Source organism: Streptomyces sp. ITFR-16 (assembly GCF_031844705.1).
GTDB lineage: Bacteria > Actinomycetota > Actinomycetes > Streptomycetales > Streptomycetaceae > Streptomyces.
In genome coordinates this window covers 565533-622057 of sequence record NZ_CP134609.1, presented here as the reverse complement: position 1 = coordinate 622057, position 56525 = coordinate 565533, and the positions used below count along the sequence as shown (strand labels likewise).

Below are 56525 nucleotides of genomic sequence, written 5' to 3'. Positions count from 1 at the left end.
ATCTCCTCGTGGTGCCCGGAGCCGGGGTGGACGCGTTCGCGCTGCCTGGCCACCGGGGACGCCTCGGCCGGGTCGTGGTGACCTCCGGCATGGTGCGGGCGCTGAAGGCGCGGGAGCGCGAGGTGCTTCTGGCCCATGAACGGGCGCATCTGGCCGGGCGCCACCACCTGCTCTCGGCGGTGGCCGACCTCGCCTCCGTGATCCACCCCGCACTGCGGGGCGTACGCGAGTCACTGGCGTTCCACCTGGAGCGGTGGGCGGACGAGGCGGCCGCCACAGCCGTGGGCGACCGCCGGGTCGCGGCCGCGGCCCTCGCCCGGGCGGCCCTGGCCGGTTCGTCCCACGGGCGGCCGGGACCGAGTGGCTACCCCCTGCTGTCGGCGACGAGCGGTCCCGTACCCCGGCGGGTCGAGGCCCTGCTCCTCCCCGAGCCGGTGGCACCGCGCGGACGGGCCCGGCGCGCCGGGGCCGCCGCCCTGGCGGGCGCCGTCGCCCTCGCGGCACTGACCGCGCTCGGGCTCGCCTACGGAGTGCACGAGTACGTGGAGTACGCGGCTGTCGCCGTGCGTGCCGGCTGACCGGCCCGGGTGCCTGTGCTTACGCCTGGGCGGATGCGGATGCGGATGCGGATGCGGGATCGGGCTGTCGGACGTGGGACCGGGATGTGCCGCGTGACCTGCCCCGACCACGCGATCCGGATGCCCCCGGAACCACTGTGGTGCCGTGGGACCGTGCCCTCTGACCGGCCGTCACCCCTCGATGTGCACGATGCCCCCGCCGCCGCGCACCCCTACTCGTCGTCGCGCTGGACGAGACGGTATCCGGTGCCGGGGGACGGGCGTCCCGGCTTTCGCGGCCGGTACGCGGCCGGCACATAGCTCTTCCGGGTGCGCGGCCGGGAGCGCCGGGCCGCCTCGACCAGGGCGACCAGAGTGGGGGACGCCCGCCAGAGCAGGCGCAGCTTGTGAGGGGTCAGCCCCGCCACGCCGGCCGCCGCGTCAAAGGTCTCGCCCCTGCTGAGCGCCAGGACGACGACACGGAGCATCGCCGGTGTCCTCCTTCCGCCCGGCGCAAGTCCGTGTGCCGAGGCCAGGGCCGAGGCTGCCCGGACGGCGGAGGCAAAGGCCGCGTCGGTGGCCAGCCACTGCTGGAGGAGACGCGCGGGCACGCCGGCCCACACGGCCGCCGCCTCCGGACCCAGTCCCTGTGCGGTGGCCTGGAGGACGTCGGCCATGCGCGCGAGGCGCTCGTCCCGCTCGCTCGGTATTCCTTCCAGAGTCGCGCGGAATACCTGTTCGACGTCCTCGCGGGCGGCCAGCCATTCCACCGCGTGCTCGGCCTGCGGAGTCGCGGCCGTGACCGCGTCTGCGTCGGGCCTTCTGCTCTCGTACATCATGTCTCGTCCCGGGCGGGGCTCGGAGCCGGCGTCGCGTTCACTCGGCGGTCAGGCTGCCGGCCGGTTTCCCGGACAGGGGGGCCGGGCGAGGGCGCTCGGGGGAGAGGAAGAGCGCCATCACAGGGATCAGGTAGAGCAGCCAGACGACGACCTGGAAGACGGTCGGGTCGGGCTGGAAATTGAGGATGCCCTTCAGCAGGGTGCCGTACCAGGAGTCGGGCGGGACGGCGCCACTGATGTCGAAGGCGAGGAGGCGCAGGCCGGGCAGGAGGTCGGCCTCCTGGAGGTCGTGGATCCCGTAGGCGAGCACGCCCGCGGCGACGACCACGAGCATGGCACCGGTCCAGCGGAAGAACCTGCTCAGGTTGATGCGCAGGGCTCCCCTGTAGAACAGCCAGCCCAGAACCACGGAGGTCGCGAGACCGAGTACGGCCCCCACGAGCGGACGGACGCCGTCGCCGCTGGCCTGGACGGCGGTCCAGATGAACAGGGAGGTCTCCAGCCCCTCGCGGCCCACGGCGAAGAACGAGGTGATCACCAGTGCGCCGGTGCCCAGGGCGAGGGCGGCGTCCAGCCTGCCCTGCAGCTCGCTCCTGAGGTGGCGGGCCGTGCGCCGCATCCAGAACACCATCCAGGTGACCAGGCCGACCGAGAGGATGGACAGGGTGCCGCCGAGAGCCTCCTGGGCCTGGAAGGTGAGGGCGGAGGAGCCGAACTGCAGCAGCGCGCCGAAGGCGAGCGAGAGGACGACGGCTGTGCCGACGCCCAGCCAGAGGGGCGGCAGCCGACGCTGGTTGCCGGTCTTGACGAGGTAGGCGATGAGGATGCAGACGACGAGGCTCGCCTCCAGGCCTTCGCGCAGTCCTATCAGGTAGTTGCCGAACACGCCGGTTCCTTTCTCCGGTCGAAGCAGGGGCAGGCGACTGCGGCCCGGCCGCGCGGCTGAGTCTACGCAAATGTAGACGGTCAGGAAAGGCTGTCCTCATCCCGTGCGGTGGTCACTCGCGGGGCTGCTCGCCCTGCGCGGCTTCGATGCCGCCGTGCAGCCATACGGCACCGGCCGGCGACGAGCCCCCCGCCGCCGCGCAGACCAGGGCCATGGCGAGGAGCGCGGGAACCACGCGGCGTACCGGTGCCTGGGCGAGCAGGGCCTTGACGCGGGAGGGGGGCGGGGCCCGCCGCGACGCCGAGGGCCGGAGCGGGCGTGTCGGCCGCGCGGGCCCGGTTCGCGGCCAGTGCGGCGCGGCCCACCGCCCGCGCCACGATGGCGCGGTCGCCGCAGTGCCGGGCGGCGGCCTCGTCGGCGGCCCGTTCGGTGGCGAAGGAGACCTCTTTCGCCACCGACGCCAGGGCCGGATGGCACCGCCCGGAAAGTTCGGCGGCACACAGAAAGAAGTGGTGCCTTCCGGCCAGGTGGGCGCGCTCGTGCGCGAGCAGTACCTCGCGTTCCGCCGGCTCCAGGGCGCGCAGCATGCCGGTGGTCACCACGATCCGGCCCTCCCGCCGCGGCCCGCCCGGCAGTGCGAAGGCCTCGGGGCGGGGGTCGGTGAGGACGCACAGCCCTCCCGCGTCGGGGAGGCCGTCCGCACGGCTGTGCGCGACGCGCAGACGGGCCGCCTCCGCCACCGCCTTGCGCGTGCCCCGGACGGCGGCCAGGGCCAGACCCCCGGCGGCGAGCGCGGACACGGCCGGCACGGGCAGCCGCGGTCCCGCGCCGAGAGGGCGGACCGGCTCCGCGAGGGCGGACACCCCTGGGACGGCGAGGGCGAGCGGCAGCAGCAGGGCGCCCAGGCTCGCGACGACACCGACGGCAAGGGCCGCCGTTGCGCACGTGATCGTCAGCAGTGCGCTCTCGGGCCGTACCCGTGCGACCGTGCGCCGCGCCAAGGGCGGCAGGGCCCAGGGCAGGACGAGCGGGATCAGCAGCAGGGCGATCACGGGGTGTTCCCCTCCAGCAGCCGCTTGAGCTCCGCCTCGTCGGAAGTGCTGAGTCCCTCGACGAACCTGGCCAGCACCGAGCCGCGGTCGCCGTCCTGGTCCAGCACCCGGTGCATGCGCCGTGCGGTCAGGCCGTGGGTGTCCTCGACGGCGGAGTACAGAAAGCCGCGCCGCCCCGGGGTGCGTTCGACCACCCCCTTCTCGTGCAGGCGGGCGAGGAGTGTCGCCACTGTGGTGCGGGCCAGCTGGTGCGGTATCTCCGCCCTCACCTCCGCCGCCGACTGCGGCCGGTCCGCCGTGCACAGCGCCGCCAGCACGCTCGCCTCCAACTCGCCCGAGGGTCTGCGCTCGCCCACCGTGTCGGTCATGAGACCTGCCCCCTCCGTCGCATCGTCTACAGTGCAGTAGACCGACTACTTCACTGTAGACGCAAGAGGCGGCCGTCGACCGCCGCGTCCCCCGTCGGTCCCGGTCCGGCCGGGTCCGGTACACCCGACAGCCCACTACGAAGGGGCCCCGCGCCGATGACACCCGCGCACCAAGCCGTACCCCCGCTCCCGCTCGCCGTGAACCTCCTCGACGCGCAGTCGCTGCTCACCGCCTTCGGGACGCTCGGCATCGCCGTCGTCCTGTTCGCCGAGACCGGCCTGCTGATCGGGTTCTTCCTCCCCGGCGACTCGCTCCTGTTCACCGCCGGACTGCTCTGCGCCGGAGGACCGGCCACCACGCCGGGGCATCTCGCGCTCGGGTGGGTGCTCCTCGCCTCCGCCGCGGGCGCCCTGGCCGGGGCCCAGACCGGCTATCTGCTGGGCCGCCGCGCGGGACCGGCACTGCTGAGCCGCACACGCTCCCGCAGGATCGGTGAAGGCGCGGCCAGAGCCGCGGACATCCTCGATCGGTACGGACACGCAAAGGCGATCGTGCTGGCCCGCTTCCTGCCGGTCGTGCGGACCGTTCTGAACCCCTTGGCCGGCGCGCTGGCCGTTCCGGCGCGTACTTTCGCCCTCTGGCAGGCCGTCGGCGGGCTGGTGTGGACCGTGGGCCTGGTACTGGCCGGATACGCCCTGGGCGCCTCCGTCCCCGATGTGGACCGCTACCTGCTGCCGATCGTCGCCGTCATCGTCGTCGTCTCCCTCGTCCCCGTCGGACTCGAACTCGCGCGCTCCCGCCGCAGGCACCGTACGGGGGAGGGCGCCTGATGTACTCCACGACTGCCGCGCTCGTCATGCGGGCCGACGGATCGGCGATCGACGGGGGCGCCTACCTGGACGTGGCCGGCACCGCCCGCCACGCCCCCTCCTGGCTGGACGGCCTGATCTCCGGCTACTCCACCTACGGACTCGCGCTGTTCGCCGTGCTGATGGTGACCGGATGGTGGCAGGCCCGCCGCGACAGGGACGCCCCGCAGGCGCTCAAGGCACTCGCCGTTCCCGCGCTCACCGTGATCGCGTTCGCCGTCAGTACGGTGCTGAAGCAGGCGGTACACGAAATGAGGCCGTGCCGGACGCTGCACGTGGCCACGCTGGAGGCGTGTCCGGCGCCCGGCGACTGGTCCTTCCCCAGCAACCACGCCACCCTCGCCGCCGCTTCCGCCGTCGCCCTGTGGTTCGTCTCGGCGCGCCTCGGCCGGATCGCCGCCGTCGGTGCCCTGGCGATGGCGGCCTCCCGCGTGTGGGTGGGGGCGCACTACCCGCACGACATCATCGCCGGACTCGCCGTCGGCGCCGGCGTCGCGTTCACCCTGGCACTGCTGCTGCACCACTACTCCGACGCCGCAGCCGGACGGCTCGGCCGGGGACGCCTGCGCCCGCTGATCGTTCCGTGAATACGGGCAGGAGCCGGGGCCGCTACGCCAGCACGGGCAGCGATTCCAGCCCGCGGATCAGCCGGGTCCGTCGCCAGGCCAGTTCGCCGGGCGGCTGGGCGAGCCGGATGTCCGGGAACCTGGTGAGTACGGCCCGCAGGGCGATCTTCGCCTCCGCCCTGGCCAGGGGAGCGCCGACGCAGCGGTGGATGCCGTGGCCGAAGGCGAGGTGTGCGCCCGCGTCGCGGTCCAGGTCGAGCCGGTCCGGTGCGGGGAACCGCGCCGGGTCCCGGTTGGCCTCCCCGAGCGCGACCAGCACCGGGACACCTGCCGGGATCTCGGTGCCGCCGAGCGTCATGGTTTCCGTGGCGAACCGGAAGGTGGCCGTACTCACGGGGGAGTCGTGGCGGAGCAGTTCGTCCAGCGCGGCGGGGACGTCCTGCGGGTTCGCGCGGAGGCGGGCCAGCTCCGCCGGGTGCCGGAGCAGCGCCAGCAGCGCGTTGCCGAGGGCGTTGGTCGTCGTCTCGTGGCCGGCCACGAGCAGCAGCACGGCCAGGGAGACCAGCTCCTCCTCGCTCAGGCGGTCGTCGCCGTCGCGGGCCGCGACCAGCCGGTCGAGGAGCGAGGCGCCGGGGTGCCGGCGCTTGGCGGCGACGAGGCCGGTCATGTAGTCGGCCATCGCGTGCGAGGCCGCGTCGATGACGTCCGGTCGCCCGGCGGCGAAAAGCTCTGCCGACCAGCGCCGGACATCGGCGCGGTCGGCCTCGGGAACCCCGAGCAGTTCGCAGATCACGACGACGGGCAGCGGCACCGCCAGTCCCGCCACGAAGTCGAACCGTTCACCGGCGGGCCACCGGTCCAGCAGTTCGCCGGTGACGCGGGCGATGAACGGACGCAGTTCCTCGACGGCCCCCGTCGTGAACGCCCCGGTCACCAGCTTGCGCAGCCGGGTGTGCCGGGGCGGGTCACTGGCCAGCATCGTGTGGGCGACCGCGGGGTGCAGACGGCGCCGTGACTCCCTGCCCGCGAAGAAGGCGGCGGTGTCCTTCGAGAGACGGGCGTCGACGAGCGCTTCCCTGGCCTCCGCGTAGCCGGTGACCAGGTAGCCGGGACGTCCGCCGGAGGCTGCCGGCATGCGCCGCACCGGGCAGGTGGAGCGCATGTCCGCGTCCGCCGGACAGGGGTTCTGGGGGGAGGCGGGGGCCTGAGTCGGATCGGTCATGCCCCCAGGCTCCCACCGGCCCGGCTGCCGTCAGCTCTCGACCTCGGCCCTGTCACCGCCCCAAAGCGTGTGGAACGTGCCCTCGCGGTCGACGCGGTGGTACGTGTGCGCGCCGAAGTAGTCCCGCTGGCCCTGGGTGAGCGCGGCGGGGAGGCGCTCGGCGCGGAGGGAGTCGTAGTAGGCGAGGGTGGCGGCGAAGGCGGGGGTGGGGACGCCCTGGGTGACGGCGGTGGCGACCACGGTGCGCCAGTCGTCCTGGGCGGCGGCGATCTCCTTGGCGAAGCTCTTGTCGGAGAGGAGGCTCGGCATTCCGGGCTGCGCCTCGTAGGCGCTGGTGATCCGGTCCAGGAACGCGGCCCGGATGATGCAGCCGCCGCGCCAGATCGAGGCGATCCGGCCGAGGTCGATGTCCCAGTCGTACTTCTCGCTGCCGGCCGCGATCTCGTGGAAGCCCTGGGTGTAGGCGACGATCTTCGAGGCGTACAGCGCCTGCTCCACCCGGTCGGCGAAGGCCGCCGCCTCGTCCGCGTCGAGCTTGCGGGGGGTGGGCCCGGCGAGGTGGCGCGAGGCGTTCCGCAGCGCCGCGTGGCCGGAGACTGAGCGGGCGAAGACGGCCTCGGCGATGCCGGAGACGGGGACGCCCAGGTCCAGGGCGATCTGCACGGTCCAGCGGCCGGTGCCCTTCTGCTCCGCCTGGTCGAGCACGACGTCGACGAAGGGCTTGCCGGTCGCCGCGTCGACGTGCGAGAGCACTTCCGCGGTGATCTCGATGAGGTAGGAGTCCAGGCGCCCGGTGTTCCAGGTGCGGAAGATGTCCGCGATCTGCGCGGGGGAGTAGCCGGCCACCGAGCGCAGCAGGTCGTACGCCTCCGCGATCAGCTGCATGTCCGCGTACTCGATGCCGTTGTGGACCATCTTGACGAAGTGGCCCGCGCCGTCCGGGCCGACGTGCGTGGTGCAGGGCGAGCCGTCGTCGGCCTTCGCCGCGATCTTCTCCAGCATCGGGCCCAGGGACTCGTACGACTCGTCGGAACCGCCGGGCATGATGCTCGGGCCGTTCAGCGCGCCCTCCTCGCCGCCGGAGATGCCCGCGCCGACGAAGTGGATACCGCGCTCGCGCAGCTCCTTCTCCCGGCGCCGGGTGTCCTCGAAGTGGGCGTTGCCGCCGTCGATGACGACATCGCCCTCGTCGAGCAGCGGGGCGAACTCCTGGATGACCGCGTCCGTGGGCTCGCCCGCCTTCACCATGATCACCAGGCGGCGCGGCCGTTCCAGCGACTGGACGAACTCCTGCGGGGTGCGGGCGGGCACGAAGGTGCCCTCGTCACCGAACTCCTCGACCAGTGCGTCCGTCCTGGCCGCCGTGCGGTTGTGCACGGCGACCGTGAAGCCGTTGCGTGCGAAGTTACGGGCCAGGTTGCGGCCCATCACCGCGAGTCCGGTGACGCCGATCTGCGCGGTTCCGCTCATCTGTCTGCTCCTGCGGTGTGTCGGGGGAGCCCGGGCGCCCCGGGGGCGGGCGGACCGGGAGACGGGATGCTGCGATGTCCAGTATGGATACGAGGGCGGGGGACGGCCTGTTCAGCGGCCGTCCCCGCGCCGCGACCGACGCCCGTATGACCCGTCCGGTACGCGTTGTTCACCAACTCTTGACACTCCCTCAGCGGCGGCGCAACACTGACAAAGCTTTGGAGAGCGCTCTCCCGGCCGATCCGGTACTCCGGTCCGGGTACGCCGCCACGGGCGGATCTCCGCGGTGCACAGGCAGCTCACTCTCTCCCCACGCCCGTGCACACCGATGTGCGCGGGCGCAGAGCGGCACGGAGGTCCGCATGGCGACAAGATCCAACCCGGAAAGATCCCGACCGGCACCGCTCCGCAGGACGAGGCTGGTGTCACTCGTCGGCCTCATCGCGTCCCTGGCCCTCGTGGGCCTCGGATTCCGCGCGATCACGGACGCCGGGCAGGCCGAGGCGGCGCCCCGCGCGGCCGACCGGCCCGCCGCCGTGACCCATGCGATGGGGCACGCGATGGCAGCGGCGGCGCCGGTGCCCTTCGGCGACGACCCCGACGGCGACGGCTACATCTGGGCCGACCCGCCGGTCACCGGCGTCGAGCCCTCGGCCGAACTGCCCCCGCACGCCTACTTCCACGAATTCCAGGCGAACTGCTCGGTCAACCACACCGCTCCGGACGACCCGATCGTCTTCCCGGGCCAGGCCGGCAAGTCGCACAACCACACGTTCATGGGCAACGACACCACCGACGCGAACAGCACCACGGCCTCCCTCGTCGCGGGCGGCACCGCCTGCAAGGCGCCGGGCGACCTGTCCGCGTACTGGATGCCCACCCTCTACAACGGGGACCAGGAGGTCCGCTCGGTCGGACCGCAGACCATCTACTACAAGGCGGGTGTCACCGACTACACCAGCGTGCGGCCCTTCCCGAAGGGGCTCCGGTTCGTCGTCGGCAGCCCGACGCAGACGGCCGAGCAGTTCCGCGACCACCCCGGCATGGTCGAGGGCTGGGAGTGCCAGAACCAGTACCACAACGTCGAGTTCCCGGCGTACTGCCCGACCGACCGCGATGTCCAGCTGAACATCCGGATGCAGGCCCCGAGTTGCTGGGACGGGCTGCACCTCGACACCCCGGACCACCAGGCGCACATGGCCTATCCGAAGGCGCAGGGCGCCAACCAGAACGTCTGCCCGGCCTCGCACCCGGTCGCACTGCCGATGATCGAGTTCAAGATGGCCTGGCCCGTCAACGGGGACATGTCGCAGGTGAGGCTGGCCAGCGGCACCGGCCACAGCTTCCACTACGACTTCTTCAACGCCTGGGACGACGCCACGCTCGACGCCCTGGTCGACCACTGCATCGTCGGCGGTCTCCAGTGCGACGCCCGCGGCTACGACCAGACGAACCCGGGCCGGGGCGCCGCGCTCAATGAGAACTACGAGCTGCCCTGACCCCTGACCGCCGCGGCCCGCACTGACGGCCGACCCGGACCGCTCTCCCCGGTGGCCGCACCGCGCCCACGGGGGAGAGCGCTCTCCCTGTATTCTGTCGGTCGTCTCCCGAACTGCCCGCGCCGTCCCACTCCCCGCTGTCGGCGCGGTGCGGAAGCCCGCGGTGGTCACGGCGATCCGTGACCACCGCGGGCTGGTGCCGTCCGGGGCCGGAAGCCGCGCTGTGTATTCTCGGCAGGCGAAAGCTAAGGGGTCTAGGCAGCGGAGCGGTGGAGGTACGGGATGGTTCGCGCGGGGCTCACGACCGACCGGGTCGTGGCGGCGGCGGCCGACCTGGCCGACTCGATCGGCTTCGACAAGGTCACCATCTCCGCGCTGGCCCGAGGCTTCGGCGTCAAGGACGCGAGCCTCTACTCCCACGTCAGGAACCTGAACGACCTGCGGACCCGGGTCGCCCTGCTGGCCGCGGGGGAGTTCATCGACCGGATCGAGGCGGCGGTGGCCGGCCGGGCCGGCAGGGACGCGCTGAGCGCCTTCGCCGACGCCTACCGGTCCTTCGCGCTGGAGTGCCCGGGCCGCTACGAGGCGACCCGGATGCGCGTCGACCCCGCCGTGGCCGCCGAGTCCCCCGCGTACCACCGCACCATCGAGACCACCTCGTCGATGCTGCGCGCCTACGGCCTGACCGAACCCGACCTCACGGACGCGGTACGGCTGCTGCGCAGCACCTTCCACGGCTTCACCGCCCTGGAGGCCGACGACGGCTTCGCCGCGCCCCGCGCGGTCCAGACGTCCTGGGAGCGGGCGGTCGAGGCCCTGCACTTCCTCCTGACGAACTGGAAGTCGGCGACGGCCGGGGCGTCCGGCCGCGAGGCGTGACGGGCGCGGGGCGGGAACACGCGACCGACGGATTATGAGTCCGCTGCTCCCGAGGTGCCGGGCCCCGCACCCCGAAACCCCCGGCGGCGGCGGTAGTCCGTCGCGGCCGGAGGCTGCTGGGGTGGGCCCGGTTTCCGGGCGGGGGGTCAGGCGGCCTTGGTGCGGGTGCGGCCTGCTGTCGCTTCGCGGATCAGTTCGGCGTAGCGCCGGCCGCTGGTCTTGACCGTGCGGCGCTGGGTCGCGTAGTCGACGTGGACCAGGCCGAACCGCTTGTCATAGCCGTACGCCCACTCGAAGTTGTCCATCAGCGACCAGGCGAAGTAGCCGGCCAGCGGCGCTCCCTTGCGGACCGCGCGGGCGCAGGCCGCGAGGTGCTCCTCCAGGTACTGGGTGCGCTCCGGGTCGTGCACCGAGCCGTCGGCCAGGACCACGTCCTGGTAGGCCGAGCCGTTCTCGGTGACGTAGATGCGCTGGACGCCGTACTCCTCGGTCAGGCGCAGCAGGAGCTGCTCCAGGCCCTGGGCGTGCACCTCCCAGTCCATGTGGGTGTGGCGGGAGCCGGGCAGATAGACCTGCTTGGCGTGCGGGACGGGGCCCGTCGCGTCGGCGGTGACGACCTGGCGGAAGTAGTAGTTGACGCCCAGCCAGTCGAGCGGTGCGGAGATGAGCTCCATGTCGCCCTCCTGGACGGGGAGTTCGACTCCGTACAGGTCGACCATGTCCTGCGGGTAGCCGCGTCCGAGGATCGGGTCGAGCCACCAGCGGTTGGTGTGCCCGTCGCCGCGCACGGCGGCGGCCCGGTCCGCCTCGCGGTCGGTGGCGGCCTCCACCGGGCTGAGGTTGTTGACGATGCCGACGCGGGCGTCCGGGGACGCGGCCCGGATCGCCCGGACGGCGAGACCGTGTCCCAGGTGCAGGTGGTACGAGGCCCGGACGGCGGCGGTCAGGTCGGTGAGACCGGGCGCCATGGTGCCTTCGAGGTGGCCGATCCAGGCCGAGCAGAGCGGCTCGTTCAGGGTCGCCCAGTCCTTGACGCGGTCGCCGAGGCGGTCCACGACGACGGAGGTGTACGCGGCGAAGTGCTCCGCGGTCTCCCGTACGGTCCAGCCGCCCCGGTCCTGGAGTGCCTGCGGCAGGTCCCAGTGGTAGAGCGTGGCGAACGGGGTGATGCCGGCGTCGAGGAGGCCGTCGACGAGGCGGTCGTAGAAGTCGAGACCGGCCGCGTTGACGGGGCCGTCGCCACCCGGGACGATCCGGGGCCAGGCGAGGGAGAAGCGGTACGCACCCGCCCCCACCTCCTTGATGAGGCCGATGTCCTGCGGCACCCGGTGGTAGTGGTCGCAGGCCACGTCGCCGGTGTCGCCGCCGGCCACCTTGCCCGGGGTGTGGGAGAACGTGTCCCAGATGGAGGGGGCGCGGCCGTCCTCGGCCACGGCTCCCTCGATCTGGTACGCGGCGGTGGCGACGCCCCAGGTGAAGTCGGCGGGCAGGGCGCTGAGGTCGTTCACGGACTTCCTTTCCGAAGTGGTCACTTGACGGCTCCCGCGGTGAGGCCGGCGACCAGGTAGCGCTGCAGGAGCAGGAAGCCGGCGACGATCGGCACGCTGACGACGAGCGAGGCGGCCATGACCTGGTTCCAGTAGACGTCGTTCTGTGTGGCGTAGCCCTGCAGACCGACGGCGAGCGTGCGGGTGGTGTCGTTGGTCATCACGGAGGCGAAGAGCACCTCGCCCCACGCCGTCATGAACGCGTACACGGCGACCGCGACGATGCCGGGCACGGCGGCCGGCACGACGACCCGGAACAGGGCGCCGAGCGGTCCGCAGCCGTCGACCAGCGCGGCCTCGTCCAGGTCCTTGGGGATCGAGTCGAAGTAGCCGATGAGCATCCAGATGGAGAACGGCAGCGAGAACGTCAGATACGTGAGGATCAGTCCGCCGCGCGAGCCGTACAGGGCGATGCCCGTGCTGTTGCCGATGTTGACGAAGATGAGGAACAGCGGCAGCAGGAAGAGGATGCCCGGGAACATCTGGGTGGAGAGCACCGTGACGGTGAAGACGCGCTTGCCGCGGAACTTGTAGCGGCTCACGGCGTAGGCCGAGAACACCGCGATGATCACCGAGAGGACCGTCGCCGTGCCCGCCACGATCAGCGAGTTGACGAAGTACCGGGCGAGCGGGACGGTGTCCCAGATGTCGAAGTACGGCTTGACGGTGAGGCCGGACGGGATCCAGTGGAACTTCCCCGACACGTCCTGGAGCGGCTTGAGCGAGCTGCTGACCATCACATAGACGGGCAGCAGCGCGAAGGCGGCCAGGAAGGTCAGGATGACGCGGCGGGTCCACAGGAAGGACTGCGGCGCCGCCATCGGGGACCGCCGCCGTGACGAGGACTTCGGGGCCCGGGGCAGTGCGGCCGGCTGGGCATGGCTAGGCATCGGCACCCTTCCTTCCGCGTGAGGTGATGAACAGGTAGACGGCCGTCACGACCAGCAGGAACAGCAGCAGGAGTACGGACATGGCCGAGCCGGTGCCGAAGTTCCAGGTGACGAACGACGACTGGTAGATGTGGATCGAGATGAGATCCGCGTTCTCCGGAGCCGCCTTCCCGAACAGCACGTACGGGGTGTTGAAGTCGTTGAACGTCCACAGGAACAGGACGAGCACCAGGACCTGGTTGACCGGGCGCAGCGAGGGCAGTGTGATCTTGCGGATCTGCTGCCAGATGCCGGCGCCGTCGATCGAGGCGGCCTCGTACAGCTCGCGCGGGATGTTCTGGAGCCCGGCCATCACGATGAGGAAGGCGAACGGCCAGCCCTTCCAGACCGAGACGATGATCAGCGCGTAGATGCTGTTGTCGCCGATCAGCCAGAACGAGGGCTGGTCGGTGAGCCCGAGCTGGTCGTGGAGCACGTGGTTGATCAGGCCGTTGTCCCGCTGGAACATGAAGGCCCAGGTGATGACGGCCGCGTAGACCGGCAGGGCGTACGGGACGAGGAAGACGGCCCGCAGGAAGCCGCGGCCGCGGAAGTTCTCCTGCAGCATGATCGCCGCCGCGACACCGAACAGCCACGCCAGGCCGACGGCGAAGAAGGTGAAGACGCAGGTGACGAAGAACGAGTGGAGCAGTGCCTCGCCGATCGGGGCGTTGATGTCGACGGCGATCTTGAAGTTGTCGAAGCCGGTCCAGGGCGCCCCGCCCCAGTTGTTGATGTAGAACTGCGTGAGCTGGCGGAAGCTCATCACGATCCCGATGACCATCGGGATCACATGGACGAGGAGTTCGAGCAGAACGGCCGGCAGGAGCAGGAGATAGGGCAGTCCGCCCTGGCGGATCCGGTCGGGGATGCGCGGCAGTCTCCTGCGCGCACCCCCGGTGCCCCGGCTCGTCACCCTGTCCGACTTTTCCGTGCGGCTGTCGGTGGTCACGGTGGCGGTCATGAGGGGAGCCTTACTGCTGCATCGTCTGCTGGGCCTTTTCCAGGCGCGCCTTGACGGATTCGGTGGTCACGGGGCGTCCTGCCGCGGCGTCGGCCCACAGCTCCTTGACGGCCGTACCGACGGCGGTCTCGAACTGCGACTCGTTGGGCACCTGCGGCAGCGGGGCCGCGCTCTTGGCCAGCGTGTCGCGCAGCACCGCGAGGTCGGGTGCCGAGAACGCGGCGTCGGCCTGGGCGGTCTTGACCGGCGGGATCGATCCGTAGGTCTTGTTGAGCAGCTTCTGCTCGTCGTCGCTCGTCATGAACTTGACGAACTTCTTGGCGCCGTCGATGTTCTTGGTGTTCTTGAACACCGCCATGTTGATGCCGGCGACCATGGAGTTGACGTTCTTGCCCTGGCCGGGGGTGCCGGAGGCGACGGGTACCGGAGCCGCGCCCCAGTCCTCGGGCTTCATGCCCTGGGAGGCGAAGGTGGAGGCGGCGGCCTGCCACAGGACCATCGCGGTCTTGCCCTTGGCGAAGTCGGTGAGCGACTGGTTCTGGGCGTACTCCGCGTTGCCCGGAGCGATGATCTTGTCCTTGGCCATGAAGTCGATGTACTGCTTCACGGCCGCGACGGCGCCGTCGGAGGTGAAGGTCGCCTTGCCCTCGGCGTCGAAGAAGTCCGCGCCGTGCTGCTGGCCCAGGACGAAGGTCTGGTGGATGTTGTTGGAGAGGTTGGCGCCCTCCGCGCCCAGGCCCCACTTGCCGTCCCTGGAGAGCTTCTTGCCGTCCTCGACCAGCTCGTCCCAGGTGGCCGGGGGCTTGGTGATGCCCGCGTCGGCGAAGCTCTTCTTGTTGTAGTACAGGGCGTACGCGAGGGAGTACAGCGGCACCGCGGAGGGGTCCTTGCCCTCCGCGCCGGCCGAGGCCACGGCCGAGTCGACGAAACGGTCCCGGCCGCCGATCGCGTCGAAGTTGGCCTTGTCCCACGGGAGCAGCGCACCGGTCGCCTGGAGCGAGGCCGACCAGGTGTTGCCGATGTTCAGCACGTCCGGGCCCTGACCCGACGTGGTGGCCGCGAGGATCCGGTTGAGCAGGTCGGCCCACGGCACGACCTCGAGCTTGACCTTGATGCCGGTCTGCTTCTCGAACTTCTTCAGCTCGGGCGTCAGGATCTTCTTGTCGGCCTCGATGCTGGGACCCTGGTTGGAGGCCCAGTACGTGAGGGTCTTGGGTGAATCGTTGCTGCCGCCGCTCGCGGACGAACCGCCTCCGCAGCCGGTGACTCCGGCGGCGATGGAGATCGCGAGGGTGGCGGCTGCTGCGGCTCTGATGGTGCGCATGCGGGATGGCCCCTTTCCGGGGAGGAAGTCCGCGTTCGAGAACCGAACGGTCTTCAGGACTTAATTTATGACGTGATTTAAGAGCTGAGGGAAGGTCGCGTCAAGTCCCGCGGTCGCGGTATGTTGCGGGAAGGGAAGGAGCCACATGGCTGAGCGCAACAGACGGACCGTGCGTGACCTGCGCCGGGGCAACCGGGCGAGGGTATTGCAACGGTTGTATTTCGACGGCCCGCTGAGCCGCCAGGAGCTGGGTCCGGCCACCGGGCTGAGTTCGGGTTCCATCAGCAACGTCGTCGCGGAACTCGCCGCGGAGGGCCTCCTGGAGGAGGCCGGGGTCGTCGACTCCGACGGCGGCCGTCCCCGCACCCTGCTGCGCGTCGCCCCCGGCGGCGGCCTCCTGATCGGCATCGACATCGGCGAGACCCGGATCAGGGTGGAGCTCTTCGACCTCTCCCTGACCGAACTCGCCCGCACCGAACGGCTGCTGGCACAGCACGGCTACGACGTCAACCGCATCGTCGGCCATGTCCGCAGCGGGGTCGCCGACGTACTGAGGGACGCCGGAGCCGATCCGCGCCGGCTGCTCGGCATCGGCATCGGCGTGCCCGGCATCATCGAGCGCGACCCGCCCGAGGGCGCCGTCGGCGATGTGGGGTCCGTGGTGCACGGGCAGACCATCGACTGGAGCGCCGTCCCCTTCGAGCGGCTGCTCAGGGACGCCGTACGGGTGCCGCCCGAGGTCCCCTTCTTCATCGACAACGGTGCCAAGACGCTCGGCCAGGCCGAGATGTGGTTCGGCGGCGGGCGGGGCGCGGGGGCCTCGGCCATCGCCCTGATCGGATCCGGAGTCGGCGCCTGTGTGAACCACGGCGACCTCCTCGACGAGGACCGCAGCAGCCAGGCCCTCGAATGGGGCCACACCACCGTCCAACTGCGCGGCCGCCGCTGCCGGTGCGGCTCCATCGGCTGTCTGGAGGCGTACGCGGGCGCCGAGGCGATGCGCGAGCGCTGGCACGAGGCGGGGGGCCCGCTGCCGGCCGACGCCGACGACGAGACCGCGCTCGCCGCCCTGCTCGCCGCCGCCTACCCGGGCGCCGGCGGCGAACCCGACCCGCTGGCCGTCTCCCTGCTCGACGAGACGGCGGAGTGCCTGGGCGCGGCGCTGGGCGACCTGATCAACCTCTTCCTGCCCGAACGCATCCTGCTCGGAGGCTGGGCCGGCCTGCTGATCGGCCCGCATCTGCTGCCCGACATCCGCGCGTACGCCCAAAAGTACGCGCTGACGCACGCGGCGGCCCGCACCACGATCGAGCTGGGCCGGCTGGGTCCCGACGCGGTCACGGTCGGCGCCGCCACCCTGCCGCTGGCCGACTTCCTGGCCCGGGGCGGCAGCCGCCCGTCCCGCGAACCGCAGCCCGCCGCCCCGGCACCGGGCTTCCGCACCGCCGCAGACGTGGTGCGCAGCAGGGAACTGCCCCGGACGACCTCGGAGGCGACGGGGTGACACGGGCGCGGGGGGCCCCGGGCGGTCCCGGTCCGCCCGCGTACAGGTCACACCGGACTCACGAAGGAGGCGACGAGGGGGAGACGGGACGCCAGGCGGCCGGCCAGGGCACGTCCCGGGCGACGGCGCCCGGCAGGCCCAGGCCCGCCCTGGCGTGCTCCACATAGCGGTTCCGGGCCCGGCGGAAGTCCAGATAGGCCTCGTCCCAGTCCTGTTCGACCTCGGTGGGCACGCCCCGCGCCAGGCACTCCAGCCGCCACAGGCACTGATCGAGCGTCTTGGACGCCGTGTTCGCCTCCGTGTCACCGAGCAGCCCCAGTGTCTCCGACAGGGCGGAACGGCGGGACTCCAGCTCCCCGGCCTCGCGGAGCGCCTCGGCCGTCGGTTCGAGAGGGATCGGCCCCGATACGAGACCCCGGGCAGCGGCCATCATCTGGTAGCGGGCCGCCAGCTCCTTCACGGCGTGCGCGTACTCGGCGTACGCCCGCAGCCGGTGCTCGTCCCAGCGCACGGCCTGCTGCCTGCGCCACCTCGTCCGTTCGTTCAGGCTGCTCACCAGATAGGACATGAGCGCGCCGAGGGCGACACCCGCCAGCGGAAGTATCCGGTCGGTCAGACTCACAGGGGACCCCGTTCACGTAGTGCGACGACCTCCCGATCCTTGCGTCGGTGGCCGCGACGCACAACACTCCCGGGCCCGTGCGGACGGCTCCCCGGCTACGCGGAGTCGCGCACCACCAGTGCCGGTTCGAAGATCACCGAGGTCGCCGCCCCGTCCGGCTTCGACAGGCGTTCGATCAGCAGCCGCGCCATCTCGGCCGCCATCGCCTCGACCGGCTGGCGGACCGTGGTCAGCGGGGGCCGGCAGGCGGATGCCGCGCTGCTGTCGTCGAAGCCGACCACCGCGACGTCCTCGGGCACCCGTTTGCCGTGTTCCCGCAGCACATGGCAGGCGCCCATCGCCATCAGGTCGTTGGCCGCGAACACCCCGTCCAGGTCGGGGTGTTCCACCAGCAGGCGCTCCATCGCGGCCTCGCCGCTCTCCTGGGTGAACTGCCCCTCGACGATCGGGATGTACGGATGCCCGCGCCGCGCCATCGTGTCGCGGAAACCGGCCAGCCGCTCCTGGCCCGCCGGCACGTCCAGCGGCCCGGTGATCGTCGCGATGCGGCGACAGCCCCGGGACAGCAGATGCTCGGCGGCGAGCCCCGCGCCGTCCTGATGGGCGAGGTCGACATAGCTGATGCGGACGGGGCGGGCGGGCCGTGCGTAGAGGACGGCGGGCAGTCCCGCGTCCGTGAGCAGGCCCGGCAGCGGGTCCTCCGCATGGGTCGAGACGACCAGGGCGCCGTCCGCGCTGCCCTGGCGCAGGAAGGACACCACGTCCTCGCGGGCCCGTGACGTCTCGGCGAACATCAGCACCGGGTGCATCCCGCGCGGGCGCAGATAGTTGACCACCCCGGTCACCACGCGGCCGAAGAACGGGTCGGCGAAGACCTGCGCCGTGAACGAGGAGCCGCTGCCGGGCTCCGCCCCGTCCGCTGCCCCGCCGGTCCCGGCCGGCAGAGCCCCCTCCTCGGGTTCGGTCTCGACCCCCGCGCCCGACACCACCAGCGCGATGGCGTCGGTGCGCCGGGTCACCAGGGAGCGGGCCGCACGGTTGGGCGCGTACCCGGTGAGGGAGACCGCCCGGCGCACGGCCTCCTGGATCACCGGGTCGACATTCCGTACGCCGTTGATCACCCGGGAGACGGTGGCGCGGGAGACACCGGCCGCCCTCGCCACGTCCTCAAGGGTGGGTGTTCCGGCCGGTCGCAGATCATCCGTCATGAGCGCATTTATAGCATCAGCGGAGAGCGCTCTCCATCACGATCCGAACCGCTGCCGGAGCCGTTGCCCGCCGTGGTGCGCGGGGCGTGCGCCGTCAGCGTGGCGGTGAGCGGCAGATCGCCCGCCGAACGGCCCCCCAGCAGCGTGAAGTCACCGGCCTCCGTCTCCCAGCCGTGCCGCGCGGCGGACCAGTGCGCCAGCGCCCTCCCGGACACCCGCACCACCGCGACCGCGCTCCCGCCCGGCTCCGCCTCGACGGCCGCGTACCCGATCAGCCGGCGCACCGGCCGCTCGACCGCCGACCGGCTCCGGGACAGATAGACCTGGACCACCTCGCGCCCGCGCCGCCGCCCGGTGTTGCGCACCCTCACCCGTACCTCGAAGGACTCCCCGGCCGCCACCGCCGCCGGAGCCGTCAGCTCCTCGTACGCCCAGTCCGTGTAGCCGAGCCCGTGGCCGAACCAGTAGGCCGGCGTGGCCCCGGACCGCAGCCAGGCCCGGTATCCGATGTGCAGGCCCTCCTCGTAGCGGAGGCACCCGTCGGCCGCCGGGACCGTGTCCAGGACCGGTACGTCCTCCTGGGCGACGCCCCAGGTGGTCGGCAGCCGGCCACCCGGTTCCGCCCGGCCGAACAGGACGTCGGCCAGACCGCCGCCCGCCTCCTGGCCCGGGAACCAGGCGAGCAGCAGCGCGGGCACCCGGGAGTGCCAGGGCAGGGCGACCGGGCCGCCCGCGTTCACCACGACCACCGTGCGCGGGTTGGCCCGCACGACGGCCCGTACGAGCGCGTCCTGCCCCGCCGGGAGGTCCAGGCTCTCGCGGTCGTGCCCCTCCGACTCGCTCTGCTCCGTCGTGCCCACGACCACCACCGCGACCTCCGCCGCCCGCGCGGCGGCCACGGCGTCGGCCAGCGCGGCGGCCGCGTCCCCGGCGGGCGGAGCGGCGGCCAGGACGGTCGCCACCCCCGACCCGGGGGCGAGCGCGCGCCGCGCGACCACCTCCACCTCGCGGCCCGCGACCAGGTCGGCCGCGGCGGGGTGCAGGGGCGGGGCGACATGGACCCGGGTCGGGTCGTCGCTGTCCAGCGGGAACGTGCCCGACAGCACCTCCCGGCCGTCGACGGACAGCGAGATGTCCCCCCAGCCGCCCACCGCCCAGGTCCACTCCCCGCCCATGGGAGGCCGGAACAGTGCCCGGATCTCCACGGACGCCGCGCCCTCCACCATCACCGAGGGCTCCACGATGCGGCCGGACAGCCGGTGCTCCGCGTGGAGTTCGGCGCCGTCCGCGTCCAGCAGCCGCACCAGCACACCGGGTTCGCCGTCGCGCGGATCGCGCGACCGGTCGCGGCCGAGGGGCTCGGGCCGCCCGGACGGCGGCAGACCCGGCCGGTACGTCACCGCCGCCACCCCGTCCAGCGCCTCCCGGATCCCGGCCAGCGGCGTCACCACCGCCTCGGGGAACACCTCCGCGCTGCCCCCGCCCTGAATGCGTACGCCGGTGGCGTGCGGACCGATCACCGCGACCGAGCGCAGCGCGGCCGGGTCCAGCGGCAGCAGCCCGCCCTCGTTGCGGAGCAGCACCGAACCGGCCGAGACCGCCCTGCGCAGCAGCGCCCGCTGTACGTCCGGCGCCACCACGGGCCGCCACACCGGCCGGGGCGAGCCCAGCGCCGACACCTGGCCCGCCAGCCGCAGCAGCCTGCGGACCTTGCCGTCGACCGCCTCGGCGGAGACGAGCCCCTGTTCCAGTGCGGCGAGCAGGCCCGCCGCCCACGGTCCCTGCGGACCCGGCATCGCCAGGTCCTGCGCGGAGCGCGCGCTGTCCAGCAGGGTGCGCAGCCCGCCCCAGTCGGAGACCACCGGCCCCTCGAACCCCCACTCCTCCTTCAGTGGATCCGCCAGCAGCGGCGAGGCGGACATGGTGATGCCACCGACCTTGTTGTAGGCGGACATCACCGCCCAGACCCCGGCCCGCACGACCTCCTCGAAGGGGGCGAGATAGACCTCGTGCAGGGTCCGTTCGTCCATCCGTACGTCGACATTCAGCCGGTCCGTCTCGGCGTCGTTGCCCACGAAGTGCTTGGCGGTGGCCGCGACCCCGCCCGACTGGACGCCCCTGACGAGGGCCGCCCCGGTGCGCCCGGTGAGCAGCGGGTCCTCGGAGAAGCACTCGAAGTGCCGCCCGCCCAGCGGCGACCGGTGCAGGTTCAGGGTGGGGGCGAGAAGGACGTCGACGCCCTTGCGTCTCGCCTCCCCGGCGAGCAGCGCGCCGAGATCGGTCAGCAGCCGCTCGTCCCAGGACGCGGCGAGCGCGGTGGGGGAGGGCAGGACGAGCGAGGTCTCGCGCTCGTCCCAGGTCTCGCCGCGCACCCCGGCGGGTCCGTCGGAGAGCGTGAGGGGGCGCAGTCCGACCGCCGGTTCGCCCTGCGTGCGCCAGGTGCTCGCACCGGTCAGCAGGCGCACCTTCTGCGCCGCGTCGAGCTTCTCCAGCAGCGGATCGATCTCTTCGTCCGTCATGACGGCGTGCCCCTTCAGCCCCGGCGCCCCTGAGGATCGGAGAGCGCTCTCCCGGTCTGCCGGGCCCAGCGTCGCTGGCCGACGCCGACCGTGTCAATGGGGGGCGGGTCCGGGGCAGGGGCCGCCCGCGGTCCGCCGGGGCCGGTGGCCGGAACTCACCGTGCTCTTGTCATCACCCGTTGTCTGCACATAAGTTGACCGCTTGCGACGTGTCCTACTGCCTGTGGGGGAGCCAAGTCATGGCCGCGAACGGACGGCACCGCAGATATCAGCCGAGCCGCATCAACCGTGCCTCGCTCACGGTCACCGCGGGCGGTGCGGGCATCGCGCTCCCGCTGATCACGGCCGCATCGGCCGGCGCGGCATCGGGAGACGTATGGGACAAGGTCGCCGCGTGCGAGTCCACCAGCAACTGGCACATCAACACCGGCAACGGCTACTTCGGCGGACTGCAGTTCACCCGGTCCACCTGGGCGGCCTACGGCGGTACGGTCTACGCGCCGCGTGCCGACCTGGCCACCCGGGACCAGCAGATCGCCATCGCCGAGAAGGTCCTGAAGGGGCAGGGCCCCGGAGCCTGGCCGGTCTGCTCCGGGAAGGCGGGCCTGACGCGGGGCGGTGAAACGCCGGACATCAGCCCGCAGACCGCCCGCTCGAAGCAGGTCGGGACGCCGAAGAAGGCGGCCCCCAAGACCCCGAAGGCCCATACGTCCTCGGCGCCCGCCACACCGACCACGGTGCCGGGCAAGCGGGAGTCGTACACCGTCACGCCCGGCGACTCGCTCTCCGGGATCGCGGCCGACCGGCATCTCGACGGCGGCTGGCAGCGGCTCTACGCGGTCAACCGCAAGGTGGTCGGCGAGGACCCGGACCTCATCTTCCCGGGCCAGCGCCTGAGCCTCGACCCGGCCGGGACCCCGAGGACGGCCGAGGCCGCTCCGAGGACGGACCCGAAGCCCACGGCCCGGTCCAGGGAGACGGCCGCCCCGAAGCAGGCGGCGCCCCCGAAGAAGCAGCCCACCCAGCAGGCGAAGCCGGCGCCCGCCAAGACGCACACGCAGCAGGCCAGGCCGCAGCCGAAGAAGACTCAGAGCCACAAGCCCGAGCGGGCCGAGAAGCACTCCGGCCTGATCGCCCCGGTCGCCGCCCGCACCGGCACGCCGTACCACCAGGCCGGAGCCTGGTCCAGCGGCTATCACACCGGCGTCGACTTCCCCGTGCCCACGGGCACGTCGGTCAAGGCGATGGCCTCCGGCACGGTCGTCTCGGCGGGCTGGGCGGGGCCGTACGGCTACCAGATCGTCATCCGGCACAGCGACGGGAAGTACAGCCAGTACGCGCATCTGTCGTCGCTGCTGGTGCGCGGCGGCCAGCACGTAGGCGGCGGCCAGCGGATCGCCCGCTCCGGCGCCACCGGCAACGTCACGGGGCCGCATCTGCACTTCGAGGTCCGCACCGGCCCCGAATACGGCTCCGACATCGACCCGCTGGCCTACCTGAGAGCGGGCGGCGTCAAGGTCTGAAGGGCGCCGCCGTCAGCGCCCTCCGCGCCGGGGGCGGTCGCGGCGGCAGAGGCGGCGGACCCGGCGGGCAACCCGCCCCTTCGCCCTGCTCCGGGCTGCGGACGAGGGGCCGGGCCGAACTTCACCTGGCCCACCCGCAGCTCCAGGGGCATCCGCACAGGCAGCGGCGGGACGACGGGGGCAGTCTGCGGGCTCACGGGCCCGGGAAGCTCCACCACCACGGCCGGAGCCGTCCGGACCGGCTGCGGCAGGGCGCCCGCCGGGACCGGTGCTCCGGCGGGCCCGGCGAAATCCCCCGCGTCCTCACCGGAGGCCGGGGGAGCGGGGGAGGCGACGGACGCGTTGTCCGGCCGGTCCCCGGAGGCGGGGCCGCCGGACGCCGTGCCCGCGCCCGTACCGTCCACGGCCTGCGCTTCCCGCCCGCGGCCCGCGCCCGTACCGGCCACGGTTTCCGGCTCCTGGCCATCGGTGGTGGCCTGCCCCGCGGCGAGGCGCTCCGCGCCCATCCGCTCCGTGGTGAGCATGATCAGCCCGCCGGCCGCGAGCGCGCCGCAGGCCAGCGCGAGCACCGTGCCCAGGGTGCCGTGCCGGAACTGCTCGCCGAACAGCGTGATGCCGACGGCCGCCGCCGACACCGGGTTCACCACGGTCACCGTGGCGAGCGGAGCCGTCAGCCCCGCACCGCGATAGGCGGCCTGCGAGAGCAGCAGCCCGGCCCCCGCGAGAGCCGCGATCACCAGCAGGGTCGGCAGCCCGGCCCCCACGGAGCCCGAGGTCCACTGCATGGCGACGGTCTTCGTGAACACCGAGGCGATACCGAACGCGACCCCGGCCGCCCCGGCAAGCACCACACTCCGCATCACCGGCCGGCGCATCGCCTTCGAGACCAGCATGAGCGCCGCCACCGCGCCGAACGTCACGACGGCGAGCATCAACTGCTGCGGGCCGCCCAGGCTGTGCGCCTCGGAGCCGCCGGTCAGCGCGAGCAGCCCCGCCAGACCCGCGGTCGCCATGACCGCGCCGCGCCAGGCCGTGGCCCCGGCCCTGCGCCGTACGAAGAGAGCGGCCATCGGCAGGGCGAAGACGATCGTCAGCGCGCCCAGCGGCTGCACGAGGCTGAGCGGACCGTACGCCAGCGCCACGACGTGCAGCACCGCGCCCACGCCGTTCAGCGCCACCGCCGCCCACCAGATCCTGTTGCGCAGCGGGGCGAGGGAGCGGCCGTCGGAGGCCGTGGCCACGCGCTCCTGGACGATCGCCCCGGCCGCATAGGCGACCGCGGAGACCAGTGACAGCAGCACGGACAGCGCGAGGGAACTCATGTACACCACGATCTCCCTTCAAAGCCGCCGCGTCGTCGTCCCTGAGACGGCGATCCGGCGTACTGCTTTGGTAGTACGGGAGCAGTCCCGGTGTCCTCCTCCCGACGGTAGTCCTCCCCGTGGCCGACGTCAGAACGATCATCCCGTACGGATACGGTGAACCGCGAGCCGTGCCACTCCTGGTGTCCGCGGCGTCACGACCGGTGGCCGGGAAGCGGAGGCGGCAGCACACGATGGACGAGTCCGAAGTCGCCTCGATGGGCGCGTTCTTCGCCCTGCGGGCGGTGGCGCCCGAGGACGGCGGACACCTTGCGCTGGCCCGGGTGTACGCGGGCCGCGCAGCGCCGCTCACCACCCGGATCGACACCGTCGCCGAGCGTCTTGGCACGCCCGAGCGCCGGGTGGCCGCCTCGGTCGCGCACCTGGGTCTGGCCGCCCGGCTGTGGTCCACCGCGCTCGGCCCGGCGGCGCTCGCGGGCCGCTTCCCCGATCTGCGGGCGGAGGTCCTGCACTGGGACCCGGCCGGGCAGGCGCCGGACGACCTGTGGACGGTGTCGGCCGAGCCGCTGCCCGGCACGGCCGCCCGGATCCGGGACGTCGTCCTGCACGGCCATCTCGTGCCCCTCGCCGAAGAGGTCCGCCGCGACACGGCCGTCTCCTTCGGGCTGTTGTGGGGCAACGCGGGTTCCGCCCTGGCCGGAGCCGTACGCCAGCTGGTCACCTGGGCGCGCGCCCACGGCCGGCCCGAGGCCGCCGCCCGTGCCCGCGCGCTGGCGGCCGAGCTCTTCGACGACCCCCTCCTGCGCGACGCCGGCGCCCCGCACGGCCCCGGTTACCGCCGCCGCACCTGCTGCCTCTACTACCGCACTCCGGGCGGGGGCCTGTGCGGCGACTGCGTCTTCGACAGCGCGCCCGGCCGGCCCGCGCGGCCTCGCTGATCCGGGCGGGCCCGCGTCCCGATGTCCGTGGGAAAGGGCTGTTCAGGGGCGCACTGAAGGGCCGCGTGGCGGGGTGTCCCGTAGCCCGCCGCACGCCCCGATGCCGTGGCTCGAAGCCGCTCCCACTCCTTCCGGATCAAGGTTTGTCATGCACCTGGACAGCGCCGCACACGGCGTGCTGTCATGCCAACTGCCATTCCTTCCAACGTTGTACATCGTGTTGCAACGAGCCGCCACCCTTCCTCACAAGGAGGATCCGTGCGCATCGACAAGAGACTGATTCTGTTCCTGGCAGCCGTCGTCGGGACCGCCGGCCTGTCCGCCGTACCGGCCGCTTCGGCAGCCGGGCAGGACCCCGGAGCCACCAGCGAGGTGCAGGGGCTGAAGGGGGAGTACTACACCCAGTCCGCCCCGGGCGCCTTCGACTTCGGGGAGCTCAAGGCCACCGGCTTCGACCCCTCGATCGACTTCCCGACCCTCGAATCGCGGCTGGTCTCCGCCACCGGGCAGGCCGACGACGCGAGCATCCGGTGGACCGGGAAGATCGTCCCGGAGAAGACCGGCAGCCACACCTTCTCGATGATCGGGGACAACGGCTTCCGGCTCTGGATCGGCGGGAAGCCGGTCATCGACCACTGGGTCGACGACTGGGAGAAGGAACAGACCTCCCAGCCCGTCGAGTTGACCGCCGGTCAGGCCTACGACTTCAAGGTCGAGTACTTCGAGCACGAGGGAGGCTCCAACCTCCATCTCAAGTGGACCGAACCGGGCGGCAGCAAGGTGCCCGTCCCGCAGTCCGCCTTCCGGCTGCCGGACGACTACGCCTACGACGGGGCCATCGGCGCCACCGTCCTCGCCGACGGCCGCACCCTCAAGCTCGACTTCGCGCAGAAGCTCGGGAAGCTGCCGGCCGGTCTGGTCAACCACCTGGACGCCGTGATCGGCGGGGCCGAATGGCCGCTCGGCGCGGTCAGGGCCGACCCCGAGGACCCGCGCAGCCTGACCGTCGCCCTCAAGGAGCCGGTCGTCGGGAACAAGGCCGGTGACGCCACCGGCCTGGCCGACATCCGCTACGACGGCGACGGCGCCCTGGCCGGCGAGGACGGCAAGCAGGTCGGCGCCTTCTGGTCGAGCGGGCCCAACCACTCCACGTACCAGCTGCGCACGGAGTGGGCCGACGAGGTGGGGCCGAAGAACGCCCTGCCCGAGTACCCGCGCCCCCAGCTGACCCGCGACAACTGGCAGAACCTCAACGGCTCCTGGGAGTTCGCCGCCGCCAAGGCGGGGGAGCGTCCCCCGGTGGGCCGGAAGCTCGGCGAGAAGATCCTCGTCCCGTACCCGGTCGAGTCGCAGCTCTCCGGGATCGAGCGGCACGAGGACCGGATGTGGTACCGCCGGACCTTCACCGTCCCGAAGGACTGGAAGGTCGGCTCGGGCAAGCGCCTCCAGCTCAACTTCGGTGCCGTCGACTGGCAGTCCGAGGTGTACGTCAACGGCCGCAAGGTCACCGAGCACAAGGGCGGCTACGACAAGTTCAGCGCCGATGTCACCGACGCGCTGAAGCCGGGCCGCACCCAGGAGCTGATCGTCGGCGTTTACGACCCGACGGACGCTGCGGACGGCGAGAACCCGCCGATGGGCAAGCAGCGCCTGGACCCCAGCGGCATCTGGTACACCCCGTCCTCGGGCATCTGGCAGACCGTCTGGATGGAGCCGGTCGCGGCCGACCACGCGGACTCGCTGAAGATCACCCCCGATGTCCCGGGCGGCAGTGTCTCGGTCGAGGCGCGCGGCGTACGCAACGGCGTCCCGGTCACGGCGACCGTGTACGACGGCAAGCGCAAGGTGGGCACGGCCACCGGCCGGACCGGCTCCGCGCTGAAGGTGCGCGTCCCGCACGCGCACCTGTGGTCCGCCGACGACCCGCACCTCTACCAGCTGAAGGTGACCGTCGGGTCCGACCGGGTCGGCAGCTACTTCGGCATGCGGTCCATCGCCGTGGAGAAGGTGGACGGCACCCCGCGCACGGTCCTCAACGGCAAGCCGGTGTTCCTGATGGCCACCCTCGACCAGGGGTTCTGGCCGGACGGCCTGCACACCGCGCCCACCGACGAGGCCCTCGCGTACGACCTGAAGATGCACAAGGCGATGGGCTTCAACTCGGTCCGCAAGCACATCAAGGTCGAGCCCGACCGCTGGTTCTACTGGGCGGACAAGCTGGGCCTGATGGTCTGGCAGGACATGCCGGCGATGAACACCGTCAACCCGTCGGCCGCCGCGCGCACCGAGTACGAGCACGAGATGAAGGAGATGATCGACGAACACTCCAGCCACCCGTCCGTCGTCATGTGGGTCACCTTCAACGAGGGCTGGGGCCAGTACGACGAGGCACGCATCGCCGACCAGGCCAAGTCCTGGGACCCGACCCGGCTGGTCAACAGCATGTCCGGGATCAACCTCGGCGTGGACGGCGGCACCGGCGACATCATCGACGAGCACGGCTACCCGAGCCCGGCGCTGCCGAAGCCGGACGGTCGACGGGCCCTCGTCAGCGGGGAGTACGGCGGTCTCGGTCTCGCCGTGCCCGGCCACGCCTGGGCCGTGCAGCAGTCGTACATCGCGGTCGACCCGGCCACCTACACCGACGACTACCTCACCAAGCTCGACGAGGTGCACGCGCTCGCCTGCAAGGGCAGCAACGGTGCGGTGTACACGCAGATCTCCGACGTGGAAGGCGAGCTGAACGGTCTGCTCACCTACGACCGCAAGGTCGTCAAGCCCGATGTGAAGCGGGTCCACGACGCCCAGCAGGCGCTCATCCGCGACGCGTCGAAGCCGGTCGTGACGGGCTGCCCCGCGAGCTGATCCACCAGGCCGCTCCGGTCCGCCCCGCACGGGGCGGACCGGAGCGGCACCGTCCGACCCCTTGACGCACATCAACGGGGAACCAAGAATGATCGCGCTCTGACAACGTTGTCCGAAGGAGTATCCCCATGCACCGGACCCCACGGCCGCGCCTTCGCGGCCCGGCGGCCGTACTCGCCGCCGCCGCGCTCCTGGGCGGTGTCCTCACCACCGGGGCCTCGGCCGAGGCCGCGCCGCGGACCGACGGCCGGCTGACCGACCTGGTCAACCCGTTCATCGGCACCCAGAACGAGGGCAACACCTACCCCGGCGCCTCCGTGCCCTTCGGCATGGTGCAGCTCTCCCCGGACACGGGCCACAACACCGGCTACGACTACGGCGAGAACCACATCCGCGGCTTCTCCTCGGTCCATCTCTCCGGCGTCGGCTGCGGGCTCGGCGGCGATCTGCCGATCCTGCCCACCACCGGGGACGTCACCGAGACCGACTACGCGAAGTACGCGGCCGAGTTCAGCCACGACGACGAGAAGGCGAGCCCCGGCTACTACAAGGTCGGGCTCAAGACCGGCATCGACGCCGAACTGACGGCGACCCAGCGCACCGGGGTGCAGCGCTACACCTTCCCGGCCACCGACAAGGCCAACGTCCTGCTCAACGCGGGCCAGTCGCTGCACAGGACGCTCTCGTCCAAGGTCGAGATCCTCGACAATCGCACGGTGCGCACCGCGATCACCGGCAGCGGCTTCTGCCAGGACACCAAGCCCTACACGGTCTACACCGTCACCCACTTCGACCGGCCCTTCACCACCTCCGGCACCTGGAACGGCGACACCGTCACCGAGGGCTCGAAGAAGTCCTCGGCCACCGACGCCCGCAACGGTGCCTGGCTGCGCTTCGACACCAGCAAGGACCGCACGGTCGAGGCCACCACCGCCCTGAGCTACGTCGACGCCCGGGGCGCCGCGCTCAACCTCCGCGCCGAGGGCGGCCGCAGCTTCGACCGCGTCGAGCGTGCCGCCCAGCGCAGCTGGGAGGACCGCCTCGAAGGAGTGAAGGCCCAGGGCGGCAGCGACGAACTGCGCCGCACCTTCTACTCCTCGCTCTACCGGTCCTTCCTCGCGCCCAACATCGGCAGCGACGTGGACGGCCGCTACACCGGCTGGGACCAGAAGAAGCACCGCGCTGTTTCCGCCAAGGGAACGTTCACCTACTACCAGAACTGGTCGCTCTGGGACACCTACCGCACCCAGGCCCAGCTGCTCTCGCTGCTCGCCCCGCGCGAGTCCCGCGACATGGCGATCTCCGTCCTGCGGATCGACGCCGAGAGCGGCTGGCTGCCCAAGTGGGGCTACGGCACGGTCGAGACGAACATCATGACCGGTGACCCGGTCACCCCCTTCCTCACCAACGCCTACCAGCAGGGCCTGCTGAAGGGGTACGAGGAGGAGGCGTACCGCGCCCTGAAGAAGAACGCCGACGGAGTGCCGCCCACGGCCTCCGCGCCGGTCGGCCGCGAGGCCAACGCCGAATACCTCAAGGACGGCTTCGCCCCGTACATCAAGGACCGCCCGCACGCCAAGCCCGGCGACTCCGACTACGACCACGGCGCCTCCGCCACCCTGGAGTACGCCCTGTCCGACGGCATGCTCGCCGAGATGGCCCGCGACCTCGGCCACCGCGCCGACGCCGCGCGCTACGGGGCCCGCGCCCAGAACTACCGGAAGATCTTCGACGCGTCGACCGGCTTCTTCCGCGCCCGTGACGCGTCCGGCGCCTTCACCGGCCCCGCCGACCCGGCCGAGAGCGAGGGCTTCCACGAGGGCACGTCCTGGCAGTACCAGTGGATGGTGCCGCAGGACATCCCCGGCATGGTCGACCTGATCGGCGGCAAGGACGCCGCGAACCAGCGGCTCGACTCCTTCTTCGCCTACGACAAGCTCCTCGCCGACCCGGCGAAGACGGCCCGTGAGGTGTGGGTCAACGGCCCGTACGCGTACTACAACGCCGACAAGTACAACCCGCAGAACGAGCCCGACCTCATCGCCCCGTACACCTATCTCTCCACCGGCCAGCCGTGGAAGACGACCGATGTGGTCCACGCGGCCCTGACGCTCTTCACCAACGGGCCGACCGGCATGACGGGCAACGACGACCTCGGCACCATGTCCGCCTGGATGGTGCTCTCCTCGATCGGCGTCTTCCCGGTCCAGCCGGGCACCGACACCTGGGGTCTGTCCACGCCCGCGTTCGAGCGCGTGGACATCACGCTCGACCGGAAGTACTACCCCCGCGGCCGGCTGACCGTCAGCGCCCCCGGCGCCTCGGACACCGACCGCTACATCCAGTCCGCCCGGCTCGACGGTGCGCCGCAGGCGCGCACCTACCTGACGACGGACGACATCCGCTCGTCGCGCTCGCTCTCCTTCACGGTGGGCGCCGAGCCGTCGGCCTGGGGCACCTCGCCCGAGGACGCCCCGCCCGCGCTGGGCTGATCCGGCCGGCCGCGACACGCCGAGCGCCCTTCCCCCGTCCGGCGGGGGAAGGGCGCTCGGCGTATCAGGGCCTCAGGTGGGCAGCGGCGGGTCGATCGCCTCGGCGACGTCCGGGAAGACCGGGACGGCGCTGTCGAGACTCAGCACCCCGATGAGGCGCTCCATGAAGGGGGACGGTGCGGCGAGCCGCAGCCGGGGGCCCAGCAGGGCCTGGCCCTGGAGCAGCACGTTGACCGTCGTCGAGTCCGCGAAACTCACGTCCGACAGGTCGACGACGACGGGTCCTTCGCCGTCCGCCGCCGCGCTCTCGAGCGCGGCGCCGAGCGGGCCGACGTTGTCGATGTCGAGGTCACCTGTCACGGCGAGCACCAGCGCTCCGCGCTCCTGCCGTGGGACGATTCTCATGGCTCTGCCGGCGCTGGGGGATGGGAGCACGGTCACCTCGTGATGCACTGGGCGGCGGGGTAGGGGAGCGGGTTGCGGCGGACGGCTCGGGGGAGACCGTCCCTGCTCGCGGCGGGGCGAGGCCCCACGATAGAAGTAATAGTTGCCATTTGACAACATTCTCCGTGGGGCAACAATCTGTACCGTCAAAGATCAACGAACGCACCCCCTCGGGGAGTGCCTCAGTAATGCGGAAGCAGGGGCTCGATGAAGCTAGGCGCTGTCCGCGATGTCGTCGCGGAGCCGGTCGGCCGGGCCCCGGCCGGAGGTGAGCCGCTGCGACGCGGCCGAGCGGAAGGCGGCCAGCCCCGCCGCGAGTGCCGACACATCGGCGGGCTGCATTTGCTCCAGCACGGCGGAGAGCTCACGCGTACGGATCGCGCGGTACTCCTGGAGCAGGGCCCGGCCCTGGCCGGTCAGCCGCAGCTCGACCTCACGCCGGCTCGTCGGACTCGGATCGCGCTGGACGAGGCCCATCGCCTCCATCCGGTCGCAGAGCCTGCTGACCGAAGGAGCGCGCGAGCCGAGCGCCTCACCGAGCGAGCGGAGGTTGCTGCCCTCCTGCTTCTCGATGACGAGCAGGGCCCGCAGCTGCGAGGGAGAGACCGTGCCCGGAGGGGCGGCCTCCTGGCCTCGGCCCCACAGCACCTCCAGCAGTTCCGAGGCGGCACAGACGTCCTCGGACACCCGCTCAAGGCGGTAGGGGAGTCCGGTGCGGTGGGGCATCACTCCACTCTGTCACCCGAAGCGTCCTCCTGTCAGCCCGGCCCCGTCCCCGCCACCCGACGAAGAATGAGCGGAAGACCGTGAACGCCCGCAACGAAATCGAGAGAGCCGTACGCGCCGCAGCACCCCACGCCCTGGTTGAGACGGTGCGCGACGCGCTCGCCGGCACATACGGCGCCCGGTCCGTGCAGCTGCTGCTGGCGGACTACGGGATGACCGTCCTCAAGCCGGTCGTGCCCACCCCGGGGCACGAGCGGACCCTGTCGATGCACAACAGCCCGCAGGGCCGGGCCTTCGGCAGCCAGCGCCCGCACGAGGAGCCGGCCGGCGACGGCGGCCTGGTCGACCACCACTTCCCCGTGACCGTGCGCGGCGAGCGCCTCGGCGTCCTCACCGTCCGCCTCCCGGCAGGCCCGCCCGTCCCGCAGACCATGGACGAGCTGGCCCATGTGGCCGACCTCCTGGGCCACGAGATCATCGTCGCCGAACGCGGCACCGACCACTACCAGCGGGCCCGCCGGATCACCCGCCTCACCCTCGCCGCCGAGATGCAGTGGCAGCTGCTGCCCGCCCGCGCGTTCACCGCGGCCGAGTACGCCATCGGCGCCCAGCTGGAACCGGCCTACGCCATCCACGGCGACAACTTCGACTGGGCCGCCGACGGCGACCAGCTGACCGTCGCCGTGACCAACGGCATGGGCGAGGGCATCCAGGCCTCGCTGCTCACCAACCTCGCCGTGAACGCGCTGCGCAACGCCCGCAGGGCCGGTATCGGCATCGCGGACCAGGCGGCCCTGGCCGACCAGGCGCTCTACGACCAGCACCGGGGCAGCGCCCATGTCTCGACCCTGCTGCTCCGCTTCGACCTGGCCACCGGCACGGTCGGCGCGGTGGACGCGGGCTCGCCGCAGCTGTGGCGGCTGCGCGGCCGGACGGTCACGCGGATGGACCTGGACGCCCAGCTCCCGCTGGGCATGTTCGAGGAGTCGCAGTACGTGGTGCAGGACTTCCGGGTGCGCCCGGGGGACCGGCTGCTGCTCGTCAGCGACGGGGTGTACGACGCGGTGTCGCCCGCCGGCGAGGCGTATGTCGAACGGGGGCTGGCCAGGGCCGTCCTCGCGACCCGGCTGCTGCCGGCGGCCTCGGTGCCCGGGGCCGTACTGCGTGAACTGGCGGACTACCGTGCCTCGGAACCGCTCGACGACGCCCTCGTCGTCTGCATCGACTGGTTCGGCAGGGTCAGGAGCTGAGCATGAACTCGGCCCGGATGCGCTTGCCGACCGGCACCCGCTCGGCGGTCAGGCGGTCGCACAGGGCCACCACGATCTCCATCCCGTGGCCGCCGAGCCGACCGGGGTCGGGGGAGTAGAAGACGGGCAGCGCGCTGCTGCTGTCGTACACCGTGACGCTGATCCGCTCCGCCGTGCCCTCCAGCTCCAGCAGATACGGGCCGTGGCTGTAGCGGTCGGCGTTGGTGACCAGCTCGCTCACGGCCAGCATCAGGTCATTGCGCGTATGGGTGCCGAGCACGGCCATCCACTCGGACACCAGACGGCCCAGGAAACGGTCGGCGAGGGCGCGTGCCTGGGAGATGCACCCCGGCTCGCCGTCGAACACCTCGGCGCTGTGCAGTGCCTCCGTGGGCGGACAGCTCCTGCGGGAGTCGTCCGGCCGGGAGATGGCCTGTTCGTTCATGTGCTCCAGCCAAGGGCGCAGCGGGGAGGTCGTCGACCTCTTTCTCGCTGATCGTGTACCCGCGTCGGGAGATCCCACTCCCAAGCATTGTCAGCAGATATTACGCGCGTCCGGGAAGCCGCACCACGGTCACGAAGAAGTCGTCGATCTGGCGCACCGCCGCGATGAACTGGTCGAGGTCGACCGGCTTGGTGACATAGGCGTTGGCGTGGAGTTTGTAGCTGCGCAGGATGTCCTCCTCGGCGGAGGACGTCGTCAGGACGACCACGGGGATCAGCGCGAGCTCCGGGTCCTGCTTGATCTGCTCCAGCACCTGGCGGCCGTCGTACTTGGGCAGGTTCAGGTCCAGCAGGATCAGGTCCGGGCGGGGCGCACCGCTGTGGGCGCCGCGGCGGTAGAGGAAGTCGAGCGCCTCCTCGCCGTCGCGGGCCACATGGAGGTTGTTGCGGATCTTGTTGTCCTGGAACGCCTCGCGCGTCATCAGCTCGTCGCCCGGGTCGTCCTCGACGAGAAGGACCTCGATGGGCTGCACAGGGGTGTTCACGCGGCGTCTCCGGAGATCTCGGCGGGGGGTGCGGTGTCGGTGGGCGCCGCCGGGGCCTCGGCCTCGGCGGGCAGGGAGAAGTGGATCCGGGCGCCCCGGCGGGATTCGGGATCCAGCCAGATCCGGCCGCCGTGGAACTCGATGATCTTGCGGCACAGGGCGAGGCCGATCCCCGTCCCGTCGTACTCGTCACGGGCGTGCAGCCGCTGGAAGATGACGAAGACCTTCTCCGCGAACTCGGGCGCGATCCCGATGCCGTTGTCCGTGACGGTGAAGTGCCAGCTGTTGTCCTCCCGCACGCAGCCGACCGTGATCACGCACGGCTCCTCCGGGTCGCGGAACTTCACGGCGTTGCCGATGAGGTTCTGCCAGATCATCGCGAGCGTCGTCGGGTCCCCGGTCACCTCGGGCAGCGGGTCCTCACGGACGATCGTGGTGCCCGACTCCTCGACGACCAGCGCCAGGTTGGCCAGCGCCCGGTCCAGCGCCCGGTCCAGATCGACGGAGGTCCAGCTGTCGTGGACCCGGCCGACCCGGGAGAACGTGAGCAGGTCGTTGATCAGCACCTGCATGCGCTTGGCGCCGTCCACCGCGAAGTCGATGTACTGCTTGCCGCGCGCGTCCAGCTCGGTGCCGTACCGCTTCTCCAGCAGCTGGCAGAACGAGGCCACCTTGCGCAGCGGCTCCTGGAGGTCGTGTGAGGCGACATAGGCGAACTGCTCCAGCTCCGAGTTGGACCGGCGCAGCTCCTCGGTCTGCTGGGCGAGCAGCTCCTCCCGCTCCTGCGCCGCGTCCAGTTCCTCGACCAGCCGGCGCCGCATGTCCTCGACCGCGGCGGCCATCGCCCGTACGTCGGACGGACCGCCGACCTGGATCCGGCGGCGGAAGGCGCCGGCCCGGACCCGGAGCGAGGCGTCGGCCAGGGTGGTGAGCGGCCGTCCCACCATCCGGTGCAGCAGCAGACTGAGGGAGACCACACACACCACGAACACGATCACCAGGGCGATCAGGACCCGGTCGCGTGTGTCGCGTGCGTCGTTGAGCTGGGCGCGGGCCCGGTCCCTGGCGGTGTCCAGATGGGCCTGCTGCGTCCCGTACAGCCGCCGCAGGGTGTCGAAGGCGGCCTTGCTCTCGCCGGTCCTGACGGCGGAGCGGCCGGCCGGGCCGTCGCGGCGGACGGCGGCGATCAGCGGGTCCGCGTGGACCCTGCGCCACTCGGCGGAGGCGGTGGCGATCCGGTCGAGATCGCGGGCGTACGGCTGGACGTCGCCCATCGCCGAGCGCACCCGGGCCAGCCGGTCCCGCTCGGCGCGCTTGCCCTCGTCGTAGGGTTGGAGGAAGGAGAGGTCGCCGGTCAGGGCGTAGCCCCGGACGCCCGTCTCCTGGTCGAGCAGCGCGTTCTGCAGCTGGAAGGAGGCGGAGCGGGCGGGCTGGATACGGTCCACCAGCTCGGTGGTCCGGTCGGATATCCGGGCCAGCACCAGACCGCCGACGACCAGGCAGGCGCAGACGACGAGGACGAAGCCGCCCAGGATCAGATGGACCCAGTTCTGGACGGACAGGCGGGAGATCCGGCCACGCCGTATCGGGGTGTCGTCCGGGGTGTCGTCACTCATGAGGCGTCCTTCTCCAGGCTAGGTGCAGGACGGCCACGTCGTCCGCGAGCCCGCCGTAGGGGGCGGCCGCCCCCGCGGCGCCCGCGACCAGTGCGTCGATGAAGGGGCGGGCGGCGAGGGCCGCCTTCTCGCGGGCCATGCCGAGCAGCCCTTCCTCTCCGAGCCGTGTGTCCGGGCCGGTGCGGCCCTCGAAGAGTCCGTCGGTGAACAGGACGAGCCCGGCGCCCGGGGCGAGCGCCAGCTCGGTGCTCGCCCACTGGCCGTGCCCGGGCAGCAGCCCCAGCGCGATGCCGCCCTCGGGCTCCACCCACTCGACGCCCGTGCCCTGGCGCAGCAGGAGGCCGGGGTGGCCCGCCCTGACGACGCCGACCCGGTCCCCGCCGGGCGGGAAGACGAGGGTGGTGACGGTCGCGAAGACATGGGGGTCGGAGCGCTCGGCGACCAGGATCGCCTCCAGCAGGGCGAGCTGCTCCAGCGGATCGGTCCCGCACAGCACGGCCGTACGCCAGGCGACCCGCAGGCACACCCCGAGCGCCGCCTCCGCCGCCCCGTGGCCCGACACATCACCGATGACCGCGTGCACCGTGCCGTCGGCCGTCTGGACCACGTCGTAGAAGTCACCGCTCAGCAGGCCGTGGGCGCGGCCCGGTTCGTAGCGGGCGACGGCCTCGAACGCGTCGTCGTTCAGCAGCGGCACGGGCAGCAGCCCGCGCTCCAGCCGGGCGTTCTCCTGGGCCATCAGCTGGTTGGCGCGCAGGGCGGCCGCCGCGCGCTCGACCTGCTTGCGCTGGAGGGAGTAGCGGATCGCGCGGGACAGGGCCTGCGGGTCCAGCCGCCCCTTGACCAGATAGTCCTGGGCGCCGGTGGCCACCGCCTCCAGTCCCGCGTCGGCCTCCGCCAGACCGGTCAGGACCACGATGGCGGCGTCCGGGGTCGACTCGACGATCTGGGTCACGGCCCGCAGGCCGTGCACATCGGGCAGGTGCAGATCGAGCAGCACACAGACGGGCGTCCGGTGCGCGCGCAGGAACGTCAGCGCCTCGGACAGGGTCTTGCACCAGGTCAGCGCCGAGTCCAGCTCACCGTCGGCGAGCATCTCCTCGACGAGCAGCGCGTCCCCCGCGTCGTCCTCGACGAGCAGAATGGCGGCGTTCACATCCCAGACGGAACGCAGTCCGGCCGCTTCGGAGACCGCCTGGGCCGGCACGGAGGCCGGGGCCGGGGGTCTGACCGGGGCGCCGGTGCGCATCTCAGCCACGCTTCACCTCTCGTTGCCGCCGCTCGGGCGGCCCGCCGTTGCCCCGCAGCATATGTGAACGACGCCCGCCGCTTTGCGGTCGGGCGTCGTTCGATGCGGGGGAGGCGGCGAGATCAGGCCTCGACGGACATCCCTTCCCGCAGCCGCTTCACGATGCGGGCCAGCAGACGGGACACATGCATCTGGGAAACGCCGAGTTCGGCACCGATCTGGGACTGCGTCATCTCCTGGCCGAAACGCATCTGGACGATCCGGCGCTCACGCTCGTCCAGCTGCTCCAGCAGGGGCGCCAGGGTGTGCAGGTTCTCCACCGTCTCCATGCCGGGGTCGGCGTCGCCGATCACATCGGCGTACGACCGCTGGTCGTTGCCGGAGTCGGTCTCGGCGGAGGGGGTGTCCAGCGAACCGGCCGAATACCCGTTGGCCGCGACGAGGCCCTCGATGATCTCTTCCTCGGGGAGGTCGAGGTGGGCGGCGAGCTCCTTGACCGTGGGGTCGCGGTCGAGCTCGGCGGAGAGCTGCTCCTTCGCCTTGGCCAGATCGACCCGCAGCTCCTGGAGCCGGCGCGGGACGTGCACGGCCCACGTGGTGTCGCGGAAGAAGCGCTTGATCTCGCCCACGATGTAGGGGACGGCGAACGTGGCGAACTCGACGTCGCGCGAGAGGTCGAAGCGGTCGATGGCCTTGATCAGACCGATGGTGCCGACCTGGATGATGTCCTCGGTGTCGTCACCGCCGCGGTTGCGGAAGCGCGAGGCGGCGTACCGCACGAGCGAGAGATTCATCTCGATGAGGGTGTTGCGCGCGTACTGGTACTCGTGCGTGCCCTCTTCGAGGGTCTGCAGCCGGTCGAGGAACAGCTTCGACAGAGCACGTGCGTCCTTCGGGGCCACCTTGCCGGTGTCCTCGATCCACGGCAGCTCAGCGGTCCCGGCGCCGCTGAGCGCGCCGGTCCCGTCGGAAAGCGTGCGCGTGTCGCCGAGGACTCCGGCGGTCTGCTCCGTCGTGGTCGCCATGATGATGTCGCCCCTCCAGTTGCCAAGTGCGTCTGCAGTCGCTTGCCCCGTATCCGCGAGCTCATGCCCAAGAGGTGCGAAGTTTTTTTCCGCCCCCGGCGCACCCGAATGGAGCAGCGCGCGAATCATGGCAAACTTGACCGGGGCGTTCGCGCCGAGAGAGTCCGGCGGACGAGTACACAGAGGAACGGCAATGACGGTGACACAGGACGGCCCCGAGCTCGTGCCCGGAGTCGAGGAGTTCGGCCCCGGCATCGACCCGGAGCGGCTGGCCGTCTGCCTGAGCGTGCTCGACGAACTCGACACCATCGAGGTCGACCACCCGGACGCCGTCGCGGTGCGCCGTGCCACCGCCGGGATCTACCGGACCGTGAAGCAGCGCCGCCGCCAGGAGCGCCGGGCCGCCAAGACCGCGCACGACAAGGCCGTGACCGAGGCCACCGCGACCGGTTCCGCCGAGCGCATCGACGACGAGACCCAGGGCGTCCTGCCGTCCTCCTCCGCCACCGCCGAGATCGCGGGCGTCCTCCAGCGGCCCCGGTCCTGCTACATCTGCAAGACGCGGTACGTCGAGGTCGACGCGTTCTACCACCAGCTCTGCCAGGAGTGCGCCCGGGAGAACCGCGCCCGCCGCGACGCCCGCACCGACCTCACCGGCCGCCGCGCGCTGCTCACCGGCGGCCGCGCCAAGATCGGGATGTACATCGCGCTGCGGCTGCTGCGTGACGGCGCGCACACCACGATCACGACCCGCTTCCCCAACGACGCGATCCGCCGTTTCAAGGCGATGCCGGACAGCGACGAGTGGATCCACCGGCTGAAGATCGTCGGCATCGATCTGCGCGACCCGGCCCAGGTCGTCGCGCTGGCCGACTCGGTGGCCGCCGAGGGCCCGCTGGACATCCTGATCAACAACGCGGCGCAGACCGTCCGCCGCTCGCCCCAGGCGTACAGCGAACTGGTCGTCGCCGAGTCCGCCCCGCTGCCCGCCGGCGAGCTGCCGGCCGCCGAGGTGATCGGCACCTTCGGCAGCGGCAGCGTGGACCGGGTCGCGGCCCTGCCCGCCGCCCGCAGGGAGGGGCTGAGCGCGCAGGAGGTCACCGAACTGGCGCTGGTCACCGGTTCCGCCTCCCCGGCGCGCATCGCCGCCGGCACCGCGATCGACGCGGGCGGGCTCGTCCCCGACCTGCATCACACCAACAGCTGGATCCAGACAGTCGACGAGGTCGAGCCGATCGAGCTCCTCGAGGTCCAGCTCTGCAATTCCACGGCCCCGTTCATCCTCATCAGCCGGCTCCGTCCGGCGATGGCGGCGACCGCGGCCAAGCACTCCTACGTGGTCAACGTCTCCGCGATGGAGGGCGTGTTCGGCCGGGGCTACAAGGGCGCGGGCCACCCGCACACCAACATGGCCAAGGCCGCGCTGAACATGCTGACCCGCACCAGCGCCCAGGAGATGTTCGAGAAGGACGGCATCCTGATGACCGCCGTGGACACCGGGTGGATCACCGACGAGCGCCCGCACCCCGACAAGATGCGGCTGGCCGAGGAAGGCTTCCACGCCCCGCTCGACCTGGTCGACGGAGCCGCCCGGGTCTACGACCCGATCGTGCGCGGCGAGGCGGGCGAGGCGCTGTACGGCTGCTTCCTGAAGGACTACGCGCCCGCCAACTGGTAGTCACCCGGACGCCCTGCGTCCGTGCGCCCCCGAGGACCCGGCCGGAAATCGATTCTGGCCGGGTCCTTTCGGTATGTGGTGGCTGAAAGTGACCCATGGCACACGTTCCATCGAGCACGGATGCGCTCATTTGGTTACTCTGATGTGAACGGACGTCATCGAGGAGTCCACGAACCTTCCTCGACCGTCCTGGGACAGGCTTGTCAACCAAGTCGCCGTCCCGCCCCGTACCCGGCGCCACCGCGACCGAACTGTTCCTGCCCCTGCCCCGCACGGGCAGCTGATTCCCGGTAATGAGGCCGGGGCGTCGGCGACGCCCGGGGCTTTGCGACACAAAGGAGTGCGCGGTGACGACACCAGAACTGACGAAGCACGACGAACGGCCGGCCGAACGGCGCGGAAAGCCTGCCCCCGGACCCGAGAAGCTCCAGAACATCGATGTCTGGGCCAGGTCCGCCCCGATCCGGCTGGCGGGCTACGAGGACGACCTCGCCGAGCCGCACATCCTGCCCGGCATCGACTGAGCCACGGTCGACCGAGTCACGGCTGAGTGCTTCACCCGGCTCCGGTTCCGCCCCGAAGGGGGAGGGGCCGGAGCCGGGTCATGTCACCCCCGCCGGCGCCGTAGCGGGCGGCGCCGGTGCTCTCCCCGGCCCCTGCGTGCGGGACGCGCGGGCCCTGTACCCGAGTGGGCTACTCGGATCCAACTCAGCGCGACAATGGCACTTTTGCGTGGCTTGATGGCATGTGTAGGCCATCGCCGCGCTCGTCCCCGCGAAGCGGCATCTCATCTGCCGAGTCGCTGGAGACCGCCTTGCCCCTCGCCGAGCCGGAGATCGTCCGGCGGCTGGAGAGCCGCCAGCCGTCCGCGTACCTCCTGGCCTCCCTGCGGGGCGTCGGGCAGGTCGACTTCCAGTCGGCCCTGCCGACCGGCGCGTTCATCCTCGCCGGGCTCTGGGCGGCCGGCTGGGAGACGGGGCTGTTCGCCACGCTCGGCACGCTCATCGCCACCGCGACCGCCTACGCACTGGCCGTCGACCGGGGAAGCATCGCGCTCGGCCTCCAGGGGTTCGCGGGCTGTCTGACCGGCATCGCCCTCGTCTCCTCGCTCGGCCACCACGCCTCCACGTATGTCCTGACCGTCGTCGGCGCCGTCATGTGCACCCTTCTGATGGCGGCCCTCGGCACCCTCCTCGCCCCGTACGGGCTCACGCCGATGACGGCCCCGTTCTGCCTGGTCTCCGGGGTGATGGTGCTGGGCGCCCCGTCCTTCGACCGGATCTGGCACGGCGCCCCGGCCGCTGTCGCCAGTACCACGCGCGGTGACACCGGACTGTCGTGGCACGACCTGTGGCACGCGTTCTTCAACAACGTCTCGCAGGTCTTCCTGGTCGAGAGCTGGTACGTCGGCCTGATCATGCTCATCGGCCTCGCCTTCGCCGGGCCGCGCGTGGTGCTCTACGCAGCCGCCGGCAGTGTCGCCGGGATCGTCGCCGCCTGGGCACTGGGCGCGCCGACCGACCTGATCGCCAACGGCATCTACGGCTACAACGCGGTGCTCGTGGCCATCGCCATCGGTGCCGTCTTCATGGCCGACACCGTCTGGACGGGGGTCTACGCCCTGTTCGGGGCGGCGGTCAGCACCGGCCTCACCGCCTCGCTGACCTCCTTCTTCAAGCCGTTCGGCGGCCACACCTTCACCTGGCCGTTCATCCTCACCACCTGGACGCTGCTGGCGGCCGTTCCCCTGCTGCCCCGCCTGCGCCGGAGCGAGTGACCCCGCCCCCGACACACCCTCAGGAAGGTACCCACGATGAACCTCGCCCCCCGCGAGATCGACAAGCTGCTGGTGTACGTGGTGGCCGACCTGGCCCGCAAGCGCCAGGGACGCGGCCTCAAGCTCAACTACAGCGAGTCGGTCGCGCTGATCACCGAGGCGATCCTCGAGGCGGCCCGTGACGGGAAGAGCGTCGCGGACTGCATGGAGCTGGGCCGCCATGTCGTGGGCGAGGCGGACACCATGCCCGGGGTACGGGAGATGCTGGGCCTGCTCCAGGTCGAGGCGTCCTTCGTCGACGGGACCAAGCTGGTGTCCTGTCACGACCCCATCGGCGGCTGATCCGTGGCCGGATCCGCCGTCATCGCCGTGTGCGGCCACGAGGCCGCGTACGGGCGGGCGCTGGACGGACTCGTGGACCCCGGGGTGAGCGTCGTGCCCAACGGGCGCGCCCTGTTCCGGAGCATCGCGGCCCACCGGCGCCGGGGCGAGGAGTGCGTGGTCGTCCCGATGACGCTCGGCCGCGACCCCGGGCTCGTCGCGGACGCCGCCCGCACCCTGCGCGCGGTCCCCGGCGCCCGCCCCGGCGCCACCCTGCTCGCCGAGCCGTTCGGCACCGCCCAGCACCTCGTGGGCTGGCTGCGCGCCGCCGCGGGGCGGGTGGCCGCCGGGTCCGCCCTGCTGGTCACGGCCCCGTCCGGCGACCCGTTCGAGGACGCCGAGCTGTACCGGATCGCCGCGCTCGTGCGCCGTTACGGCCGGCGCGGCCCGGTCGAGGTGGCGTTCACCGGCGGCGAACCGGATGTGGCCGAGGGCATCCGCCGCTGCCGTCTGCTCGGCGCGGAGCGCGTGGCGCTGCTGTCGGCCGCGTTCGCCCCGGCGGAACCGGCGGAACCGGCGGAACCGGCGGACGGGTCTTCGCCGGGGACCGGCTCCGCGGGCCCGCTGCTGCCCGCCGCCGCCCTGCGCCGGGTCCTGGCCGAGCGGGTGGCCGGCGCCCGGCAGCGCTGGAGCGCGCACGGCGACGACGGCGTCACGGCCGGGCTGGGCGCGGCCGACCACCACGGCCACGCGCACACCCACCCGCCGGGCGAGGGCCACGACCACGCCACCGGCCACCACCACGGGCACGGCCCCGCGCACACGCACCGCCACCCGTCCGCCGATGGAGCGGACCGAGCCATCAGGAGCATCGCATGACGTTCCGTCAGAAATATCTGTACGGCAAGGGCCCCATCGAGCTCAACGCGGGCCGCCGCACCCTGAAGGTCACCGTGAGCAACACCGGCGACCGGGCCGTGCAGGTCGGATCGCACTACCACTTCTTCGAGGTCAACTCGGCGCTGTCGTTCGACCGCCAGGAGACGCTCGGGATGCACCTCAACATCGCCGCCGGGACGTCCGTGCGGTTCGAGCCCGGCGGTTCGCGCGAGGTCGAGCTGTGCGCGTACGCCGGGACCGGCCGGCTCACCGGCTTCAGCGGGCTGCTCAACGGCAGCCTCGCCTCCCATCCCGCACGCGTCGAAGCCGTCCGCAGGGCCATCGAGCGCGGCTTCCAGGGCGCGCAGAACGCCCCCGACGCCAAGGGCGCCGGGGCGGCCGGGGGCGGGGCCAGGAGCGCCAAGGACGCCAAACCCGCCAAGCCTGCCAAGGCCACCAAGGAAAAGAAGAAGGGTTCGCGCTGATGCCCATCCTGCCCCGCAAGCAGTACACAGACATGTTCGGCCCGACGGTCGGCGACCGCTTCTACCTCGCCGACACCAATCTCCTCGTCGAGGTCGAAAAGGACTACAGCGAGGGCCTGTACGGCGACGAGGTCGTCTACGGCGGCGGCAAGACGATGCGGGACGGCATGGCCGCCGACCCGCAGGCCACCTCCGCCCAGGGCGCGCTGGACACCGTCATCACCAACGTGGTGGTCATCGACCCCATGGTGGGCGTCGTCAAGTGCGACATCGGCATCAAGGACGGCTTCATCGTCGGCATCGGCAAGTCCGGCAACCCGCAGACACAGAACAACGTCGATCCGAACCTGGTCATCGGACCCGGTACGGAGGCCATCGCGGGGGAGCACCTCATCGCCACGGCGGGTGCCATCGACACCCATGTCCACCTGATCTCCCCGCAACAGGCCGAACAGGCCCTCACCAACGGCATCACCACCCTCATCGGCGGCGGCACCGGGCCCACGGACGGCTCCAACGGGACCACCTGCACCCCCGGCCCGTACAACATCGCCAGGCTCCTCCAGGCGGCCGAGGCCTTCCCGGTCAACCTCGGCATCATGGGCAAGGGCAACGGCAGCCTGCCGGAGGCGCTCAACGAGCAGGTCGTGGCGGGCGCCTGCGGGCTCAAGGTGCACGAGGACTGGGGCTCGACCCCCGCCGTCATCGACAACGCGCTCAACGTCGCCGACGCGCACGACGTCCAGGTCTCCATCCACACCGACAGCCTGAACGAGGGCGGGTTCTTCGAGGACACCCGCTCCGCGATCGACGGCCGGGCCATCCACACCTTCCACAGCGAGGGCGCGGGCGGCGGCCACGCCCCCGACATCCTGCGCGTCGCCGGCGAGCCCAACATCCTGCCGTCGTCCACCAACCCGACCCTGCCCTACACCAAGAACTCGGTGGACGAGCTCCTGGACATGGTCATGGTCTGCCACCACCTCAGCCACGACATCCCCGAGGACGTGTCCTTCGCCGACAGCCGGGTGCGGGCCGAGACCATCGCCGCCGAGTCGGTGCTGCACGACCTCGGTGTCATCAGCATGTTCTCCTCGGACTCGCAGGCCATGGGCCGGATCGGGGAGTCCGTCACCCGGGCCTTCCAGACCGCGCACCACTGCAAGGACAAACTCGGCACGCTGGAGGGCGACTCGGCGCGCAACGACAACCAGCGGGTGCTGCGCTACCTCGCCAAGCTCACCATCAACCCGGCCATCGCCTCGGGCATCTCCGACCACGTGGGCTCGATCGAGAAGGGCAAGCTCGCCGACATCGTGCTGTGGCCCATCCACTCCTTCGCCGCCAAGCCGAAGATGGTGATCAAGGGCGGGATCATCTCCTGGGCCCAGATGGGCGACCCCAACGCCTCGCTGCCGACCCCGCAGCCGGTGATCTACCGGCCGATGTTCGGCCAGTACGGCAAGGCGCTCCCGGCGACCCACGCCACCTTCATGTCCCAGGCGGGCATCGCCGCCGGGGTGCCGGAGGAACTGGGCCTGGAGCGCCACATCCTGCCCGTGCGCCGCACCCGCACCATCGGCAAGCACAACATGATCCGCAACGACGCCCTCCCGGACATCCAGGTCGACCCGGAGACGTTCAAGGTCACGCTCAACGGCAAGGTCGCCACCATCGACCCGGCCGAGACGCTGCCCCTCAACCACCTGTACTTCCTGGTCTAGGGCCGATGTACCGCAAGGAGGGCGACATCGCAGGCGAACCGGCCCCTGCGGGGACCGCCGCCGGGACGGGCCTCGGACCCCTGCTGGTCAGCCTCCAGCTGACCGACTCGGCGTTCCCGAGCGGCTTCTACACGCTCTCGCACAGCCTGGAGGGCTTCGCGCAGGCCGGGGCCGTCGGCCCCGGCACGGTCGCGGCGCTGCTGGAGGACCTGCTGCTGCACGGTGTCGGACCCGCCGACGCCACCGCGCTCGCCCTCGCCCACCGGGCGACCGCGGCGGGCGATCCCGACACCGTCGTCCGGATCGACGAGCACCTCTTCGCCACCAAGCTGGGCCGCGAGATGCGCCAGGCCGCGACCCGGACCGGCCGCCAGCTCCTGGACCTCGGCCAGGAGGTCTTCGGCCGCCCCGAGATCGCCGACCACTTCGGACGGGTCGTACGCCGGGAGACTCCGGGCACCCAGGCGGTGGCCGCCGGGGTCATCTACGCGGCGACCGGGGTCCCGGTCCGCCAGGCCGTCGCCGCCGACCTGTTCGCGTTCTGCGTCAGCTTCGCGGGCGCGGCCCTGCGGCTGCGGCTGACCGACCACCGGACGACCCAGACCCTGCTGCGCGGCGCCGCCCCCGTCATCGAGGAGGCCGTCGAGGCGGCGCTGCGCCGGGAGCTCGACGACGTCGGCGCCACCGTGTTCGCCTCCGACCTCATGTCGGGCCGTCACGAACGGGCCGAGGCCCGCCTCTTCGCCAGCTGACCACCACTCCACGACACCCCAGGGAGCACCATGGACGACAACGTACTTCGGGTCGGCATCGGCGGACCCGTCGGATCCGGCAAGACCGCCCTCATCGAGGCGCTGGTACCGGTGCTGATCGCCGCCGGCCGCCGCCCCTCCGTGATCACCAACGACATCTACACCCAGGAGGACGCCCAGCACATCCGCCGCACGCTGGCCGGGGTCCTGGAGCCCGAGCGCGTCGTCGGCGTCGAGACGGGCGCCTGCCCGCACACCGCCGTGCGCGACGACCCCACGATGAACCTGGCGGCCGGCGCCGAGATGCTGGAGCGCTTCCCGGACACCGACACGCTGCTCTACGAGTCCGGCGGCGACAACCTCACCCTGACCTTCAGCCCCGCCCTGGTGGACCTCTTCCTCTTCGTGCTGGACACCGCCGAGGGCGAGAAGATGCCCCGCAAGCGCGGCCCCGGCATCACCGAGTCCGATCTGCTCGTCATCAACAAGATCGACATCGCGCAGTACGTCCGCACCGACATCGGCGTCATGGAGTCCGACGCCCACCGGGTCCGCGACAACCGTCCCGTCGTCCTGACCGACTGTCTGACCGGGGTCGGCATCCAGGACATCGCCGGCTACCTCGAGTCACGCCGCAAGGTGCTGATCTGAGATGACGCCCGCCCCGCAGCGGCCGCGCCCCGACCGGCTCGCCGAGGAGTACTACACCCCGGTCCGCGTCCCCCCGGAGGTGGCCGCCCTGGCCTCCGTACCGGACACGCTGGCACCCGGCTCCCCGGCCAAGGTCGGCATCCTGGATCTCGCGTTCGCCGTGCGGGGCGGGCGTACCGAACTCGTCGGGCGCTACCAGAAGACCCCGCTGCAGATCATGCGGCCGCTCTGGATCGACCCCGAACTGCCCGGCATGAGCTATGTGTACCTGATGGCGACCGGCGGCGGCGTCGCCCAGGCCGACCGCTACCGGATGGACTTCCGCTGCGGCCCGGACACCCAGGTCCATCTGACCACCCAGGCCGCCACCAAGGTCTTCCGGATGGAGCACGACTACGCGAGCCAGCGGGTGCATCTGACGGCGGAGGCCGGGAGCTACGTCGAGTATCTGCCGGACCCGCTCATCCCCTTCGAGGACGCCCGCTTCTACCAGCGCACCGAGGTCACGGTCGCACCCGGCGCGACCGTCCTGGTCGGTGACACCCTCACCGCCGGACGGCTCGCCCGGGGCGAACGCCACACCTACCGGGTGCTCGCCACCGACCTGCGCGTCACCCGCCCCGACGGCACCCTGCTCGCCCTCGACACCCTGCGGCTCACCCCCGGGGAACAGGGCGAAGGCGTCCTTGGCCCCGGGGTGTTCGCCGGGCACGACCATGTCGCCTCGCTCTTCGTCGTCACCGACCGGGTCCCGGCCGCCGCACTCGCCGACGCCCTGCACGAGGCGCTCGCCGGGCTCGGCGTCCTGTACGGGGTGAGCGTCCTGCCCCACGACTGCGGCGCCTGGCTGCGGCTGCTGGACGACAGCCCGATCCGGGTGGCCGCGGCGCACCGGGCCGCCTGGCACGCCGCACGGCTGCTGCTCACCGGCCGTCCGGCCCCCGACCTGCGCAAGCCGTAGCCCTCCCGCCCCCACACCCACACGAGGTATCCGCCGATGAACACCGCTCCCGCGCCGATGCCGGCCGCGTACGACTCCGGGGACACCGCCTGGCTGCTGGCCGCCACCGCCATGGTGCTGCTGATGACGCCCGGTCTCGCGTTCTTCTACGGCGGCATGGTGCGCACCCGGCACGTGCTCATGATGATCAAGATGAGCTTCGCCGCCCTGGCCTTCGGCACGCTCGTCTGGTGGGTCATCGGATACACGCTGGCGTTCGGACCCGACGTCGGCGGCGCGGGCCTGATCGGCAACCTCGACCACGTCTTCATGCGCGGGATCGAACTGAACACGCTGACCGGAGCCATCCCCACCTACATCTACAGCACCTTCCAGATGGGCTTCGCCATCATCACGGTGGCGCTGATCAGCGGCTCGATCGCCGACCGGGCCCGGATGCGGGGCTGGCTCGTCTTCGTCGTCCTGTGGCTGCTGATCGTCTACATCCCCGTCGCCCACTGGGTGTTCGACCCGGACGGCTGGATCGTCAGGCACCTCGGCGCACTCGACTTCGCCGGGGGGCTGCCGGTGGAGCTGAACTCAGGGGTCGCGGGCCTCGCCGTCGCGCTCGTGCTGCGCGCGCCGCGCGACTTCGCGCGCACCGAGGAGCGGCCCAACAACATCCCGCTCGTGGTGATCGGGGTCGGGCTGCTGTGGTTCGGCTGGTTCGGCTTCAACTCCGGCTCCGCGCTGACCGATCAGGGCGCCGCCGCGGCGGCCTTCCTCAACACCCAGCTCGGGGCGGCGGGCGCGATGGTCACCTGGCCGCTGGTGGAGAAGTGGCGCACCGGCCGGGTCACCACGACGGGCGTGGTCTCGTCCGCCGTCGCCGGGATGGTCGCCATCACCCCGGCCTGCGGGGAGATCAACACGCTCGGCGCGGTCGTCACCGGTCTCGTCACCGGCGCGGTGTGCGCCTTCGCCATCACCCTGAAGTTCCGGTTCGGTGTGGACGACACGCTCGACGTGGTCGGGGTGCACGGGGTCGGCGGACTCATCGGCCTGATCATGGTCGGGCTGTTCGCCACCGCCCGTATCAGCGGCAAGGAGGGCCTGTTCTACGGAGGCGGCTGGGGGCTGCTCGGCAAACAGCTCGTCGCGATCCTGTCCGTGCTCGCCTTCTCGTTCATCCTCACCTGGCTCATCGCCAAGGCCGTGGACCTGACCGTCGGCTTCCGCGCCGACCGGGCGTACGGCCGGGTCCCCGGCGAGGACGAGGAGCGCGCGTACGACTTCGGGACGGCCGAGCGCCTGGGCGCCCTGGTCTCCGGCAAGCCGCCGGCCGACGACGACGTGCTCGTCGAGAAGATCCACGCCCTGCTCCGGGCGCGCCGCGACGGGCGCTAGCTACGCCTTCGTCGGGCGCAGGAAGTCACGCACGAAGGTGCGGTCCCACCAGCGTCCGGTGGTCCGCAGTTCGTGCCAGGTGGTGTAGCGGTAGCGGAACACCCGGGCGCGGACATGGGCGGGCGGGGTGTCGGGAAACGGGTTGTGCCGCAGCAGCCGCAGGGTGTCGCGGTCGTTGGCCAGCAGCCGGTCCACGAACGGGCCGAACCAGGGGCGGGCGTACGCCGGCGACAGCGCCGCGAACCACATCATCCAGTCGAGCCGCAGATGGTACGGGGCGAACTGGCGCGGCAGCCGCCGGGGATCGCCCGGCTTGCCCCGGAAGCCGTACTCCTTCCACACCGTGCCCGGGTGGACGCGGCGTTCCTCGGTGCCCTCGACCACCACCTCCAGCCGGACCCGGCTGATGCTGCCGAACGCGCCGTAGGTGTTGACCAGGTGCAGCGGGTCGAAGGAGCGGTTCATCACCTGCCGGCGGGAGACCAGATTGCGGGCTGGGCGGTAGCTGAGGACCAGCACCAGCGCGGTGACGGCGAGGACCACCGCCTCGTACCAGACGGGCGCCCCGGGCCGGGCGCGCTCCTCGGTGACCAGGGACCAGTCCAGGGCGGGCAGGGCGAGCGCGATCGTCAGCCAGTTGAGCCAGGCGAAGTTGCCCGAGAGCACCAGCCACAGCTGGGTGACGATCATCAGGGCGGCCGCCGCGCCCGCCACCGGCTGCGGGGTGAAGAGCAGGAGCGGGACGAGGAGTTGGGTCACGTGGTTGGCCGCGGCCTCGGCCCGGTGCAGCGGCCGGGGGAGCCGGTGGAAGAACCAGCTCAGCGGCCCCGGCATCGGCTGGGTCTCGTGGTGGAAGTACAGACACGTGAGCTTGCGCCAGCACGCGTCACCCCGGATCTTGATGAGCCCGGCGCCGAACTCGACCCGGAACAGAGCCCAGCGCAGCAGCCACAGCACGAGCACCGGCGGCGCGGTGTCCGCGTTGCCGAGGAAGACCGCGAGGAACCCGGTCTCCAGCAGCAGCGACTCCCAGCCGAAGCCGTACCAGACACCGCCGACCTGCACGATCGACAGGTACAGCGCCCAGGGCAGGGCCCACAGCGCCATCGCCGCCCCGAGCGGGACGCGGTTGTCCACGCCCGCGAGCAGGGCGACGGCGAGTGCGCAGCCCGTCCAGGCGACCAGCGCGAAGAAGCGGTCGGAGTAGTGCAGGCGGAAGAGCCCGGGGGCGGTGCGCCAGTCCGTGCGCCGCAGGAGCGCGGGGACCGGCAGCATGCCGCGTGTGCCGATCAGCGCCCGGAACTGGAGCGCGGCGGTGAGGAAGGCGAACAGATAGATGACGGCCAGCGCCTTCTGGAAGACCAGCCGGCCGAGCCAGTACCCGTCTGCGGTGAACCATTGCATCGACTCCAGTATCGGCCCGCCGGGGCTCCCGGGCTCACCGGCCCGGCCGTTCGCGTTCCGCGCGCTGTTCCGCGACGATCCGGCGCAGGGTGCGGCCGAGCCGGCGCGCGTACCAGAGCTGGACGGGCGGGACGAGTGGCCCGGCGAGCCGGGCGTACCAGCGCAGCGGCCTGCTGAACGCCATCACCCGGAACGACACCGTGCCGTCCTCGGCGAGTTCGGCCACGAAGCACTCCTCGCCGCACTCGGGATGGCGGGTCAGGGTGCCGTAGGCGAACCCGATCCGCCCGGGGCCGTACTCGGCCCAGATGACCCGGCAGGGCGCGGTGAACCGCAGCGGTCCGACGCCCAGCGCCACCCGAACGGACGTGCCGGCCTCGGCGCGGGGTGCCGACGCCTCGACGTGGGCTCCGGAGCGGCGGTGCATCCGGAACTCGGTGATCGCGGCTCCGGCCGCCTCGAAGTCGGCGCGGCCGTGCCCTATCCGGGTGCGGTGGTGCAGGTGGTGGTAGCCGTCGGGGAGCGGGCCGAGCCGGGTGGCGCCGACCTCGGGGTAGGTGAGGGTGCTCATCGGGTCCTTCCTTGGTTGTCGGTGCGGTGGGTCAGGCGCCGCCAGGCGAGGACCGAGCAGAGCGCGAAGCCCAGCGCGTTGCCCACGCCGTGGGTGGCGGCCATCCACAGGAGGCCGGGGTGCGGAAGCCCGGTGGCCTCGCCCAGCGCCCAGCTCAGGGCGAGGACCATGGTCAGCGCCAGGACGGCCGCCGAGACGGCCAGCAGCAGCCGGGTGGTCCGGTCGCGGTGGGCGGGGCGCACCGTGCGCCAGGTCAGCAGTGCCACGGTCCACATACCTGCCGTCAGCACGACTGCCCCGGCCAGTTCGGCCCAGTCGCCGATGAAGTAGCCGATCAGCACGAGCAGGGTGCCCAGCGGCACGCTCAGTGCGGCGAACCGGCCCGCTCTGCTGTCGGCCACCCGGCTCACCAGCCCCGAGACCAGGGCAGCGGCGAATCCGGCGAAGTGGAAGTGCGGCACGGTCAGCGCCAGGATCCCGAGCCCGAAGCCGAACAGCGGCCGGCCCGCGCGCTCGGCGACCAGCGCGGTGGCGGCGACGGCCGGGGTGGCCAGGGCGGTGAGCAGGGCGATCTCGGCGGGCGCGGTGGCGGCGGACCGCAGCGGCCCGTCGCGGCGGGCGATACGGGGGAGCGTGTGCAGGGCCAGGAGCGCGGCCCCGAGTCCGTAGCAGAGGGCCAGGACGGTGGCGGGCGTACCGCGCGGCAGCCAGAGCGATACGGCACCGGGTGCGGCGAACAGGGGCCACCACCGCCGTATGTGGTCCAGCTCCGGCGCGTCCGCCAGCCGCAGTCCGGCCGGCACGATCACCAGCATGCCGAGCATCACGATCAGACCGACCAGGACCGACATGGCCCACCCCCCACTGTGTTGAACACGTTCAAGTGCTGCCGATGCCGACTCTAGGGGCTTTCTTGAACGCGTTCAAGCGGCCCGCCCGCCCGACCCGGGGGACGGCTGCCCGCCGGGGGCCTCCGGCTTGCGGGGGACGGTGAAGTGGGGCAGACATGAGAGGACGACCCGGCACCGGTGACCAGGCAAGGAGACCTCTTCGTGCACTCACGCATACGCCTGCGCCGCACCGCGTTCGCCGCGCTGTCCGCCGGGATCCTGCTCGCCGCGGGCTGTGCGCGGGAGACCTCGGGCGGCGGCAGCGGCACCACGGGGGCGGCCGGCGCCGAGGACGTCGTCCTCCAGCCGGCCGCCGGGCGGGGATCCGACCCCTTCACCGGTTCGACCGCGAAGACACCCGGGGCGGGCCCCGACGCCTCGCGCCCGGGGGAGCGGCGGACGACCGCGCCGGGCGGCCGGACCCTGCACATCCTCCCCGGGTCGACCCCCGGCCTCTACGCGGGCACCCGCTCCGCCGCCTCCTGCGACGTCGAGGAACAGATCCGCTTCCTCGCGGCGGACCCGGCCAGGGAGAAGGCCTTCGCGCAGGCCGCGGGCGTGGCCGAGTCGAAGGTCCCGGACTTCCTGCGAGGCCTCACGCCCGTCCTGCTGAGCGCCGACACCCGGGTCGGCAACCACGGCTTCCGGGCGGGGGCGGCCACCTCCTTCCAGTCCGTCCTCCAGGCGGGCACGGCTGTGATGGTCGACAGCCACGGCCTCCCGCGCGTCCGCTGCGCCTGCGGCAACCCGCTGTCCCCGCCGGCCGGGCTGCGGGACGCGTCGGCCGACCGGGGCGAGCGCTGGGCGGGGTACGACCCCGGGCGGATCGTGGTGGTCGAGCCCGCCGCGCGGCCCGTGTCGGACCTGATGATCGTCGATGTGGAGCACGGCACCTGGATCCAGCGGCCGTCCGGCGACGAGGGCGCCGGCGACCGGACGCCTGCCGTGCCCCCGCCCTACGACCCGGGCACCGATCTCACCCGGCCGCTGCCCGACGCCTCACCGAGGCCGAAGCCGTCGAAGAGGTCACCCGGGCCGTCCGAGCCCACGCCCTCCCGCTCGCTGTCACCGGAGGACTGCCCGACCCCCGAGGCGCCCACGCCGCCCGGTGAGCCGGCGGCCGTCACCGAGGGGCCGGGCGAATGGGCCGGGGACTGCCCCACGCCGACCGGCGTCCCGTCGGGCGACCCCACCGACGGGTACCCGGAGCCGTTCCCGGAGCTTCCGACGGACGAGCCGCCGGGGGTGCCCACGGAGCCGGACGAGCCGCCGGAGGACCTGGTGCCGCTCATGACCGACGAACCGCAGACCTCCATCCGGCTCCCCCGGCGGGACGGGGACCAGGACGCCCCCGGGGACATCGCCGAGCCCGCCGGCTGGTGAGGGGCGTTCACTCCTGGGTCGGCAGCCAGTTCCCGTGCAGCCCCAGCGGGACCCGTACCGGGATCCGCACCCGGGCCACCGGGCCCGAGGCCGGGTCCTCGGCCGGGAGGACCAGCAGCCAACTGCTGGAGTCGGTGCGGTCGGTGGCGTACGTCATCCAGTAGCCGCCCTCGCCGGGAGCGGTGCCCGGGACGGGAGCGAAGACGGGCTCGCCGACCGAGAGGTTCCCGGCCTGCCACGCCACGCAGGTGCCCGAGGTGTCCCTGCCGTCGTACCAGCGCAGTTCGTCGAACTCGCCGGGCAGCAGATCCGGGTTCCCCGAATCCGACGCCACGGCCAGCTGGCGGTGGTGACGGCCGATCAACCGGTCGTCCGTGCGCGGGAGTTCCATCCTCGCGTCGTCCAGCACGGTCCGGCTCATCGTGCCCGCGACGGGGTCGATGACCGCCCGGACCAGCCCCGCCGTGTTCGGCTGCCCGCCCTCGTCGGGTGTGCCCAGGGCGAGCCGCGTCCACTGCACGTAGTCCAGCACCACATCGCCGCCGCCGGGCTCGGTGTCGTACGCGTTGACGGTGTGCCACAGCCAGAACGCCTCGTCGGACGCCCAGCGCACCGGACCGCCGTCCCGGGAGACCAGGGCCACCCGGGTGCCGCGCTCGGGCCGCCAGTCGATCATGGAGCCCCCGCTCATCGCGGCGGCGATGTCGAAGAACACCGGTGCCAGCACGATCACCAGGAACCGTTCGGTGAGCGCCATGTCGTGGATCATCATCGGCTCGTCGAGCCCGTCGACGGTGGTCGGACCGCGGGCCACCGTGCCGTCGGGGTCGATGGCCGACCAGGTGAGGTAGGGCGGTTCCAGGCCGTAGCAGAAGACCAGCATCTCGCCGGTGACCGGGTCGATCTTCGGGTGGGCGGTGATCCCGGCCGGCAGCGCCCCGCCGAACGTCTCCTTGCCGGCCGTCTCCAGCTCCGGTGTCATCAGGAACGGGCAGTCGGACTCGGCGAGCGCCAGCAGCCGTCCGGCGTGGCGCACCACGTTGATGTCCGGCAGATCGCGGAACGTGCCGGCCAGTTCCGGTTCCACGTCCGGCACCTGAGGCATGATCATGGACTCGATGCCGCCCCACAGTGCCCGGCCCGCGCGCTCCTCGGCAACCACGGCGGGTGTCCGCACGAAGCGGTTGCGGTAGCGGGCCCGGCCCCCGGAGATCCACACGCCGTGCAGCATGCCGTCCCCGTCGATCGGATAGAGGAACGAACCGATCGGGGTGAAGCGGGGGTTGGGGCCGTTGCGCAGGAACAGTCCGTCGAGTTCAGCCGGCAGCTCGCCCGTCACCCGCAGGTCCGCCTCGTCGACCTCCTCGGTGACCGGGGCGAAGCGGCCGGAGAGATGGACGACACGGGCCGGGTCGAAGGTCCGCGAGGCATGCGTGGCCATAGTGGCCTCCCTTGCCGTGCTGATCCTTCATTCAAACTCCGGCCCGCACCGGCTGCAACGCGGGCCGCGGAGGTGGAGATGCGGGGGCCGGGCGGGGGCTTCACCATGGAAGACGCGGCAGGGTGCCGTGCCGGGCCACATCCCGGAGGTGTCCGGTGAACGAGGCCAAGTCCGGTCGGCGGACCGGGAATCTGCTCTTCGCGTTCGCCCCGTGGATCATCTTCGACGTCATCGCCTCCCCCAGCACCTGGGAGTACGCCGCGCTGGCCGGCCTCGTCGCCGCTGTTGTGCTCAACCTGCCCGACATGCGCCGGGGTTCGTACAAGGTGCTGGAGGTCACCGGCATCGTCTTCTTCGTCGTGCTGAGCCTCCTGGCGCTCTTCCTGGACCGGCAGGACCTGTACTGGGTGGAGCGGTACGCGCAGGTGCTCTCCAGCGGGGTGATCGCCGTGGTGGCGCTCGGCTCGCTCGCGTTCGTCCCGTTCACGGAGCAGTACGCGCGCGAGTCCACGCCCCGCGAGGTGTGGGGCAGGCCCGTCTTCCGCCGGGTCAACCGGGTGCTGACGCTGGTCTGGGGCGTGGTCTTCGCGATCACCGCGGTGCTCGGCCTGATCGCGGTCCACACCTCGTCCGGCTCGGACTGGCTGAACTGGATCATTCCGGTCGTCCTGCTGGTCCTGGCGGTCCGCTTCACCGAGCGCTACCCGGACCGGGTGCGCGAGCGTTCCCGCAGCGAGAGCCCCGCTCCCTAGGGACCGACGGGCTCCGCTTCTGGTCCAGACCTATTGACGGAAGGTCTGGACCACTTTACGTTGGGCGCGTTCGTGGTCCTGGCCCGAGTTGTCAGGGGCATGCCGAATCAGGAAGGGGTGCCGCCGTGTTCGGTCGCACATCACGTCTGCTGGGGGTCGGCCTCGCGGCGGCATGCATCGTCCCGATGCTGGTCGCGGCGACGCCGAAATCCGCGCAGGAGGACACCTGCGCGGTCAAGCCGAAGCCGTCGGGCAAGGTGCTCCAGGGCTACTGGGAGAACTGGGACGGCGCGGCCAACGGTGTGCACCCGCCGCTGGGCTGGATCCCGGTCACCGACAGCCGCATCACCCAGCACGGCTACAACGTGCTCAACGCCGCCTTCCCGGTGATCCTCTCCGACGGCACCGTCCTGTGGGAGGACGGGATGGACTCCACGGTGAAGGTCCCGACCCCGGCGGAGATGTGCCAGGCGAAGGCGTCCGGCCTGACCACCCTGATGTCGATCGGCGGTGCCACCGCAGGGATCGACCTCAGCTCCACCGCCGTCGCCGACCGCTTCGTCGAGACGGTGGTGCCGATCCTGAAGAAGTACAACTTCGACGGAATCGACATCGACATCGAGACCGGCCTCAGCGGCAGCGGCGACATCAACCAGCTCTCCGCCTCGCAGTCCAACCTGATCCGCATCATCGACGGCGTGCTCGCGCAGATGCCGTCCAACTTCGGCCTGACGATGGCGCCGGAGACGGCCTATGTGACCGGCGGCAGCGTCACGTACGGCTCGATCTGGGGCGCTTACCTGCCGATCGTGAAGAAGTACGCGGACAACGGCCGGCTCTGGTGGCTGAACATGCAGTACTACAACGGCAGCATGTACGGCTGCTCCGGCGACTCGTACGGTGCGGGCACCGTCGAGGGCTTCACCGCGCAGACGGACTGCCTGGACCAGGGACTCGTCATCCAGGGCACCACGATCAGGGTGCCGTACGACAAGCAGGTCCCGGGGCTGCCCGCACAGCCGGGCGCCGGCGGCGGCTACATGGCGCCCGGCCTCGTCTCGCAGGCCTGGAACCACTACGGCGACAGCCTCAAGGGGCTGATGACCTGGTCGCTGAACTGGGACGGCTCCAAGGACTGGACCTTCGGTGACAACGTGAAGGCGCTCCAGGGCCGCTGACCGGCCCTTGCCGCACCGCGACGGCCCCGGAACCCCCGCGCGGGGGTTCCGGGGCCGTCGCCGTACGCGGAGGTGTCAGCTGTCGGCCCCGGAGGCGTCCAGCATGCCCTCGCGCTCGACGACCTTCACCCGCTCGCGGCCCTGCGCCTCGCCCAGGGCGCGCTCGTGGGCGTCCAGGCGGTACCAGCCCTCGCGGGTGGTGTAGCGGACGCCGCGCGCCCGGAGGAACTCCACGACGGCCTCCGGCTCGGGCTGCGCCGGCGCGGGCAGCCGGCCGGCGGTGTGGTCCTCCAGCAGGCAGGCGACCGTCTCGTTGGCGTCGCCCTTGGTGTGGCCGATCAGGCCGATCGGACCGCGCTTGATCCAGCCCGTGACGTACACCGACTCCATCGGCTCCCCGCCCGCCAGGACCCGGCCGGCGGCGTGCGGGACCGTGCCGGACGCGACGTCGAAGGGCAGCTTGGCCAGCTCCTGCGAGTAGTAGCCGACCGCGCGGTAGACGCTCTGCACGTCCCAGTCGTGGAAGGTGCCGGTGCCGCGCACATTGCCCGTGCCGTCCAGCTCCGTGCGCTCGGTGCGCAGGCCGACCACGCGGCCGTCCTCGCCGAGGATCTCCACCGGGGACTCGAAGAAGTGCAGGAAGAGCTTGTGCGGGCGGTCGCCGACATCGCGGATCGCCCAGTTCTCCAGCGTGGAGGCGACCATGTTGGCCTGCTTGTTGCCCCGGCGGGTCTCGATCGAGCCCGCGTCGTAGTCGATGTCCTCGGGGTTGACGATGACCTCGATGTTCGGCGAGTGGTCCAGCTCCCGCAGTTCCATCGGGCTGAACTTCGCCTGGGCCGGGCCGCGGCGTCCGAAGACGTGCACCTCCAGGGCCTTGTTGGCCTTGAGGCCGTCGTAGACGTTGGCGGGGATCTCGGTCGGCAGCAGTTCGTCGGCGGTCTTGGCGAGGATGCGGGCCACGTCCAGGGCCACGTTGCCGACGCCCAGCACGGCGACCTTCTCGGCCTCCAGCGGCCAGGTGCGCG

51 protein-coding genes (2 of these 51 cut by a window edge) are annotated in these 56525 nt (G+C 71.9%); 25 read left to right on the top strand and 26 right to left on the bottom strand.

What is annotated here, in order from left to right; genetic code table 11:
• On the top strand, positions 1 to 578 hold the 3' portion of the coding sequence (locus RLT58_RS02885; RefSeq protein ID WP_311308775.1) for a M56 family metallopeptidase. The gene continues 370 nt to the left of window position 1, outside the view; only the last 578 of its 948 coding nucleotides appear in the window; its start codon lies off the left edge, out of view; the stop codon is at positions 576 to 578.
• 212 nt (positions 579 to 790) lie between these two features.
• Here the strand turns inward: RLT58_RS02885 and RLT58_RS02880 are convergent, their stop codons facing one another.
• The 4 genes from RLT58_RS02880 to RLT58_RS02865 form a co-directional block, all read right to left on the bottom strand.
• Complete coding sequence (locus RLT58_RS02880; RefSeq protein WP_311308774.1) at positions 791 to 1396, bottom strand: hypothetical protein; 606 nt, start codon at positions 1394 to 1396, stop codon at positions 791 to 793.
• Positions 1397 to 1433: 37 nt separating this feature from the next.
• On the bottom strand, positions 1434 to 2282 hold the full coding sequence (efeU, locus tag RLT58_RS02875) for an iron uptake transporter permease EfeU (protein ID WP_311308773.1): 849 nt from the start codon (positions 2280 to 2282) through the stop codon (positions 1434 to 1436).
• 80 nt (positions 2283 to 2362) lie between these two features.
• Positions 2363 to 3334 carry a M48 family metalloprotease gene (locus RLT58_RS02870; protein ID WP_311308772.1) on the bottom strand — a complete coding sequence of 324 codons (972 nt, stop codon included), beginning with the start codon at positions 3332 to 3334 and terminating at the stop codon, positions 2363 to 2365.
• Complete coding sequence (locus tag RLT58_RS02865) at positions 3331 to 3702, bottom strand: BlaI/MecI/CopY family transcriptional regulator (RefSeq protein WP_311308771.1); 372 nt, start codon at positions 3700 to 3702, stop codon at positions 3331 to 3333. Before RLT58_RS02865 ends, RLT58_RS02870 begins: the two co-directional genes overlap by 4 nt.
• Before the next feature lie 156 nt (positions 3703 to 3858).
• Here RLT58_RS02865 and RLT58_RS02860 point away from each other — a divergent pair, with 156 nt between their 5' ends.
• Both RLT58_RS02860 and RLT58_RS02855 read left to right on the top strand, forming a co-directional pair.
• Entirely contained in the window at positions 3859 to 4533 is a 675-nt protein-coding gene (locus tag RLT58_RS02860) for a DedA family protein (protein ID WP_311308770.1), read from the top strand.
• Positions 4533 to 5159 (top strand): phosphatase PAP2 family protein, encoded by a 627-nt coding sequence (locus RLT58_RS02855; RefSeq protein ID WP_311308769.1) that lies wholly within the window; start codon positions 4533 to 4535, stop codon positions 5157 to 5159. Before RLT58_RS02860 ends, RLT58_RS02855 begins: the two co-directional genes overlap by 1 nt.
• A gap of 22 nt (positions 5160 to 5181) precedes the next feature.
• On the opposite strand, the gene RLT58_RS02850 is transcribed toward RLT58_RS02855, so the two are convergent.
• Together RLT58_RS02850 and gndA are read right to left on the bottom strand one after the other, a co-directional pair.
• Entirely contained in the window at positions 5182 to 6360 is a 1179-nt protein-coding gene (locus tag RLT58_RS02850; protein WP_311308768.1) for a cytochrome P450 family protein, read from the bottom strand.
• Between the two features lie 30 nt (positions 6361 to 6390).
• The gene (gene gndA / locus RLT58_RS02845; RefSeq protein ID WP_311308767.1) at positions 6391 to 7830 is read right to left on the bottom strand and encodes an NADP-dependent phosphogluconate dehydrogenase; all 1440 of its coding nucleotides are present in this window, start codon (positions 7828 to 7830) and stop codon (positions 6391 to 6393) included.
• Between the two features lie 362 nt (positions 7831 to 8192).
• Here gndA and RLT58_RS02840 point away from each other — a divergent pair, with 362 nt between their 5' ends.
• Positions 8193 to 9329 (top strand): DUF1996 domain-containing protein, encoded by a 1137-nt coding sequence (locus RLT58_RS02840; RefSeq protein ID WP_311308766.1) that lies wholly within the window; start codon positions 8193 to 8195, stop codon positions 9327 to 9329.
• A 282-nt stretch (positions 9330 to 9611) separates the two neighbouring features.
• Positions 9612 to 10208, top strand: a complete 597-nt coding sequence (locus tag RLT58_RS02835; RefSeq protein WP_311308765.1) for a TetR-like C-terminal domain-containing protein — start codon at positions 9612 to 9614, stop codon at positions 10206 to 10208.
• Between the two features lie 146 nt (positions 10209 to 10354).
• On the opposite strand, the gene RLT58_RS02830 is transcribed toward RLT58_RS02835, so the two are convergent.
• Genes RLT58_RS02830 through RLT58_RS02815 form a run of 4 tightly spaced genes read right to left on the bottom strand, consistent with a single transcriptional unit; the run spans position 10355 to position 14972 of the window.
• A complete protein-coding gene (locus tag RLT58_RS02830) occupies positions 10355 to 11716 on the bottom strand; it encodes a GH1 family beta-glucosidase (protein ID WP_311308764.1) in 1362 nt (453 codons plus the stop codon).
• Positions 11717 to 11736: 20 nt separating this feature from the next.
• On the bottom strand, positions 11737 to 12645 hold the full coding sequence (locus tag RLT58_RS02825) for a carbohydrate ABC transporter permease (RefSeq protein ID WP_311308763.1): 909 nt from the start codon (positions 12643 to 12645) through the stop codon (positions 11737 to 11739).
• A complete protein-coding gene (locus tag RLT58_RS02820) occupies positions 12638 to 13648 on the bottom strand; it encodes a carbohydrate ABC transporter permease (protein ID WP_311308762.1) in 1011 nt (336 codons plus the stop codon). The genes RLT58_RS02825 and RLT58_RS02820 overlap by 8 nt, the downstream gene beginning before the upstream one ends.
• 10 nt (positions 13649 to 13658) lie before the next feature.
• Positions 13659 to 14972: an ABC transporter substrate-binding protein gene (locus RLT58_RS02815; protein WP_311308761.1), complete on the bottom strand. Its 1314-nt coding sequence runs from the start codon at positions 14970 to 14972 to the stop codon at positions 13659 to 13661.
• A 145-nt stretch (positions 14973 to 15117) separates the two neighbouring features.
• On the opposite strand from RLT58_RS02815, the gene RLT58_RS02810 reads away from it, so the two are divergent.
• Positions 15118 to 16476, top strand: a complete 1359-nt coding sequence (locus RLT58_RS02810) for an ROK family transcriptional regulator (protein WP_311308760.1) — start codon at positions 15118 to 15120, stop codon at positions 16474 to 16476.
• 58 nt (positions 16477 to 16534) lie between these two features.
• Here RLT58_RS02810 and RLT58_RS02805 read toward each other — a convergent pair whose 3' ends face one another.
• The 3 genes from RLT58_RS02805 to RLT58_RS02795 form a co-directional block, all read right to left on the bottom strand.
• Complete coding sequence (locus RLT58_RS02805) at positions 16535 to 17098, bottom strand: hypothetical protein (protein WP_311308759.1); 564 nt, start codon at positions 17096 to 17098, stop codon at positions 16535 to 16537.
• A gap of 95 nt (positions 17099 to 17193) precedes the next feature.
• Positions 17194 to 18306 carry a LacI family DNA-binding transcriptional regulator gene (locus RLT58_RS02800; RefSeq protein WP_311308758.1) on the bottom strand — a complete coding sequence of 371 codons (1113 nt, stop codon included), beginning with the start codon at positions 18304 to 18306 and terminating at the stop codon, positions 17194 to 17196.
• An 8-nt stretch (positions 18307 to 18314) separates the two neighbouring features.
• Positions 18315 to 20825: a glycoside hydrolase family 3 C-terminal domain-containing protein gene (locus RLT58_RS02795; RefSeq protein ID WP_311308757.1), complete on the bottom strand. Its 2511-nt coding sequence runs from the start codon at positions 20823 to 20825 to the stop codon at positions 18315 to 18317.
• A gap of 239 nt (positions 20826 to 21064) precedes the next feature.
• Between RLT58_RS02795 and RLT58_RS02790 the strand changes: the two genes are divergently transcribed.
• A complete protein-coding gene (locus tag RLT58_RS02790) occupies positions 21065 to 22348 on the top strand; it encodes a transglycosylase family protein (protein ID WP_311308756.1) in 1284 nt (427 codons plus the stop codon).
• On the opposite strand, the gene RLT58_RS02785 is transcribed toward RLT58_RS02790, so the two are convergent.
• Complete coding sequence (locus tag RLT58_RS02785; protein WP_399130782.1) at positions 22318 to 23679, bottom strand: DMT family transporter; 1362 nt, start codon at positions 23677 to 23679, stop codon at positions 22318 to 22320. The genes RLT58_RS02790 and RLT58_RS02785 overlap by 31 nt on opposite strands.
• A gap of 224 nt (positions 23680 to 23903) precedes the next feature.
• On the opposite strand from RLT58_RS02785, the gene RLT58_RS02780 reads away from it, so the two are divergent.
• The 3 genes from RLT58_RS02780 (at position 23904) to RLT58_RS02770 (ending at position 29965) form a co-directional block, all read left to right on the top strand.
• Entirely contained in the window at positions 23904 to 24608 is a 705-nt protein-coding gene (locus tag RLT58_RS02780) for a (2Fe-2S)-binding protein (RefSeq protein WP_311308754.1), read from the top strand.
• Between the two features lie 183 nt (positions 24609 to 24791).
• Positions 24792 to 27473, top strand: coding sequence for a PA14 domain-containing protein (locus RLT58_RS02775; protein ID WP_399130780.1), 2682 nt, complete (start codon positions 24792 to 24794; stop codon positions 27471 to 27473).
• A 128-nt stretch (positions 27474 to 27601) separates the two neighbouring features.
• Positions 27602 to 29965, top strand: coding sequence for a GH92 family glycosyl hydrolase (locus RLT58_RS02770; protein WP_311308752.1), 2364 nt, complete (start codon positions 27602 to 27604; stop codon positions 29963 to 29965).
• 72 nt (positions 29966 to 30037) lie between these two features.
• Here RLT58_RS02770 and RLT58_RS02765 read toward each other — a convergent pair whose 3' ends face one another.
• Positions 30038 to 30370: an STAS domain-containing protein gene (locus tag RLT58_RS02765; protein ID WP_311308751.1), complete on the bottom strand. Its 333-nt coding sequence runs from the start codon at positions 30368 to 30370 to the stop codon at positions 30038 to 30040.
• Positions 30371 to 30622: 252 nt separating this feature from the next.
• The gene (locus RLT58_RS02760; RefSeq protein WP_311308750.1) at positions 30623 to 31135 is read right to left on the bottom strand and encodes a MarR family winged helix-turn-helix transcriptional regulator; all 513 of its coding nucleotides are present in this window, start codon (positions 31133 to 31135) and stop codon (positions 30623 to 30625) included.
• An 80-nt stretch (positions 31136 to 31215) separates the two neighbouring features.
• Here RLT58_RS02760 and RLT58_RS02755 point away from each other — a divergent pair, with 80 nt between their 5' ends.
• Entirely contained in the window at positions 31216 to 32385 is a 1170-nt protein-coding gene (locus tag RLT58_RS02755; protein ID WP_311308749.1) for a PP2C family protein-serine/threonine phosphatase, read from the top strand.
• Here the strand turns inward: RLT58_RS02755 and RLT58_RS02750 are convergent.
• The 5 genes from RLT58_RS02750 to RLT58_RS02730 form a co-directional block, all read right to left on the bottom strand.
• Complete coding sequence (locus tag RLT58_RS02750) at positions 32375 to 32830, bottom strand: ATP-binding protein (protein ID WP_311308748.1); 456 nt, start codon at positions 32828 to 32830, stop codon at positions 32375 to 32377. The genes RLT58_RS02755 and RLT58_RS02750 overlap by 11 nt on opposite strands.
• Before the next feature lie 100 nt (positions 32831 to 32930).
• Positions 32931 to 33374, bottom strand: a complete 444-nt coding sequence (locus RLT58_RS02745) for a response regulator (RefSeq protein WP_311308747.1) — start codon at positions 33372 to 33374, stop codon at positions 32931 to 32933.
• Positions 33371 to 34990, bottom strand: coding sequence for a sensor histidine kinase (locus RLT58_RS02740; protein ID WP_311308746.1), 1620 nt, complete (start codon positions 34988 to 34990; stop codon positions 33371 to 33373). Before RLT58_RS02740 ends, RLT58_RS02745 begins: the two co-directional genes overlap by 4 nt.
• Entirely contained in the window at positions 34983 to 36239 is a 1257-nt protein-coding gene (locus tag RLT58_RS02735; protein WP_311314397.1) for a PP2C family protein-serine/threonine phosphatase, read from the bottom strand. Before RLT58_RS02735 ends, RLT58_RS02740 begins: the two co-directional genes overlap by 8 nt.
• 122 nt (positions 36240 to 36361) lie before the next feature.
• Positions 36362 to 37264 (bottom strand): RNA polymerase sigma factor SigF, encoded by a 903-nt coding sequence (locus RLT58_RS02730; protein ID WP_311308745.1) that lies wholly within the window; start codon positions 37262 to 37264, stop codon positions 36362 to 36364.
• Positions 37265 to 37457: 193 nt separating this feature from the next.
• Here RLT58_RS02730 and RLT58_RS02725 point away from each other — a divergent pair, with 193 nt between their 5' ends.
• The 11 genes from RLT58_RS02725 to RLT58_RS02675 all read left to right on the top strand — a co-directional run bounded on the left by RLT58_RS02725 (position 37458) and on the right by RLT58_RS02675 (position 47878).
• On the top strand, positions 37458 to 38942 hold the full coding sequence (locus RLT58_RS02725) for an SDR family NAD(P)-dependent oxidoreductase (protein ID WP_311308744.1): 1485 nt from the start codon (positions 37458 to 37460) through the stop codon (positions 38940 to 38942).
• A 347-nt stretch (positions 38943 to 39289) separates the two neighbouring features.
• Positions 39290 to 39466, top strand: a complete 177-nt coding sequence (locus RLT58_RS02720) for a hypothetical protein (protein WP_311308743.1) — start codon at positions 39290 to 39292, stop codon at positions 39464 to 39466.
• A gap of 290 nt (positions 39467 to 39756) precedes the next feature.
• Positions 39757 to 40719, top strand: a complete 963-nt coding sequence (locus tag RLT58_RS02715; protein WP_311308742.1) for an urea transporter — start codon at positions 39757 to 39759, stop codon at positions 40717 to 40719.
• A gap of 36 nt (positions 40720 to 40755) precedes the next feature.
• Positions 40756 to 41061: an urease subunit gamma gene (locus tag RLT58_RS02710; protein ID WP_311308741.1), complete on the top strand. Its 306-nt coding sequence runs from the start codon at positions 40756 to 40758 to the stop codon at positions 41059 to 41061.
• A 3-nt stretch (positions 41062 to 41064) separates the two neighbouring features.
• Positions 41065 to 41919 (top strand): sirohydrochlorin chelatase, encoded by an 855-nt coding sequence (locus RLT58_RS02705; protein ID WP_311308740.1) that lies wholly within the window; start codon positions 41065 to 41067, stop codon positions 41917 to 41919.
• Entirely contained in the window at positions 41916 to 42404 is a 489-nt protein-coding gene (locus tag RLT58_RS02700) for an urease subunit beta (protein WP_311308739.1), read from the top strand. Before RLT58_RS02705 ends, RLT58_RS02700 begins: the two co-directional genes overlap by 4 nt.
• Positions 42404 to 44128 carry an urease subunit alpha gene (ureC, locus tag RLT58_RS02695; protein ID WP_311308738.1) on the top strand — a complete coding sequence of 575 codons (1725 nt, stop codon included), beginning with the start codon at positions 42404 to 42406 and terminating at the stop codon, positions 44126 to 44128. The genes RLT58_RS02700 and ureC overlap by 1 nt, the downstream gene beginning before the upstream one ends.
• 5 nt (positions 44129 to 44133) lie before the next feature.
• Positions 44134 to 44880: an urease accessory protein UreF gene (locus RLT58_RS02690; protein ID WP_311308737.1), complete on the top strand. Its 747-nt coding sequence runs from the start codon at positions 44134 to 44136 to the stop codon at positions 44878 to 44880.
• Positions 44881 to 44910: 30 nt separating this feature from the next.
• A complete protein-coding gene (ureG, locus tag RLT58_RS02685) occupies positions 44911 to 45531 on the top strand; it encodes an urease accessory protein UreG (RefSeq protein WP_311308736.1) in 621 nt (206 codons plus the stop codon).
• 1 nt (position 45532) lies between these two features.
• Positions 45533 to 46492, top strand: coding sequence for an urease accessory protein UreD (locus RLT58_RS02680; RefSeq protein WP_311308735.1), 960 nt, complete (start codon positions 45533 to 45535; stop codon positions 46490 to 46492).
• A gap of 36 nt (positions 46493 to 46528) precedes the next feature.
• Positions 46529 to 47878, top strand: coding sequence for an ammonium transporter (locus tag RLT58_RS02675; RefSeq protein WP_311308734.1), 1350 nt, complete (start codon positions 46529 to 46531; stop codon positions 47876 to 47878).
• Here the strand turns inward: RLT58_RS02675 and RLT58_RS02670 are convergent, their stop codons facing one another.
• Genes RLT58_RS02670 through RLT58_RS02660 form a run of 3 tightly spaced genes read right to left on the bottom strand, consistent with a single transcriptional unit; the run spans position 47879 to position 50704 of the window.
• Positions 47879 to 49282, bottom strand: a complete 1404-nt coding sequence (locus RLT58_RS02670; protein ID WP_311308733.1) for a lipase maturation factor family protein — start codon at positions 49280 to 49282, stop codon at positions 47879 to 47881.
• Between the two features lie 34 nt (positions 49283 to 49316).
• Positions 49317 to 49853 (bottom strand): DUF1990 domain-containing protein, encoded by a 537-nt coding sequence (locus RLT58_RS02665; protein ID WP_311308732.1) that lies wholly within the window; start codon positions 49851 to 49853, stop codon positions 49317 to 49319.
• A complete protein-coding gene (locus RLT58_RS02660) occupies positions 49850 to 50704 on the bottom strand; it encodes a YndJ family protein (RefSeq protein WP_311308731.1) in 855 nt (284 codons plus the stop codon). Before RLT58_RS02660 ends, RLT58_RS02665 begins: the two co-directional genes overlap by 4 nt.
• A 201-nt stretch (positions 50705 to 50905) precedes the next feature.
• Here RLT58_RS02660 and RLT58_RS02655 point away from each other — a divergent pair, with 201 nt between their 5' ends.
• The gene (locus tag RLT58_RS02655; RefSeq protein WP_311308730.1) at positions 50906 to 52126 is read left to right on the top strand and encodes a DUF6777 domain-containing protein; all 1221 of its coding nucleotides are present in this window, start codon (positions 50906 to 50908) and stop codon (positions 52124 to 52126) included.
• A 7-nt stretch (positions 52127 to 52133) separates the two neighbouring features.
• Here the strand turns inward: RLT58_RS02655 and RLT58_RS02650 are convergent, their stop codons facing one another.
• Positions 52134 to 53567, bottom strand: a complete 1434-nt coding sequence (locus RLT58_RS02650; RefSeq protein WP_311308729.1) for a carotenoid oxygenase family protein — start codon at positions 53565 to 53567, stop codon at positions 52134 to 52136.
• A gap of 155 nt (positions 53568 to 53722) precedes the next feature.
• Here RLT58_RS02650 and RLT58_RS02645 point away from each other — a divergent pair, with 155 nt between their 5' ends.
• Together RLT58_RS02645 and RLT58_RS02640 are read left to right on the top strand one after the other, a co-directional pair.
• Positions 53723 to 54319: a DUF3159 domain-containing protein gene (locus RLT58_RS02645; protein WP_311308728.1), complete on the top strand. Its 597-nt coding sequence runs from the start codon at positions 53723 to 53725 to the stop codon at positions 54317 to 54319.
• Positions 54320 to 54504: 185 nt separating this feature from the next.
• Positions 54505 to 55497 carry a chitinase gene (locus RLT58_RS02640; RefSeq protein WP_311314396.1) on the top strand — a complete coding sequence of 331 codons (993 nt, stop codon included), beginning with the start codon at positions 54505 to 54507 and terminating at the stop codon, positions 55495 to 55497.
• A gap of 75 nt (positions 55498 to 55572) precedes the next feature.
• Here the strand turns inward: RLT58_RS02640 and RLT58_RS02635 are convergent, their stop codons facing one another.
• Positions 55573 to 56525, bottom strand: the 3' portion of a protein-coding gene (locus RLT58_RS02635; RefSeq protein WP_311308727.1) for an FAD-dependent oxidoreductase. It continues 415 nt past the right edge of the window; only the last 953 of its 1368 coding nucleotides appear in the window; its start codon lies beyond the right edge, outside the window; the stop codon is at positions 55573 to 55575.

What these genes read in the sequence shown, in the direction of transcription:
- RLT58_RS02780 (WP_311308754.1), top strand. Translation starts at nt 23,904, where the DNA reads ATGGACGAGTCCGAAGTCGCCTCGATGGGCGCGTTCTTCGCCCTGCGG.
- RLT58_RS02760 (WP_311308750.1), bottom strand. Translation starts at nt 31,135, where the DNA reads ATGCCCCACCGCACCGGACTCCCCTACCGCCTTGAGCGGGTGTCCGAG.
- RLT58_RS02725 (WP_311308744.1), top strand. Translation starts at nt 37,458, where the DNA reads ATGACGGTGACACAGGACGGCCCCGAGCTCGTGCCCGGAGTCGAGGAG.
- RLT58_RS02690 (WP_311308737.1), top strand. Translation starts at nt 44,134, where the DNA reads ATGTACCGCAAGGAGGGCGACATCGCAGGCGAACCGGCCCCTGCGGGG.
- RLT58_RS02750 (WP_311308748.1), bottom strand. Translation starts at nt 32,830, where the DNA reads ATGAACGAACAGGCCATCTCCCGGCCGGACGACTCCCGCAGGAGCTGT.
- ureC (WP_311308738.1), top strand. Translation starts at nt 42,404, where the DNA reads ATGCCCATCCTGCCCCGCAAGCAGTACACAGACATGTTCGGCCCGACG.
- RLT58_RS02710 (WP_311308741.1), top strand. Translation starts at nt 40,756, where the DNA reads ATGAACCTCGCCCCCCGCGAGATCGACAAGCTGCTGGTGTACGTGGTG.
- RLT58_RS02660 (WP_311308731.1), bottom strand. Translation starts at nt 50,704, where the DNA reads ATGTCGGTCCTGGTCGGTCTGATCGTGATGCTCGGCATGCTGGTGATC.
- gndA (WP_311308767.1), bottom strand. Translation starts at nt 7,830, where the DNA reads ATGAGCGGAACCGCGCAGATCGGCGTCACCGGACTCGCGGTGATGGGC.
- RLT58_RS02855 (WP_311308769.1), top strand. Translation starts at nt 4,533, where the DNA reads ATGTACTCCACGACTGCCGCGCTCGTCATGCGGGCCGACGGATCGGCG.
- RLT58_RS02765 (WP_311308751.1), bottom strand. Translation starts at nt 30,370, where the DNA reads ATGAGAATCGTCCCACGGCAGGAGCGCGGAGCGCTGGTGCTCGCCGTG.
- RLT58_RS02800 (WP_311308758.1), bottom strand. Translation starts at nt 18,306, where the DNA reads ATGACGGATGATCTGCGACCGGCCGGAACACCCACCCTTGAGGACGTG.
- RLT58_RS02775 (WP_399130780.1), top strand. Translation starts at nt 24,792, where the DNA reads ATGCCAACTGCCATTCCTTCCAACGTTGTACATCGTGTTGCAACGAGC.
- RLT58_RS02820 (WP_311308762.1), bottom strand. Translation starts at nt 13,648, where the DNA reads ATGACCGCCACCGTGACCACCGACAGCCGCACGGAAAAGTCGGACAGG.
- RLT58_RS02730 (WP_311308745.1), bottom strand. Translation starts at nt 37,264, where the DNA reads ATGGCGACCACGACGGAGCAGACCGCCGGAGTCCTCGGCGACACGCGC.
- RLT58_RS02825 (WP_311308763.1), bottom strand. Translation starts at nt 12,645, where the DNA reads ATGCCTAGCCATGCCCAGCCGGCCGCACTGCCCCGGGCCCCGAAGTCC.
- RLT58_RS02675 (WP_311308734.1), top strand. Translation starts at nt 46,529, where the DNA reads ATGAACACCGCTCCCGCGCCGATGCCGGCCGCGTACGACTCCGGGGAC.
- RLT58_RS02735 (WP_311314397.1), bottom strand. Translation starts at nt 36,239, where the DNA reads ATGCGCACCGGCGCCCCGGTCAGACCCCCGGCCCCGGCCTCCGTGCCG.
- RLT58_RS02850 (WP_311308768.1), bottom strand. Translation starts at nt 6,360, where the DNA reads ATGACCGATCCGACTCAGGCCCCCGCCTCCCCCCAGAACCCCTGTCCG.
- RLT58_RS02790 (WP_311308756.1), top strand. Translation starts at nt 21,065, where the DNA reads ATGGCCGCGAACGGACGGCACCGCAGATATCAGCCGAGCCGCATCAAC.
- RLT58_RS02865 (WP_311308771.1), bottom strand. Translation starts at nt 3,702, where the DNA reads ATGACCGACACGGTGGGCGAGCGCAGACCCTCGGGCGAGTTGGAGGCG.
- RLT58_RS02740 (WP_311308746.1), bottom strand. Translation starts at nt 34,990, where the DNA reads ATGAGTGACGACACCCCGGACGACACCCCGATACGGCGTGGCCGGATC.
- RLT58_RS02650 (WP_311308729.1), bottom strand. Translation starts at nt 53,567, where the DNA reads ATGGCCACGCATGCCTCGCGGACCTTCGACCCGGCCCGTGTCGTCCAT.
- RLT58_RS02680 (WP_311308735.1), top strand. Translation starts at nt 45,533, where the DNA reads ATGACGCCCGCCCCGCAGCGGCCGCGCCCCGACCGGCTCGCCGAGGAG.
- RLT58_RS02835 (WP_311308765.1), top strand. Translation starts at nt 9,612, where the DNA reads ATGGTTCGCGCGGGGCTCACGACCGACCGGGTCGTGGCGGCGGCGGCC.
- RLT58_RS02640 (WP_311314396.1), top strand. Translation starts at nt 54,505, where the DNA reads ATGCTGGTCGCGGCGACGCCGAAATCCGCGCAGGAGGACACCTGCGCG.
- RLT58_RS02795 (WP_311308757.1), bottom strand. Translation starts at nt 20,825, where the DNA reads ATGACGGACGAAGAGATCGATCCGCTGCTGGAGAAGCTCGACGCGGCG.
- RLT58_RS02670 (WP_311308733.1), bottom strand. Translation starts at nt 49,282, where the DNA reads ATGCAATGGTTCACCGCAGACGGGTACTGGCTCGGCCGGCTGGTCTTC.
- RLT58_RS02770 (WP_311308752.1), top strand. Translation starts at nt 27,602, where the DNA reads ATGCACCGGACCCCACGGCCGCGCCTTCGCGGCCCGGCGGCCGTACTC.
- RLT58_RS02810 (WP_311308760.1), top strand. Translation starts at nt 15,118, where the DNA reads ATGGCTGAGCGCAACAGACGGACCGTGCGTGACCTGCGCCGGGGCAAC.
- RLT58_RS02880 (WP_311308774.1), bottom strand. Translation starts at nt 1,396, where the DNA reads ATGATGTACGAGAGCAGAAGGCCCGACGCAGACGCGGTCACGGCCGCG.
- RLT58_RS02840 (WP_311308766.1), top strand. Translation starts at nt 8,193, where the DNA reads ATGGCGACAAGATCCAACCCGGAAAGATCCCGACCGGCACCGCTCCGC.
- ureG (WP_311308736.1), top strand. Translation starts at nt 44,911, where the DNA reads ATGGACGACAACGTACTTCGGGTCGGCATCGGCGGACCCGTCGGATCC.
- RLT58_RS02815 (WP_311308761.1), bottom strand. Translation starts at nt 14,972, where the DNA reads ATGCGCACCATCAGAGCCGCAGCAGCCGCCACCCTCGCGATCTCCATC.
- RLT58_RS02860 (WP_311308770.1), top strand. Translation starts at nt 3,859, where the DNA reads ATGACACCCGCGCACCAAGCCGTACCCCCGCTCCCGCTCGCCGTGAAC.
- RLT58_RS02665 (WP_311308732.1), bottom strand. Translation starts at nt 49,853, where the DNA reads ATGAGCACCCTCACCTACCCCGAGGTCGGCGCCACCCGGCTCGGCCCG.
- RLT58_RS02700 (WP_311308739.1), top strand. Translation starts at nt 41,916, where the DNA reads ATGACGTTCCGTCAGAAATATCTGTACGGCAAGGGCCCCATCGAGCTC.